Origin of the sequence: Rathayibacter sp. AY1C4, assembly GCF_002932195.1 — a bacterium.
Lineage (GTDB): Bacteria > Actinomycetota > Actinomycetes > Actinomycetales > Microbacteriaceae > Rathayibacter.
In genome coordinates, this window is record NZ_PSWE01000024.1 from 1 (window position 1) to 53,598 (window position 53,598).

Sequence of the window (53,598 nt, forward strand, 5' to 3'; positions counted from 1 at the left end):
GCGAACGTGGGGAAGTCGGACCTGGTCGTGGTGCCGTCGCTCTCGGACGAGGGGCTGCGAGGCGAGACCCGTCTCCTGGTCGGACCGGCCAGCCACCTCAGCCGGCTGAGCGGATCCCTCCGGTCGGACCCCAGGCGACTCCGGTGCCGCCCGCGTCGCCCTGGTAGTCGTCGGGCGAGAGGGTCATGCCGCTCGCGACGAAGTCGGCGGTCGCCGCGCAGTCCGTGACGACGACGTCGCCGTCGGAACGCGCGAGCCCGTAGAGGCAGACGGACTCGTCGGCGAGCTCCGCGGCCGAGAAGGAGTCGAGGCTGAGGGTGGCGAAGTAGTCGACTCCGGCGATGCTGCCCAGGTAGCGCGTCGGCCCCCAGTGGAAGACGCGGAGGCTCGCGAGGGTCGACAGCGGGCGCGTGGCGACGTCGTCGGGGACGGCCCAGGGCTCGGTGAAGACCTCCAGCGACGGGCGAGGGGCCAGCGCGACGGAGGCGGCCGTGCCGAGGGCGGCGAGCCCGAGCACGGCGACGAGGGCGGCGATCACCCCGAGGCGGCGGCGCGGGCGGGGCGTGGCGGAGGTGCGGGAGTCGGCGTCGTCCGCTCCGGTGGTCTCGCCGGTCTCGTCCCCACCGGTCCGGCCGCTCGCCGTCCCGCGGCCGATCCGGCCCTGGGCCGCTGCGGGCCCGACGGACGCGGCCAGTCCCGCGACCGCGGCGTCGAGCGCCTCCTCCCGCTCGCGGAGCTGCGCGCGCAGCAGTGCCAGCTCCGCGAGCGCCGCGGGGTCCGCCTCCGCACTGAACGCCCGGCGCTCGAGCGCGGCCCGCTGCCTCCGCTCCTCCGGCGACGCCCCGTCGCGGCGCCGCTGCAGGGCGGCCCGGCCGCGACCGCGACCTCCGAGAGCCGCGTCGAGCGCCGCCTCCGTCGCGGGATCGAGCTCGTCGAGCAGCCGCGCCGCGCGTGCCGGCGTGACCGCGGTGCCGACGGACGCCGGCACGTCAGCCCCGGTCGCGCACGGCGCGCGCCAGCGACTCGAGGCGCTCCCGGTACTCCGGCCACCACTCCTCCGGCACCGGCGGGAGGTTGTCGCCGGGCGTCCGGAGTCCGACCCGCCCGTCGATCAGCTCGCGGACGATGTCGGCGTGGCCGGCGTGCCGGTGCGTCTCCGCGGTGATGTGGACGAGGATCCGGTGCAGCGTCACGTCGCGGTTCGTCCACCAGGGGACCTGCCCGGGAGCGTCGAGCGGGAGGGCCGCGACCGTCGCGTCGGAGTGGGCCCACACGCGGCGGTACAGCGCGACGACGTCGGCCAGGGACTCGTCGGCCGTCGCCCACATGTCCGAGTTCGGCTCCGACTCGTCCTCCATCCACGGCATCGACTCCGGGAACGGCCGCCCGAACACGGCGCCGAGGTAGCCCGCCTCGGTGCCCGCCACGTGCTTCACCAGGCCGAGCAGGTTCGTGCCCGTCGCGACCAGCGGCCGCCGCACGTCGTACTCGTCGAGCCCGTCGAGCTTCTGCAGCAGGGCGTCGCGCCCCTCCTGCAGGTAGCGGAGGAGGGTCTGCTTCGCGTCGTCGCTCATCCCCCCAGCCTGCCGCGCCCGCCCGAGCCGCGCCAGAGCGGTGCCGGAGCCGCGCCGTGCCCAGACCGCAGGAAGGATCGCCCCGCGGGCACCGGGATCCGCGGATCCACGGCCCGCCGGAGCGATCCTTCCAGCGTTGTCCACGGGGTCAGGCCGGGACGCCCGCTCCCGCCCGCTGGACCCGCGTGCCGACGAGGCGCTGCGAGGAGGCGTCGACAGCGGCGGCCGCGCCGACCAGCTCGAGCGCCGCCTCCGTCTCGCGGGTCGCGCAGTCCGGGCCCACCCACAGCTCGACGCGGCCGGGCTCGACGATCCGCACGCCCTCGCGTCCGGTGAAGGCCAGGCGCGCGGCCGGGACCTCGAACCGGACCTCCGCCTCCTCGCCGGGCTCGAGCGCGACCCGCGCGTAGCCGAGCAGCTGCGCCACCGGCCGGGTCACGCTCGCGAACACGTCGCGGGCGTACAGCTGCACCAGGTCGGTGCCCGCCCGCTCGCCCGTGTTGCGGACGCGCACGGTCGCCGTGAAGGAGCCGTCCGTCGGGGCGGACTCCTCGGCCGCCAGCTCCGTCCGGGCGAAGTGCGTGTACGAGAGCCCGTGGCCGAACGGCCGCACCGGCGTGCTGTCGGCGGAGGTCACGTCCGACGGCCCGCCGAGGATCGGGTGCAGGTACGAGAACGGCTGCGCCCCGGCCGAGCGCGGCAGCGAGACCGGCAGGTGGCCGGAGGGGTCGACCCGTCCCGAGACGACGCCCGCGATCGCGCCGGCGCCCTCCTCCCCCGGGAAGAACGCCTGCAGCACGGCGGCGGGAGCCGACGGCCCGTCGAGCGCCCAGCCCACGGCGTAGGGGCGGCCGGTCAGCAGCACGAGCACGACCGGGGTCCCGGTCGCCACGACGGCCTCGACCAGCTCGCGCTGGCGGCCCGGGAGCTCGAGGCTCTCGACGTCGTTGCCCTCGCCGACCGTGCCGCGGCCGAACAGGCCCGCCCGGTCGCCGACGACCACGATCGCCACGTCGGAGTCGGCGGCCGCCCGGACCGCCTCCGCGATCCCGGAGGCGTCGTCGCCCTCGACTGAGCAGCCCTCGGCGAGCAGCAGCTCGGCCGAGCCGAACTCGCCGGCCAGCGCGTCCGCAACCGTCGGGATCTCGAAGCCAAGCGGCACGCCCGGGTGGTGCGCCAGCACGTGGTTGGCGAAGGAGTAGCAGCCCATGAGCGCGGGCGCGCTGTCGGCGTTGGGACCGATCAGCGCGAGGCGGCGCGGCGCAGCGAGCGGCAGGACGCCGTCGTTCGCGAGCAGCACCACCGACTCCTCGGCCAGGCGGCGGGCGATGTCGCGGTGGGCCGGCGAGTCGAGGTCGATCGACTCGGGGGCGTCGTCGAAGCGCGCGTCGAGCAGGCCGAGCCGCTCCTTCTGCGCGAGCACCCGCAGCACGGCCCGGTCGACGAGCGCCTCGTCGGCCTCCCCGGCCCGGATGCGCGCGGCCAGCGGCGCGAGGAACGCGTCGCCCGTGGGCAGCTCCACGTCGATCCCCGCGGCGAGCGCCAGCTCGGCCGCCTCGCCCAGATCGGCGGCGACCGCGTGCATGAGGTGGAGGAACGCGACCGAGAAGTAGTCGGCGACGACCACGCCGTCGAAGCCCCAGCGCTCGCGCAGCACGCCCGTGAGGTAGGCGGGCGTCGCTCCGACCGGGTCCCCGTCGATCTCGGCGTAGGAGTTCATCACCGAGCGGGCGCCCCCGTCGCGGATCGCCATCTCGAACGGCGGCAGCAGCACGTCCGCGATCTCGCGCGGTCCGGCGTGCACCGGCGCGTGGTTGCGGCCGCCGCGGGAGGCGGAGTAGCCGATGAAGTGCTTCAGCGTCGCGTCGACGCCGGTGGACTGCAGCCCCTGCACGTACGCGGTGCCGATCGTGCCGACGACGTACGGGTCCTCGGCGATGCACTCGTCGACCCGGCCCCAGCGGGGGTCGCGGATCACGTCGAGCACGGGCGCCAGGCCCTGGTGGATCCCGAGCTCGCGCATCGAGCCGCCGATCACGGCGCCGAGCTCGGCCACGAGCTCCGGGTCGAACGAGGCGCCCCAGGCGAGCGGAGTCGGGAACGTCGCGGCCTGCCAGGCGGCGAGCCCGGTCAGGCACTCCTCGTGGACGATCGCCGGGATGCCCAGCCGCGTCTCCTCAACGAGCCGGCGCTGCTCCGCCCACAGCCACCGGGCGCGCTCGAGCGGATCGACGGGGCGCGTGCCGTAGACGCGGGTCAGCTGGCCGATCCCCTCGCGGGTCGCCTCGGCGTACCCGGTCGAGGTGGCCATCTCGCCGGCGAGCGGGGCGACGACCTCGCCGCCCTGGTCGACCCAGTAGCCGACCAGCTGGGAGAGCTTCTCCTCCAGCGTCATCCGGCCCAGCAGCTCGGTGGTGCGGGCGGACGGGGCCTGTGGGTCCTCTGGTGCGTGCGGTGCGGTCACGGTGCGACCCTCTCTGCGGGTGGGGCGACGGGCGCGGACGGGACGGGGGACGCGGCGGACGGGCGGAGCGATCCGCTCATCCCTTCACCGCCCCCGTCAGCCCGCCGACGATGCGGCGCTCGAAGACGCTGAAGAAGATCAGCGCCGGGATCATCGACAGCGACACGAAGGCCAGCACCTTCGCCGTGTCGACCGAGTACTGCGACGAGAACGCCTGCACTCCGAGCGGGAGCGTGAAGGTGGACTCGTTGTTGAGGATGAACAGGGGCAGCAGGTAGCTGTTCCAGCTCGCGATGAACGCGAGGATCCCCGTGGTGATCACGCCGGGCATCGCCAGGCGCACGACCATCCGGAAGAAGAAGCCGATCCGGCTGCAGCCGTCGATGAAGGCCGCCTCCTGGATCTCGTCCGGGATCGCGCGGAGGAACGGCACCAGGATGATGATCGTGGTCGGCAGGCCGAACGCGATCTGCGGCAGCACCACTCCGGCGAGCGAGTTCATCAGGCCGAGGCTCTTGATCACCAGGTAGAGAGGAGTGATCGCCACGGTCATCGGGAACATCAGGCCGGCGGCGAAGAGCGCGTAGAACACGCCCCGGCCGGTGAAGTCGTAGCGGGCCAGGACGTAGCTCGCCATCAGGCCGAGCACGACCACGCCGAGCGTCGTCGCGAGGCCGGCGATGGTGGAGTTGCCGACCTCCTGCCAGAAGACGCCGCCGGTGATCACGTCGAGGTAGTTCTGCACGTTCCACGGCGAGGGCAGGCCCGCCGGGTCGGTGGTGATCTGCGCGTTCGTGCGGAAGCCGCCGAGGATGATGTACGCCACCGGGGCGAGCATCAGCGCGATCACGACGATCGCCACGACGTAGGCGATCGTGGTGCCGCGGCCCAGGGGCTGCCGGCGCCGCTTCACCGCGAGAGGCCGAGGGGTCTCCGGAGTGATCGGCGGGGCCGTCATCGTCGTGCCGGTCATCGCTTGTCTCCCGTCAGTGCGCCCGCCGTGTCGCGCCGGAGCACGAAGCGCTGGTAGAGCAGCGCCACCACGAGCGAGATCAGGAACAGGACCACCGCGACGGCGTTCCCGTACCCGTAGTTGCCGGCGTTGCGGCCGTTGGTGACCAAGTAGATCGCCATGGTCGAGGTGCCCGCGGTCGAGGACACGTACTGGCCCCAGATGATGTAGACGAGGTCGAACAGCTGCAGTGCGCCGATGATCGACAGGAACGCCCAGATCCGCAGGGTCGGCGCGAGCAGGGGCAGGGTGATCCGCCGCTGCACCTGCCAGTAGGAGGCGCCGTCGATGGCCGCGGCCTCGGACAGCTCCTCGGGGATGCCCTGCAGACCCGCGAGGAAGAGGATCACGGCGAAGCCGATGTACTTCCACGTGATGATCAGCATCAGCGTCCAGATCGCGATCGCCGGATCCGAGAGCCAGTCCTGCTTCAGCGCGCCGAGGCCGACCTTCTCGAGCAGGCCGTTGACCGCGCCGCTGGTCTGGAGCATCAGGCTCCAGCCGGTGCCGACGACGACCTCCGAGATCACGTACGGCACGAAGATCAGGACGCGGATGATCGACTGCCCGCGCAGCTTGCGGTTCAGCAGCAGCGCCAGGAGGATCGCGACCGGCCCCTGGAGCACGAGCGAGAGCACCACGATGATGCCGTTGTGCGCGAGGGCGTCGTGGAAGGTGGGGTCCTGCAGGATCGTCAGGTAGTTGCGGAAGCCGACGAAGTCCGTCGGCACTCCGTAGCCCTGCCAGCTGAAGAAGCCGTAGTAGGCCGCCATCACGACCGGGAAGATCACGAAGGCGAGGAAGACGATCAGCGCCGGGCCGACCAGGAGCGCGATCTCGAAGCGCCCCGCCCAGCCCACGCTGCGGCGGCGCCGGCGCACCGGAGGCGTCGAGGTGACGCCTCCGGTGCGCGCGGTCCCGCGGGGCTCATCCACTCCGAGGAGCGGGCTCTCGCGGAGTGCCATGGTGGCTAGGCCTTCGCCGCGGCGGCGTTGACGGCCTCGACCAGCTGCTCGGGGTCGCTCTTGCCGGCCAGCAGGTCGACGACTCCGACGTTCAGCGCGTTGCCGACGTTGAGGCCGTAGACGGTGTCGAGCCACTGCGAGACGTACGGGGCCGAGTTGTAGGCCTCGAGGATCTGCTGCAGGTACGGCTCGGTGACCGCCTCCTGCGCCACGGTGTTCACCGGGGGCGCGTTGAAGGCCGCGTAGTACTCCTTCTGCACGTCGGAGGTGGCCAGGTAGTTGAGGAAGTCGACGCACTCGTCGGGAGCGCCCGCGGAGCAGGAGTAGCCGTCGACACCGCCCATGATCGCGCCGGCCTCGCCGTCGCCGCCGTCGATCTCGGGGAACGGGAACCAGCCCAGGTCGGGCAGCGGCTTCTCGTCGGGGGTGAGGGAGGCGATCACGCCGGGGTTCCACGCGCCCATGAGCTCCATCGACGCCTGGTGGTTGGCGAGGAGTCCGGCCGAGCTGCCCGCGCCCTGCTGGGCGGCGGTGGTGAGGAAGCCCTCGTTGAACGGCTCGGTGGCCGAGAAGTCCTGCAGGTCCTCGCCCGCGCGGACCCAGCAGTCGTCCGAGAAGTCCTTGGTGTCGGCCGCCTCGGCCATGGTGTCGGCGCTGCACTCGCGGAGCGCGAAGAAGTAGTACCAGTGCGCGGCGGGCCAGGCGTCCTTCGCGCCGAGCGCGACGGCCTGGGCTCCGCTGCCCTTGATCTTCGTGATCGCCGAGTCGAGCTCGTCGATGGTCTTCGGCGTCTCGGTGACGCCCGCCGCCGTGAAGAGGTCCTGGCTGTAGAACAGGCCGCCCGGGAGGACGGCGACCGGCATCGCCCAGACCTTGTCGTCGAGGGTGTTCGCCGAGAACGAGCCCTCGGGGATCTCGCTGCGCGCCTGGTCCGAGATGCCGTCGGTGAGGTCCTTCAGCTGTCCGCCCGCGACCATGGCGGCGAGCTTGCCGCCTCCGCGCTGGAGGAAGACGTCGGGGGCGTCGCCCGAGTTGAGCGCCGTCTGGAGCTTGCCGTCGAGGTCCTCGTTCTGGATGGCCTGCGACTCGATGGTCACTCCGGGGTTCGCGGCCTCGAAGTCCGCGATCGTCTTGTCCCAGAACTCCTGGCCGGGGCCCGTGGTCGAGTTCTGCCAGAGGGTCATCGCGACGGTGCCGTCGCTCGATCCCGAGTCCTGGCCCGAGCAGCCGGTGAGGGCCGCGACCGTGCCGAGCAGGGCTGCTGTCGCCACTGCGATCTTCCTGAACTTCATCGTCCAACCGTTCTCTTCATCGAGGGCGCCGCCTGGTGCACCGGCGCCGTGGGGGTTCCCGCCTTCGCGGGTGGAGTCAGTGTCCGCAGTGCTTGCGAAAGTGGTCAAACGTTTTCGAAATGGTTTTCGAAGCACGGGTTACAGTCGGCCACATGACCACCCGACCGACCATCCACGACGTCGCCGCTGCCGCCGGCGTCTCGGTGGCGACGGTGTCCAAAGCCGTGAACGGCCGCTACGGCATCGCCCCCTCCACCGCCACCCGCGTGCTCGAGGTCGTGCGCGAGCTCGGCTACGAGTCGAGCCTCGTCGCGAGCAGCATGCGCTCCCGGCGCACGGGCGTGATCGGCGTGCTCGTCGCGGGGTTCGAGCCGTTCAGCGCCGAGATCCTGAAGGGCGTGGGGTCGGTGCTGGCGGAGTCGCGGTTCGACCTGCTCGCCTACTCCGGCTCCCACGAGGGCGAGCAGGAGGGCTGGGAGCGGCGCTCGCTCAGCCGGCTCAGCGGCACCCTCATCGACGGGGCGATCATGGTGACACCGAGCGTGGTGAGCGCCCCCTCCGACATCCCGCTCGTCGCCGTGGACCCGCACACCGGCCGCGCCGACCTGCCGACCGTCGAGTCCGACAACTTCGGCGGCGCCCTGCTCGCCACCCGCCACCTCGTCGCCCTCGGGCACCGCCGCATCGGCTTCGTCGCGGGCCGCGGCGACCTGCGCTCGGCGCGGCTGCGGGAGGCCGGCTACCGGGCGGCGCTGGCGGAGGCCGGCATCGCCTTCGACGAGCGCCTGCTGCGGGTGGGCAACTACCACCGCGACACCGCCCGGCGGCCCGCCTCCTCGCTCCTGTCGCTGGCCGACCGCCCGACCGCGGTCTTCGCCGCCAACGACGTCTCGGCGCTCGCGATCATCGAGACCGCCGCGCACCTGGGCCTCGCCGTGCCCCACGACCTGTCGGTGATCGGCTTCGACGACGTGCCCGAGGCCGCTCGCTTCGATCCGCCGCTGACCACCGTCCGCCAGCCGATGCAGACGCTCGGAGCGACCGCCGCCGAGATGCTGATCGCGCTGATGGCCGGGCGCGAGCCGCGCTCGCTGCACGTGCAGCTGCCGACGCAGCTCGTCCGCCGCGCGACGACGGGACCGCCGGCATGAGCGGCGACGGGACCGCCGGCACGGGCGACGAGCTGGAGGACGACGGCCCGACCGCGGTGCACGCCGCCCTCTTCGACGCGCTGGAGCTGGTGGACCTGCCCGCGCTCGAGGCGCTGCTCGACGAGCGCTTCGTGATCGAGCACCCGACCGGCCTGGTGCAGTCGCGGGAGGAGTGGCTCGCCGACATCGACGAGGCGCGCAAGGAGTACCACGAGATCGACCACGTCGAGAGCGCCCTCTCGGGCGGCGCCGCGCACCAGGTGCTCACCTCCCGCACCATCACCGAGGCGACCATCGGCCGCCTGCACGCGACCTGGCGGCTCCAGCTGACGAGCCGCCTCGTCCGCCGCGACGAGGGGTGGGTGATCACGCGGACCGTGGTGACGAGCTGGTGAGGCGGGCGGACCGGCGCGTCCGCGGCCGGCTGCGGGCGCGGCGGGCAGGATCGACACCGTGCTCCTCCAGGTCGTGACCCGCTCCGCCCGCCCGGCCGCCGAGATGTTCGACCGGGCGCGCGACATCGATCTGCACATGCGCTCGCAGGCCGGCGCTCGCGAGCGCGCGGTGTCCGGGACGACCACCGGGCTGATCGGCCTGGGCGAGCAGGTGACCTGGAGCGCCCGGCACTTCGGCGTCCCGCTCCGACTGACCAGCACCGTCACCGCGCTCGACGCCCCGCACTCCTTCGTCGACGAGCAGACCCGCGGACCCTTCGCGACGTTCCGGCACGAGCACCGCTTCGAGCCCGACGGCTCCGGCTCCGTGATGATCGACCGGCTCGAGTACTCCGCCCCGCTCGGCGTCCTCGGGCGGATCGCGGAGCGGCTGGTGCTCGACCGGCACCTGCGGCGGCTGCTGGAGGAGCGCGGCGCGTTCCTCGCCGGAGGCGACCGGTGAGCGTCGCGGTCCGGACCCTGCTGACGCTCGTCGCCGTCGCCGGGGTCCTCTCGCTCGCGACGACCTCGGTCCTGTTCGCCCTGTCCTCCCTCGACACCGGCCGGGACCCCGGCGAGCTGCTCCTCCCGCTCGCTCGAGCACTCCTGGCGACCGCCGTGACGGCGGCCGTCGGCGGGCTCCCCTACTCCGCGGGACGGGGTCGCGCGCCCTGGCCGGTCCTCTGGTCGGCCTCCGCGGTCTGCATCCTCGCGATCGCCTGGATCGTGGTCTCGATCGCGGCGTGGACCGACGCGGGTGACGGGACGGACGCCGTCGTCGCGCTGCTGACCGTGGTGCCCGCCGCCTGCTGCTCGATCGCCGCGGTGCCGGTGACCGAGCTCGTCCTCCGGGTGGGAACGCGCAGGATCGACGCCCGCTAGCGGATCCGTTCCCGCCGCTTGACGTTGACGCTGCGTCAACCCGTACCGTCGCTTCCATCGCCGCCGGAGTCCCCGGCGACGCGGAGACGGAGGGCGCTGTGGAGCAGGAGTGGACCGTGCACGAGGTGGCGCGGCTGGCCGGTACGACCAGCCGGACGCTGCGGCACTACGGGGCCGAGGGTCTGCTGCCGCCCAGCCGACTGGGCGCGAACGGCTACCGCTACTACGACGGCGCCGCGCTCGTGACGCTGCAGCGGATCCTGCTGCTGCGCGACCTCGGTCTCGGACTGCCCGAGATCGGGCGGATCCTGCGACGCGACGCGGAGCCGGTGGCCGCTCTCGAGCGGCACCTCGACGTGCTCCAGGAGGAGCGCCGACGGCTCGACCGCCGCATCCGGGCGGTCACCGGGACGATCACCACGATGAGAGAAGGGAACGGGCCGATGGCCGAGGAGATGTTCGACGGGTTCGACCACGCGGAGCACCGCGAGGAGGTGGAGCGCCGCTGGGGTGCCCCGGCGTACGCCGACGGCGACCGCTGGTGGCGCTCGATGAGCGCGGAGGACCGCGAGCAGTGGCAGCGGCGGCAGGCGGACCTCGCCTACGCGTGGACCGCCGCGGCGGCGAGCGGGGCGGATCCGACCGGCGAGGAGGCGCTCGCGCTGGCCGAGCGGCACCGCGCCTGGCTCGCCGAGGTGCCGGGCACGCCCCGCGACGCGACCGGCGGCCCGAGCGACGAGTACCTGCTCGGGCTCGGCGAGATGTACGTCGACGACGAGCGGTTCTCGGCGCACTACGGCGGAGTCGCCGGCGCCCGGTTCGTCCGCGACGCGCTGCGGGCGCTCGTCGAGCGGCGGGAGTGACGGGACGCCGGGGCGGGGCTGCGGACCTCGCGGCGCCGTCGGCGCTGGAGAACCGCGCGCGCACAGGGCGCCCGGGTGCCAGGATCGGTCCATGAGGATGAGCAGAGCACGGATCACGGTCGCGGTCACGGCGCTGGCGGGCGCGCTGCTGCTGTCCGGCTGCACCGGCGGTGAGCCGGCCACCGGGCCGTCGGCACCGGCGGACGCCGCGCCGGCCACGTCGTCGGCGGCGCCCTCCTCCGAGGAGTCGTCGCTCAGCGCTTTCGAGCAGCAGCTCCCCCTCTCGGGAGACTTCGTCAGCCAGCAGACCGGGACGACCGGCTCGGTGCGGATCGAGCGCCGGACGGACGGATCGACGTGGGCGGTCCTCACCGGCTTCTCGACCGGCGACGCGTCCGACCTCCGGCTGTCCCTGAAGGAGGGTGCGCTCGAGCAGGACGCCTCCGGCAACTGGGTCGACACCGCCGGATACTCCTTCGAGATCGCCGCGCTGGATCCGGGCCGTCCCGATCAGGAGATCCCGATCCCGGGCGCTGCGACGATGCCGGAGATCCGCACGCTCACCGTGATGGACTACCAGGGTCCCGACTACCCGTCGCTCGGCTCCGTCGCCCTCGCGCCGTAGGCCGCAGCGGAACGGCAGGATCGCTTCATGGGACGCATCCGATTCAGCAGTCCGGGCTGGGACGAGGACACCGACCGGGGACCTGCTCCCGGCCCCGACCGTGCCCGGTACTCCCGGGACGACGGGGCGAGGTTCACCGCGATCACGCTCACCTGCCTGTCGGTCCTCCCCGCGATCGTCCTCACGGCCGCGTTCCTCCTCGTGCGGCTCCCTCCGCTCGACCGCGACGACCAGCCCGACTGGACGGCGCCGCGCGCGGAGGTCCTGGCTCCGTGGCTGCTGCTGTTCCTGCTCCCGCCGCTGGTCACGGGGCTGCTCGCCCGTCTGGTCGGCGGGCGGGACTCCTCCCACGGGTTCGGTCGCTCCGCCGCGGTCTGCCTCGTGGTGATGGCGCCGTTCCTCGGCCTCTCGGCCCTGTCGCTCCTCGGCTAGGCGCCGCCGCTCACGCCTGCAGGACCACCGCGCCGTAGTGGGTGCCGGCGCCCGTGCCCACCAGCAGCACCGACTCCCCCGGCCGCACGCGCGAGCGGTGCAGGGCCAGCGGGATCGCGCTGCCGATCGTGTTGCCGACCTCGCCGAGCGTGATCGTCATCCGGTCGCGACCCCAGAGGCGGGCCATGCCCTCGAGCCCGGCCGCGCTGGTCTGGTGCGGGACCACCCGGTCGATGCCGGGGAGCCCGCTCGAGAGGCCCGGCCGCACCTCCTCGAGGAACGCCGGGAAGTGCCGCAGCGCGTCGACGAGCAGCGCCTTGCCCTGCATGTCGAAGCGGAAGTCGGCGAGCCGGTCGGGCGCCTCCTCGATGCGGATGCGCGAGCCGAAGCCGCGCAGCTCCGCGTGGCGCACACCGCTCGGGCGGGTGCGGAAGTGAGTGGTGACCAGGCCCTGGCCTGGAGTCTCGGCGCGGCCGATCACGACGGCGGCGGCCGCGTCGCCGAAGAGCAGGGCGCTCTCGGGCTGGCCCGGGTCGATGCCGCGGCTGCCGCAGTCGGTCGAGACGATGAGCACGGTGTCGGCGCGACCCGTGGCGAGGAGGAACCCCGCCTCCTGCAGAGCGAAGAGGAACGACAGGCAGGTGGCGCCGACGCTGTACGCCGAGACGTCGTCGAGGCCGAGTCCCGCCGCGAGCAGCGCGCCTCCGTCCGGGATCGCCTGCAGCTGGGTCCCCGAGGCGTTGAGCACCACGTCGACCGTGTCGAGTCCGGCCGCCGCGAGCGCCCGGCGGGCGGCGAGCAGGCCGAGCTCCAGCGGGTCCTCGTCGTCGGTGACCCAGTGGCGGGTGCGCACGCCGGAGCGGCGCTCGGCCTCGTCGGCGGGCAGGCCGCAGAGCGCGGCGACCTCGGCGGTCGTGACGATCCGCTCGGGCAGCGCTTCGCCCGTGCCGAGGACGCGGAGCGGGAGGAGGTCGGGCACGCGGGCCCCTTCCTGCCCCGGGACGTGCGGAGCGAATCCCTGTATAGCGCGCCTCTGCACCTCCGCGCGCACTGTTCGGCGCGGTTTGACGGCACGGGCGCCCGCCGACACCATGGTCCCGGAGCGGGGGACGGATGGACGCGCACGGATTCTGGGTGGTCGTGCCCTTCCTCGACGAGGAGAAGCTGCTCGGCGGCGCCCTCGACGCGCTCGCCCGCCAGACCGATCCGGACTTCACCCTCCTGCTCGTCGACAACGGCAGCACCGACGGCTCGCGCGCCGTGATCGAGGAGTTCCGCCGCCGACGCCCGGAGCGGCAGGTCGCCGTGATCGACGAGGCGCAGAAGGGCACGGGAGCCGCCTCCGACACCGGCTTCCGCCACGCGATCGCCGAGGGCGCGACGGCCGTCGCCCGCACGGACGCCGACTGCCTGCCGAGCGCCGACTGGGTGGCGCGCCTCAAGGCCGACCTCCGCGGCGGCGCCCGCTTCGTCGGCGGCCGCCTGTCCCCGCGGCGGGACGAAGCCGTCTACCGCTGGTACGACGGCGTGCTCGGCACCGCGCTGATCCGCCTGATGGAGCACGCGCCGGGCGTCTTCTACCGCCGCCCCGGCCAGCGGTACCGGATGTTCATGGCCGCCGGCTGCAACCTCGCGATCGACGCCGCGCTGTACCTCCAGGTCGACGGCTTCCCGCGCTCGAGCATCGACGACACCGACGAGGACCTGGAGCTGCACCTGAAGGTCTGCCAGGTGATCGGGCGGAGCGAGGCGCTGCTCGACAAGGACGCGGTCGTGCTGATGTCGATCCGGAAGGGCAAGGCGCTCGGGTACCTGGGGATCCTGCTCTGGTACTGGGGCCGCAAGCGCGGGCTGGAGGTCGTCGATGTCCGCTGAGCGCCGGCGCCGCGTGCTGATCACCGGGGCGACGGGGTTCCTCGGCGGCTACGCGGTGCGCGAGTTCCTGGCCGCGGGCGACGACGTGCTCGCCACCGGTCGCGCCCCCGAGGCGCTGGCGCGGCTGGAGGAGGAGGGCGCCACGGTCCTCCGCGCCGACCTCGCCGAGCTGGGCGCGACGGACGTCGACGCCGACGTGCTCGTGCACGCCGCGGCGCTCTCGAGCCCGTGGGGCACGTGGAGCGAGTTCGAGCGCGCGAACGTCGCGGGGACGGAGTCGATGATCGCGCTGGCCGAGCGCTGCGGGATCCGCCGCTTCGTCTTCGTCTCGTCGCCGAGCATCTACTCCGCCCGGCGCCACCAGTACCTGGTGCGGGAGGAGGAGGTCGACACCGGCAGCCGGATGAGCCTCTACATCCGCAGCAAGATCGAGGCCGAGCGGCTGCTGCAGGAGGCGCACCGCTCCGGCCGGATCCCCGAGCTCGTGATCCTGCGCCCCCGCGGCCTGATCGGCGTCGGCGACCCCAGCCTCCTCCCCCGCTTCGTCGCCGCGAGCCGCCGCCGAGGCATCCCCCTCTTCGACGGCGGCCGGAACCCCGTCGACATCACCTGCGTCGAGAACGCCGCGCACGCGCTGGTGCTCGCCGCCGACGCTCCCGTCGCCGACGGCGGCGTCTACAACATCACCAACGGCGAGCCCGCTCCGCTCGGCGACCTCCTCGAGCGCTTCTTCGCCGCGATGGGCGAGGAGCCGCGCTTCATCCGGGTGGACCTGCGCGTGCTGACCGCGCTCGCCGAGATCCTGGAGCGGGTCTACCGGCTGCTGCCCGGCCGCGAGCCGCCGTTCACCCGCTACACCGTGGCGACCCTCGCCTACGCGCAGACCCTCGACATCTCGCGGGCGCGGACCGAGCTCGGCTACGAGCCGACCGTGCCGCTGGCCGAGGGCATCCGCCGGGTCGGCGAGCACCTGAGGAGGACGCGTGGCTGAGTCGTCGCTGCAGGTGATGGCGTGCGGGAGCACCGTCTTCCCGCTGTCCCGGGTGTTCCGCGGGAAGGGGCTCCCCCGCCGCGTCTTCCCCTCGAACGTCTTCCTCTACACGCACGCGAGCGGCCGACGGGTGCTCGTGGACACGGGCTACCCGCCGACGTTCCGCGGGACGGGCCTCGTCGGACGGCTGTACGAGCGGATCCTGCCCGCGACGGTACCGGACGATGAGACCGTCGACCAGCGGCTGCTCGCCCTCGGCCTGACCCCGGCCGACGTGGAGTTCGTGGTGCTCACGCACCTGCACCCGGACCACGTGGGCGGCGTGCGCTGGTTCCCGGACGCGACGTTCGTGCTGTCGTCTGGCCAGGTCGCCTCCGTGCGGCGGAACCGGGTGCGCGAGGGGATCTTCCGCGCGCTGCTGCCGCCGTGGTTCGCGGCCGGGATCGTGTCGGACGAGCAGCCCGCCACGACGATCGCGGGGCTGACCGGATTCGACCTCTTCGGCGACGGATCACTGCTCGTGGTGCCGCTCCCGGGGCATGCGCGCGGGCACCTGGGGGCGCTCGTCGAGGAGCGCGTGCTGGTCGCCGGGGACGCGGCGTGGGGGCGGGAGTTCCTCGGCTGGTCCGGGCGCCTGCGCCGGCTGCCGCGGTTCATCAGCGACGACGCGCGGGCGCACGAGCGGACGTCCGAGCTGCTCGAGCGGGTGGAGGCGGCGGGGGTGCGGCTGTGCTTCTCGCACGACGCGTATCCGGAGGGGGACGTGCGGCTGGGTGGGGCGGCGGCCAGTGGCGGACAGGACCTCATCGACCTCGACGGTGAGAGCTCCCGTCTCCGCTAGACGGGAGGCGACTCAGGTTCACGCGATCCTCGGCGGATCAGCCGTTCGGACGTCCCGCGAGAGGCCCTGTCACCGAGGCTTGTCATCGGGCATGTCTTTCGGGACGCTGCGGACCGCGAGATCTCGAGTTCCGATGCTCGACCAGCCGGCGGTCGTCAGCGGGGCAGGTGCTCGTAGGGGACGCGGCGGCTCAGCCAGGCGAGCAGACCGGCGGCGAGCGCCGCGATCGCCGCCGGGATGAGAAGCAGCCAGAGGGCCGAGGTCACGGCGACGAGGACGAGCGCCGCCGCGGCGACGCCGGCGCCGATCGCGAAGTTCCAGCGCACGTCCGTCGCCACTCCGCCCTCGGGACGCGTCCACAGCACCACGAGGGCCGTCGCGATCGGCCCGAGCAGCAGCCCCAGCACGAACCAGCGCCAGCGCGAGCGGCCCTTCTGCTCGGCGAGACCGGCGGTGACGATCGCGAGTCCGAACCAGATCCAACCGGAGTCCTGGGTGAGTGTCATGCGTGGAGCCTAGGGCGCGGGCAGGATCGCCCCGGCGGGGTCGCCGGTCGGGGGCGTGGGCCTGTCGCCCGCGTCTCCCGCTCAGCGGTCCCCGGCACGGCGCCGAATTCCTCCGCTACCCGGGCACCACCACGAAGGCGACGCCGACGACGACGCCCAGCACGAGAGCCACCGAGCCGAACCCGATCAGGAGGGCGAACGTCAGCGGACGGGTCTCGCGGAAGCTCATCGTCCCGGGGATCAGCTCGTTGATGTCGGCGGGGCTCAGCGTCTTCTCCAGGGCGGGCGGCGCCTCGATCTCCCGCCGGGGAGCGGCTCCGGTCAGGCGCGCCCACACGCTCCGGCCACCGGTGTGCACGCCACGCGCCGCCGGCAGGAGCGGCGTCGTCACGGCGGCGACGACGGCTCGCAGATCCTCGATCTCCCAGTCCGACCCGCGGAGCCGCAGCGACCGGCTCCCGTCCGACAGGAACAGGATGAGAGACGGGGGCAGATCGATCCCCTCGCTGTTGGGGCCGGCGGGCACCCACGCGAGCAGCGCCTTCACCGACGGGTCGGCGCGGTCGAAGGTCACGACCCTGCCTCGAGCGTCCGTGCACTCGATCGCCCGGTCCGAGATCCGGAGGGACGCGGTGGCGAGGAAGCGCCGGTTGCGGAGCGCCAGCACTCCGACGATCACCAGAGCCACCACGATGGCGAAGCCGAACAGCCCGAGGTAGACGGCCAGCGCTGCCCCGCGGTCGTCGGCGATCACGACACCCCAGACGCTCCCCGCCAGCAGGACCAGCGCGGGAAGGACGGCGACGGGCCTCAGCCGTCGCGACTCGTTCTTCTGCCGGGCCCTCGAGGGCCGGACCTCGCGAACCGGCTCCGAGCGGTCCGCCCGTCGCCGTTCCATCAGACGGACGCGACGGCCGGGGAGCCGGCGCGGGCGCGATTCCGAGGAGGGTCGTCGAGGCTGCGGCGCATGGCGTCAGGGTAGCGGTGGCGTTTGGTCGGGCCGCGCAGGACGTCACCTGACGACAGGTCGCCCCCTCCCGGGGTACCGCCGCCGAGCACGATCATCCGAGCGAGGGCGCGTCCGGGTCGACAGACTGGGCTGGTGTCCTCACCGATGACGATCCGCGCCGTGCCGACCTCGGCCCGGCGTGAGGAGATGCACCTCAGGCGCCATCTCGCAGAGAGCAGGCGAGTGCTGCCTCTCGCGGCCGTCCCCGACGACCGGCCTCCTCACGACCTGCCGTACCGGGCGGCGCGCTCGACGCACCCTCGACGCCGGGCGCGGCGGCAGCACGCCGGGCGCACAGCGCCCTGACGCGACTCCCGCGCCGCCGACAACACGACGCCCCCACTCGACGCCCCACGTACCCACTCCAGACAGGACCCGCCATGACCTCCTCCCTCTCCCACCCGGCGAGCCGCTGGGCGCTCGACCACATGCCTCTCACCGCGCAGGCGGTCCGGGAGCTCGCTCCGGTGCTCTCCGGGAAGAAGCTGGCGATCTGCCTCCACGTCGAGCCCAAGACCGCCGCCCTCGTCTCGCTCCTCGTCGAGGCCGGAATGGACATCGCTCTGACGGGCTCGCCCGGAACCACGAAGGACGACGTCGCCGACGACCTCCGCGCCCTCGGCGTGCACGTGCACACGAAGCAGAGCGACGGCGAGGCGGAGCACCTCCGCAACATCGAGGAGGTGCTCGAGCACGATCCCGATCTCACCCTCGACAACGGCGCCGACCTCACCCTCCGCCTCATCAACTCGGGCGTCCCGGACCACTACCTCGGCGGCACCGAGGAGACCACCACCGGCGGCATCCGCCTGCGGGAGAACAGCGCGACCCTCCCGCGACCGGTCGTCGTCATCAACGACTCCCCCCTCAAGCTGATCGTCGAGAACGAGTACGGGGTCGGCCAGAGCGTCGTCCAGGGCTTCATGAACGCCACGAACCTCATGATCCCGGGCACCCGCGCCGCGGTCATCGGCTACGGCCCGTGCGGGCGCGGGGTCGCCGACACCCTCGCGCAGCTCGGAGCGCGGGTCTCCGTCGCCGACGTCGACCCGATCCGCTCGCTGCAGGCGATCCTCCGCGGCCACCGCGTCGGACCCGTCGCCGACGTCCTCTCGGACGCGCAGTTCGTCTTCACCGCCACCGGCGCACCCGGCGTCATCGGCGCCGCGGAGATCGACGCGTTCGCCGACGGCGCCGTGATCGCGGGCGTCGGCCACTTCCCGTGGGAGATCGACGAGGACGCCCTCGCGGCCGCCACGGAGTCGACCACCGAGTTCGCCGACGGACAGCGCCGGCAGGGCATCCGCCTGAAGAACGGCAAGCGGATCGTCCGCCTCGAGAACGGCCGGATGATCAACCTCACCGCGGCCGGCGGCAACCCGATCCAGGCGATGGACCTCGGTCTGACCCTCCAGGCCCGGAGCCTCGCCGCTGTCGTCACCGCGGACCTCGACGCCGCCGTGCAGCCCGTCCCGGCCGACGTCGAGCACCGCATCGCGACCGACCTCGTCGCCCTCCTCAGCCGCTGAGCGGCGAGCGGCGGGTCCTCGGCGGCGATCCGCGGAGCGGCGGCGGCGCACGTCAGAAGACGGCGATCGGAGTGACCGGAACGCCGGTGAGCCCGAGCAGGTGCGGTGGGGCCACGCTGAGCAGGAACGACTAGCGGGACAGCTCGGCGCAGACCACGGCGAGCTGCTCCACGTCCGCGCTGTCGATGAGGGGCATGCCCAGCCGTGCGAGCGCGACCCTGTGCATCGGCATCGGCATCTCGGGATCGTGAGGGGGGAAGCTGTCGCCGACGTCCCCCGCGTGGAGCGCCACGCCCCGCTCGTGCATCCAGGTCACGGCGTCGACGGTCCTGCCGGGGGCCTGCTCCTCCGAGTCCCAGGAGAAGCCCCACCCGCTGCGGACGACGAGCGCGTCGCCGGACTGCCGGGGGACGCCTCCCCGGCGCTCAGCCGCGTCGAGGTCGGCGGCGACGATCGCGTGCGCCGCCGGCAGCCTCCCCTGCGGCGCGAGGTCGAAGCCGGGCTTCGGAGCATCGCCGACGCAGGACCTCGTCCAGACGGTGTTCACAACGAAGGATGGATCTGCTCCAGGACCCCGCGATCCGCGCGGAACGGGCGCCGGAGCCTCATCCTTCCTCCGTTGTGAACAGGACCAGGCGAGCGGGGCCGACGTAGGACGTCCACCCGGGCGCCCTCTTCCGGACGTGGCCGGAAGAGGGCGTTGCCCACGGCGCTCGCAGCTGTCACGGTCGCAGGGCGGCCGACGACGGCCGACCCGACCGGAAGACCCCCATGCGCCTCCGAAGCACTGTCCGCCCGCTCGCGCTCCTCACCGGCGCCCTCCTCCTCGGGACCGGCCTCGCCGCCCTCGACGGGCCGCTCGCCGGCACCGCGGCCGCGGCTCATGCGGCCGACAATCCTGTCGCGGGCGGGCGCGTCGTGGGCTGGGGATACGACGAGGACGGTCGGGCGAGCGCCCCCGAGGATCTGACCGACGCCGTCTCCATCGCGGCCGGCCAGTACTACGGCGTCGCGGCGAGGAGCGACGGCACAGTGGCCGTCTGGGGTGACAATCTCGAGGGCGGCCCCATCCCGGCGGACGACCTCCGCGGCGTCGCGGCCGTCTCCCCCGATCTGGCGCTTCTCGAGGACGGCACCGTCGCGCCGCTCTTCCCCCCGGAGGACCGGTACACCGAGCCGCCGGCGGGGCTGAGCGGCGTCACCGCGATCGACTCGAGCGGCACCCACAGCGTCGCGCTCCGCGACGACGGGACAGTGGCGATCTGGGGATACGACCAAGGGCGAGTGCTGGAGGCGCCTCCCGGTCTGGACGACGTCGTGGCGATCTCCGCCGCGTCCTTCCACACCCTCGCCGTCACGAGAGACGGCAGCGTCGTGAGCTGGGGCTACGACGGCCCCGACGACATCTTCGCGGGCTACTCCGACATCGTCGCGGTCGCGGCGGGACGGACCCACGACCTCGCCGTCCGCGCCGACGGCAGCGTCGTCGCCGAGGGGAGCGACAGGGACGGAGAGAGCGACGTCCCCGCCGGGCTGACCGATGTCGTCGCGGTCGCCGCCGGGTACGGGCACAGCGTGGCGCTCCGCGAGGACGGCACCGTCGCCGCCTGGGGCGACGACGGTGCCGGCCAGTCCACGGTTCCCGCAGGACTGAAGGGGGTCACCTCGATCGACGCCGGCTACGGCTTCACCCTCGCCACCGGGACCCGTCCCGTCCTCACGGCTGCCGCGCCTCCCACGGCGACGGTCGGCACTCCGTTCTCCTTCGCCTTCGGAGGGGATGCGCGCCTCGCGGACCACACCCTCGCCAGCGGGACGCTCCCGCCCGGACTGACCCTGACTCCCGAGGGGTTCGTGACGGGCACGCCCGCAGAACCCGGAACCTCCGACTTCACCGTCACCGCGACCAACTCCTTCGGAACGACCACCATCGCCTCCCGGCGGATCACCGTCGAGGCCGCCCCGCCTGCACCCGTCGCGCCGACGATCAGCGGAACCGTCGCAGCCGGCGTCGTCGGCTCGGCCTACGACTTCACCTACGCGGTCGCGGGAACTCCGGCGCCCGTCGTGACCGTGTCGTCGGGCGCCCTGCCCCCGGGTCTCACCCTCGATCCGACGGGGCGCCTCACCGGCACTCCGACCAGGACCGGCGCCTACGTCTTCACCGTGCAGGCCGCCAGCACCGCCGGAACCGCGACCGCGCAGAGCACTCTCACCGTGTCCCCTGCGTCCGCGACCGCGAAGGCCGACCTTCGCGTCGACGTCTCCGCTCCGACCACCGCGGTGAAGGGGAGGACGTTCACGTACACGCTCATCACGAAGAACGCCGGACCCTCCACGTCGACGTCCGTCTACTCGAAGGTGATCCTCCCGCCGGGGGGTGCGGTTCGTCTCCGCGACGGGGAAGTACACCCGTATCGGCAGCGTCGTGGTCTTCCAGCGCTCCAGCCTCGGCAACGGGCAAACATCCACCGAGAAGATCGCCGTCACGGCCGTGAGCGCAGGCACGGGCACAGCGCTCGCAACCACCTTCTCCGTGAGGACTCCGGATCCGTCGATCCGCAGCAACGCCGACACCGCTGCCACCACCGTCCGCTGAGGAGGGTCGGGCGGGCGACGAGACCCTCCCGCCCGTCCTCGGGCATCACGCCGGGCGCAGCCAGTCCGTGATCGCGCCGACGACCTGGTCGAGGTGGGACTCGAGCAGGAAGTGCCCGCCGTCGACGAGCTCGATGCGCGCGTGAGGGGCGTCGCGGAGGAACGCCTGGGCACCGGCGGGGGCGAAGATCTCGTCGTTCCGGCCCCAGACGGCGAGGACGGGGACTCCGGACTCGCGGATCCACGCATGCACGGCGGGATACAGGGCGCGGTTGGTGGCGTAGTCGCGGAAGAGCGCCAGCTGCACGTCGACCTGGCCGGGGCGGGCGAGGAGCGCGAGGTCGTGCTCCCAGGCGTCCGGATCGACGGTGGTGGAGTCGGGGACACCGTGGGTGTACTGCCACTCGACGGCCTCCCGGCCGAGAGCCGGCCGGAGTGCGTCGCGCGTCTCGTCGGTCCGCTCGGCGGCGTCGGCCCAGATCGGGTCCCAGAAGCCGGGCACGAAGCCCTCCTCGTAGGCGTTGCCGTTCTGCGAGATCACGGCGACGACCGCGGACGGATCGGCGAGGGCGAGGCGCCAGCCGACGGGGGCGCCGTAGTCCTGCACGTAGATCGTGTACCGGGTCACCCCGATGGTCTCGAGGAAGCGGCCGGTCACCGCGGTCAGGGCGGCGAACGTGTAGTCGAAGTCCTCGATGGAGGGCGCGGACGAGCGTCCGAAGCCGATGTGGTCGGGGGCGATGACGCGGTAGTGGCCGGCGAGGGCGGGGAGGAGGTGGCGGAACATGTGCGAGCTGCTCGGGTACCCGTGCAGCAGCAGGAGGACGGGCGCGTCGACGGGACCGGCCTCCCGCCAGAAGACGTCGAGTCCGTCGACGGACACGGTGCGGTGATGGACGACGACCATGGCTAACCCCTACAAGTCGATTTACTGGTTAGCCGGACGCTAGCATGGATCGAACGGGCCGCACGGCGCGGGAGGACGGGGAACGATGGATCGGGACGAGGAGCTGCTCCTGGCGGTGCTGAACAGCGCGCCGGTGGTGGACGGACGGCCGACGGACGACCTCGGCGACGCGGCCGGTCGCGGGCTCGCCCGGCGGTGGTGCGGAGCCGGCACCGAGGACGAGCTCGAGCGGCTGCGCCGCGCCCGCGACGCGCTCCAGGCCGTCGTGCGCTCGGGCGCGCCCGCGGCCGTCGCGGAGCTCGCGGACCTGGTCGCGCACGCCGTGCGCACCCCGCGCGTCACCGGTGAGGGCGTCGTGTGGGAGCTGAGCGCTCCCGAGCCGGATCGACTCGCGGTGGAATCGATCCTCGCCTGGTCCGCTGTGAACGCCCGGTTCCCCGGGCGGCTCCGCGCCTGCGCGAACGACGAGTGCAACCTCTTCCTCGTCGACCGCAGCCGCCCCGGCACCGCCAAGTGGTGCTCGATGGCGACGTGCGGCAACCGGATGAAGGCCCGCGCGCACGCGAGCCGGTCGCGGGACTGAGCGCGGCCGGGAGGCGCAGCGGCGAAGGCTACGCGCCGCGCAGCCGGGCCGTCGATGCGGACGCCTGCGCTCGAGCCCGTTGCAGGGCGTCCTCGCGTCCGGCCGCGTCGAGGCGGGCGGGACCGTAGGTGACCACCGGGGGCAGGACGTCGTAGCCGACGAACTCGAGCATCCCGCGATGGATGTGGAAGAGGAACGACTGCAGGTCGCCGTAGCCGTCGGCGGCGCCGGGCGCGAAGGCCGCCTCGCCGCCGCCCGTCGTCAGCAGGAGCATCGCGCTCCTGCCGCGCAGGCCGCCCTCGGCGAAGACGCCGTGCTCGCCTCCGAACGTCGCGCCGATCACGAAGACCCGGTCGATCCAGCCCTTCATGATCGCCGGCATCGAGAACCACCACAGGGGGAACGAGAGCACCAGGAGATCCGCCTGCAGCAGCTCGTCGAGATCGCTCGCGACGGGCTCCCCGAGCGTCTTCTCGAGGACCGCGGTCATCTGCTGCGCCTGCGGCTTGAAGTAGCCGGAGCCGGACGCGAACTGGTCGCGGTGCAGCACCGGGTCCCGGCCCTCGGCGTACAGGTCGAGCCGGCGCACCTCCATGCCGTCGGCCCTCAGCTGCTCGAGGACCGCGTCCGCCTGCGCCGAGGAGAAGGACCGCTCCTCAGGATGGGCGTGGACGAGCAGAGCGCGGCGAGCGGGAGCGGCCTCGGAAGCATCGGTCATGCCGCCGATCATATCGACGATTCGCGATACGTCGCTAGATCGAGGCTCCGAGGCGCTTCAGGAGCCCGTCGACGTCGGCGTCGCTCCTCCGGTAGTGGGTGTACTTCCCCACGCGCGTCGAGCGGACGAGGCCCGCGCGCTCCAGGGATCCCATGTACGACGAGATGGTCGACTGCGCGAGACCGCTCTTCGCGGCGAGATGCGTGACGCAGACCCCGAACTCGGCGCGGTCGGCGATCGGCTCGAACTCGCTGAACGACGCCTCAGGAGAGCGGAGCCACTCCATGATCTGCAGTCGCGTGGGATTGCCCAGTGCCTTCAGCACCTCGACCAGTCCCGTGTCCACCGCGCCATTCTCCCCTGCTCGCCGCCCGGGCGCCTCCGCGCCGGAATCACCCTCCGCCCGGACGCACCCCGCTCACGGCAGCAGGATCACCTTGCCGTCGAGCGTCCGGGACTCGGCGAGCTCCATCGCCTCGACGATCCCCGTGAGCGGGAAGCGGGCGGCGATGTTGGCCGTCAGGGAGCCGTCGGCGAGGAGTCCGAGCACGCGGCCGAGGTCCTCCTCGAGCCGCGCACGGAAGCGCGCGGGGCGCATCGAGTGGCCCGCCCAGAGGTCGTAGAAGACCGCGCGCCGGCCGTTGGGGGCGAGCTGGTAGGCCTGGATCCGCGCGAGCTGGCGGAGGAACGGGGGCCAGATGCTCCCGGTGCTCGCGCTGACGATCGCGTACGCGACGAGGGTGCCGCCGGGCGCGAGCAGCGACCACGCCAGCCGGGTCGTCGCTCCGCCGACGTTGTCGAAGACGGCCTGCACTCCGCCGGGAGCGAGCTCGCGCACGCGAGCGGCGAGGTCGGGATCGGCGTAGTCGACGGGCTCCACTCCGGCCGCTCGGAGGGCCTCGTGGTGGCGGGGCGAGGCGGCGCCGATCACGCGGATCCCCTCGAGGCGGGCGAGGCGGTGCACGAGGCCGCCGACTCCGCCGTTCGCGCCGAACAGGAGGATCGTGTCGCCGCGGGAGACCCGGGCCGAGCGGTGCAGCATCTGCCACGCCGTCACTCCGTTGACCACGACGGCCTCGGCGTCCTCGGACGCGGCTCCGTCGGGGACGAGAACGCAGTCGCGGGCGGCGACGCGGGCGTGACCCGTCCAACCGCCGGTCTTGGTGAGGGCGGCGACCCGGCGGCCCTCGAGCGACGCGTCGCCGCCGGGGCCGACCGCGAGGACCCGGCCGACGAGGTCGTAGCCGGGCGTGAAGGGGAACGGCGGCTGGGCGAAGTAGCGGCCGCGGCGCATCGACTGCTCGGCGAACGAGATGCCGGTGGCCTCGACGGCGACGAGCAGCTCGCCGGCCGCGGGAGGCTCGACCGGTGCCTGCTCGAGGAGCAGCCCGGACGGCTCGACGATCCCGGGGAGGACGACGCGGGTGGTGGTGCGGGGAAGCGTGGTGGACATGAGGGGCTCCTGAGGTCGTAGGTGAGTGACTGAACAGTCACAAAAGCGGATATGAAAAAGGATGGTGGCGAAGAGGAGGAGAGGAAGAAGAGGAGGAGAGGAAGAAGAGGAGGAGAGGCGAGCGCCGCGGACTCAGTCGCGGTGCCGGATGCCGTCGGAGACGATGCGGGCCCACTCGGAGTCGACGCCGCCGAGGTCGGTCTGCACGATCAGGTGACAGAGCTGCCCGTAGGCGACGAAGCGCTGCACGGCCGGGCCGTCGGCTCCGGAGACGACGGTGACCGTCCGGACGACCGCGGAGATCCCGCGGCGCACCGCCTCGCGGATCTCGGGGACGTCGCACGCGCTCTGCGCCTGCGACTGCAGCATGATCAGGTCGCGGTCGGCGATCAGGTCGATGTAGGCGACGGTCATCGCCTCGAGCCGGTCGGCCGGGTCCGAGGAGGGCGAGGCCTCCCCCGCCGCCGCGAGCGTGGTCGCCACCTGCTCGTAGCAGCGGTCGACCGCGGCGACGAAGACGCCGAGCTTGCCCGGGAACAGGCGGAAGACGTAGGCGGGCGAGACGCCGGCCTCGGCGGCGACCTCGGTGATCGGAGTCGCGGCGTAGCCGGTGCGCGCGAAGACGTGGAGCGCCGCCGCGGTGATCCGCTCGCGCTGCGCCTCGGCGGTGGAGCGGGAGGAGGGGGAAGGCATGTGACTGATCGAACACTTACTTCGCTCGCCTGTCAAGAGCGCTGCCGGACGAGTCGACACGCGGGCCGGATCAGGAGCCCCGACGACTCCGTCAGCAGTACCGACGCAGGCCTGCCGGCCAGGAGGGGCACGCGCCGCTCCGGAGCTCGAGCGCGCCTCCTCCGCCCTGCCGAAAATGGTTCGGCTACCGTCCGTGGCGGGCCGAGTTCCTCGGTCCGCCACCCGAGGAGGGATTGCCCATGCACGATTCGACCGAGGCTGCCGTCGTCAAGAGGGTCCTGGAGGACGAGATCCTCGAGAACTACGCCTCCGTGGTGGACGTGGTCCGGACCTGGATCGAGAGCCCGAACAGCGTCCGCATCGTCTACCGGCGCCGTCTCGACGGCGACCATCTGATCGGTCAGCGCTTCCGCTTCCCACCGCACGCCGCGAACGACGATCCCGTCTCGACGGGAGTCGATGCGGCGCTGAACACGGCCGAGCCCCTCGGCGCGCCCTTGGAACGCGCGCGGCTCGCGGACGGGGTCTTCTGGTTCGCGATACCGCCGACCGACGCACTGCCCGCCATCCCCGACGGGCCGTCAGCACCGAGCCGGGACTGAGCGACGGCGGCGAGCTCGACCGGGCACCCCCTACCCCGCACCCCCACCCCGCCCCTAGGTTGGGGGGACCCGCATCGCCGACCGCGCACCACAGAGTTCCGATGGAGGAACGCCATGGCCACGACACCCGTGCTCCGCAGGATCGCGATCGCGCTGGTCGCGGTCGTCGCAGTGGGAGTGGCGGGTGCCGCACCGGCGTCCGCTCTCGACAGGCCCGTCTCCGGATACCTGAAGGACAGCGGGCTCACGCCCGAGAAGATCCGCGACTTCCTCGGCGGACCCCTCATCTCGCCCTCGACGCAGGTGGGCTACGGCGGAGCGGTCTCGAGCGTCGACGCGAACGCGAGCCGCGTGGGCATGGAGGTGCTGAAGCGCGGCGGCAACGCAGCTGACGCCGCGGTCGCCACGGCCGCGGCCCTCGGCGTGAGCGAGCCGTACAGCGCCGGCATCGGCGGAGGCGGGTACTTCGTCTACTTCGACAAGGCCTCCGGCGAGGTCAGCACCATCGACGGACGCGAGACAGCGCCGGCCGGCATCACCTCGGACGCGTTCCTCGACCCCGCGACCGGAGCCCCGTACCCGTTCACCCCGGACCTCGTCTCCTCCGGCGTCGCGGTCGGCGTGCCCGGCACGGTGGCGACCTGGGACACCGCGGTCGACCGCTTCGGCACCCTGCCGCTCCCCGTCGTGCTGGCGCCCTCGATCGCGCTCGCGGCGAAGGGCTTCCGGGTCGACGAGACCTTCCGCAACCAGACGCTCGACAACCTCGAGCGGTTCCAGGCGTTCCCCGACACGGCCGAGCTCTTCCTCCCCGGTGGGGACGCGCCGAAGGTGGGCAGCACCTTCCGCAACCTCGACCTCGCGAAGACGCTGACCTCCATCGCCGTCCACGGGCCGGACGCGTTCTACGAGGGCGCGCTGGCCGCCGAGATCGCCGACACGGTCCAGAACCCGCGGATCGCCGAGGGGTCGGACCTCCCCGCCCCGGCCGGCACGATGACCGCCGCCGACCTCGCGGCGTACTCGGTCGCCGAGCAGGCGCCGACCCGCGTCTCCTACCGCGGACTCGACGTCTACGGGATGGCACCCTCCTCCTCCGGCGGGATCGCGGTCGGCGAGGCCCTCAACATCCTCGAGAACCACGACCTCGCGTCCGAGGACACGGGCAGCGCCCTGCACCTCTACCTCGAGGCGTCCGCCCGCGCCTTCGCCGACCGCGGCGCCTACGTCGGCGACCCCGCCTTCGTCGACGTGCCCACCGAGACGCTCCTCAGCCAGGAGTTCGCGGACTCGCGGGACTGCACGATCGACCCGGCGACCGCCTCCGTCCGCCCGGTCGCGCCCGGCGCTCTCGACGGCTCCGGATGCGCGACCGCCCCCGCCGCGGAGGAGTCGGACACCGAGAACATCTCCACGACCCACCTCTCGGTCGTCGACAAGTGGGGCAACGCCGCCTCCTACACGCTCACGATCGAGCAGACCGGCGGCTCGGCGATGACCGTCCCCGGCCGCGGCTTCCTCCTCAACAACGAGATGACCGACTTCTCCCCCACCTTCGTCGACGGGGACCCGAACCGGATCGAGCCGGGCAAGCGCCCGCGCTCGTCGATGTCGCCGACGATCGTGCTCGACGGCGGGGACGTGCGGTTCGTCGTCGGCTCGCCGGGCGGATCGACGATCATCACGACGGTCCTGCAGACCCTGGTCAACCGCATCGACCTCGGCATGACGCTCCCCGAGGCGGTGGCAGCGCCCCGCGCCTCCCAGCGCAACGGCGCGACGACCTCGGCCGAGCCCGAGTTCATCGAGGCGTACGCCGACGACCTCGCTCCCTTCGGCCAGCAGCTGGTCCCCTCGGGCGACACCTTCACCTCGGCCGCGCAGATCGGGGCGGTGGCCGCCATCGAGGTCGACCCCTCCGGCCGGATGACCGCGGTCGCCGAACCGGTGCGGCGCGGCGGCGGCGTCGGGCTGGTGGTCCGGCCCGAGAAGTGACGCCCCGGAGCCTCCGCGGTCCGCTGAGAGGAACCGTCGGCCGGCCGCCCCTCTCGCCCGGGAGCGGTCCTCCGCGGGAAGGAGGCGTCTGCGACACTGGGGAGATGTCGTCGTCGCGCCCGCTGCGCACCCTCCGGGGTGTCGTCGCGGCGACGGTGGCGACGCTCGTCGCGCTGTTCTCGCACGTGGCCGGCGGCGGCCAGATCCCGGGTCCGCTCGGTGTCGCGATGCCGCTCGTCCTGTCGGTCCTGGTGTGCGTGGCGCTCGCCGGGCGCAGGCTCTCCCTGGTCCGCCTGGCGGTCTCGGTGGGAGTCAGCCAGTTCCTGTTCCACACGCTCTTCACGATCGGGACCTTCGCGGGGCCGGTCGATGCGCCGACCCTGCACGCGCACCACGGTGCCGTGATCGACGTCAGCGCGGCGATGACGCACAGCGGGATGACCGGCTCCTCGATGTGGGCGGCGCACCTCGTCGCCGCCGTCGCGACGACCGCGGCGCTCCACCGCGGCGAGTCCCTCCTCGTCAGTGTCGCCGCGACGACGAGCCACCTCGTCACCCGCCTGGTGCGGGTCCTGCCGACTCCGGTGGCCGCTCCTCGACCCGCGCGACGCTCCTCCTTCGAGCTGCGCGACGTGCTCCCCCTCGCCTCGGGCGTCTTCCCCCAGGCGGCGCTGCGGCGCGGCCCCCCTCTGCAGCCCGCCTCCTGATCATCGACGCGAGCCGCGGCGAGGACCTCCCCGGAGGTCCCCGCAGCGTCTGACCGACCCGTCTCCTCCCTGGACCCTCGCGAACGGCGCGCCCCTCACCGGGACGGCGGAGGCCGACGAGCCCGACTTCGAGGCGACGACGACCATCGGCTTCCCGGTGATCCCGGAGTTCTCGCACATGAGGCGCGCCCGCTCGGAGAACACCGCCGAGCGCTTCCACCGCCGGGCCTACAACTACGACGACACCCCGACGGGCGAGGACATCTCGAACTCCGGGCTGATCTTCGCGGCGTTCCAGGCCGACGTCACCGCGCAGTTCGTGCCGATCCAGAAGCGCCTGGACGAGCTGGACCTGCTCAACGAGTGGACGACGCCGATCGGCTCCGCCGTCTTCGCGATCCCGCCGGGCTGCGTCGAGGGCGGCTACATCGGCGACACCCTCCTCTGACCCTCACCGGCACCCGCCACAGCACCGAAGGACCAGAAGCATGACCACCACCGCCACGAGACCCCGCGACTCCGCCGACACCCCGCCCCCGCCGCACAGAAGCAGCGCAGGCTGGCTCGGACAGCTGCTGCTCCGCCTGCACTTCTCCGCCGCCCTGTTCGTCGGGCCGTTCATCCTCGTCGCCGCGACCAGCGGAGCGCTCTACGCACTCACCCCGCAGCTCGAGCAGGTCGTCTACGCGCAGGAGCTGCACGCCCCCGAAGCGGACACCTACGTGCCCCTGGCCGACCAGATCGACGCCGCCGACGCGTACACCGGAGGCGGGCAGAGCATCGTCGCCGTCCGCCCCGCACCGAACCCCGGCGACACCACCCGGGTGATGTACGCGGACCCGTCGCTCGGCGCCAGCGAGACCCGCGCGGTCTTCATCGACCCGGCCACCGCCGACGTCCGCGGCGACCTCACCGCCTACGGCACCAGCGGCGCCCTGCCGTTGCGGACCTGGATCAGCGACCTGCACCGGACGATGCACCTCGGGGACGTGGGCCGCTCCTACAGCGAGCTCGCCGCCTCCTGGCTGGGGGTCGTCGCCCTCGCCGGCCTGGGCCTCTGGATCATCCGCCTCCGCCGCGCCCGCGTGAAGAGGGACCTGCTGCGCCCCGCGCCGAGGACCACCGGCTACAAGCGCCTGTTCTCCTGGCACGCCTCCACCGGCGTCTGGCTGCTCGTCGGCGCCCTGTTCCTCTCGACCACAGGCATCACCTGGTCGCTCTACGGAGGCGGGAACTTCGAGACCCTCCGCTCCGCAGTCGGCTGGACCACGCCCTCGCTGGGGACGACGCTCGGCGACCGGACCGGCGAGGTGGCCGACGAGCACGCCGGACACGCCGGACACGGCGCGGCCACCGGCGACGCCGTCGAGTCGACGGCGGGCTACTCGCCGGCCGCCTACGACTCGGTGCTCTCGGTCGCCCGCGAGGTCAACGTGAACACGGGACTGGTCGAGATCCGGCCGCCCGCGGCGGAGGGCTCGGCCTGGGTCGTGCAGGAGATCCAGCGCAGCTTCCCGACCGAGGTCGACGGCGTCGCGATCGACGGGAGCACGATGCAGGTCGTCGACCGGGTCGACTTCGCCGACTTCGGCCTCGTCGCCAAGCTCTCCCGCTGGGGCATCGACACGCACATGGGCTCGATGTTCGGGCTGCCCAACCAGCTGCTGCTGTTCGTCACCGCGGCCGGCATCGCCACGATGGTCGTGCTCGGGTACCTGATGTGGTGGAAGCGCCGCCCCACCCGCGCTCCCCGGCTCGGCGGCACCCCGCCGGCCCGGGGAGCGCTCCGGCGCGCGCCGTGGTGGGGAGTCGCGTCCGTCCTGGTCGTCGCCGCCGCGGTCGGGCTGTTCCTCCCGCTCCTGGGTGCGAGCCTCGCGGCCTTCGTGATCGTCGACACGCTGCTGGGGCTCCGACCCGCGCACCGCTGAGCGCGCGGGCGCCGACCCGGTGAGGTCCACCGGGCCGGCGTCACAGCCCCTTCGGGAAGCCGAGGGAGCGCAGCACGGGGTCGAGGCCCTCCCACTGCTGACGCCGCTCCGCGTCCCGGTCGGCGTCGCTCCCCCGGAGTCCGACCGCCTTCCTCACCGTTGTCTCCGTGGATTCGGGGCAGTTGTCGGCTCCGGAACGCGCCAGGGGTCCCGGGTACGGCTGACCGCCTTCAGCCGCCTGATGGCATGCCGTGATGAGCCGCCCGGGACCCCGCAACGGCAGGACCGCTCATGGAGAGACGCGACCAGATCGCCCCGTGATGACATGCCGGCGAGGTCGTTCACGGCGCACCGCACCCGCTGAACGGAAGGACCCTGCGTGCCCCGACTCCGGGCCGGAATCGACGCCGGCAAGGCCGACCACCACTGCCGGTGAGGGTGCATCGATGATGCTCATCGCGCGCCTCCGAGCCAGAGTCCTGTTGCTGCGGCGATGACGCTGAGGAGGAGCGTGCCGAGGGCGTTGATGGCGGAGGCGAGTTGGCGTCCTTCGGCGAGGAGACGGACGGTTTCGAGGCTGGCGGTGGAGAAGGTGGTGTAGCCGCCGAGGAAGCCGGTGCCGAGGACGAGTCGCCACGGCTCGGGGGCGATGCCTGCGAGGGCGAGGCCGGTGATCAGGCCGAGGAGGAGTGATCCGGTGACGTTGATGACGGTGGTGCCCCAGGGGTAGGCGCCGCCGGTGCGGGCCTTGATGAGCCCGTCGAGGAGGAGCCGTGTTGCGGCTCCGATTCCACCGGCGAGGGAGAGCGCGAGGAACAGTGCGGGTGTCATGCCGGCACCTTCCTCTGCGTGCGTCGCCGGTGGAGTGCTGCGGCGAGGGCGACTCCGGTCCAGGACGCGAGGGCACCGAGCAGGACGGTGCCGAGCGCGTAGAGGGCGGCGGGTGCGGGGTGTCCTGTGGTGAGCAGGTGGGCGGTGTCGGTGGCGAGGGTGCTGTAGGTGGTGAAGCCTCCGAGCGCTCCGGTACCGAGCAGCAGCCGTGCGGTGCGGCGTCGGCCCTCGTCGCTGCCGGCTCTGGCGAGGCTCTCCAGGAGTACGCCGAGCAGGAGCGCGCCGACGATGTTGATGGCGAAGACGACGGTGTCGAAGGCGGGATCGGCGGGGAACGCGAGGGTCAGGCCCTCCCGCGCCCCGGTCCCGACCGTGCCGCCGGCGGCGACGAGGAGGAGGTATCGCGGACGCAGGTGCACGGGTCGTGGCGTCCCGTCGGGGGCGTCGTCGACGTCGAGGTCGCTGTCGACCGGCAGCTCGGGGTCGGGGTCCGGGGGGCGGTGACGGTGGCGGTCATCAGTCACGGGGAGTGGGACCTTTCGGGAGGGGGCGGGTCAGTGGGTGAGACCGTAGTGCAGCGTGGGGTCGAGGTGTTCGATGTCGACGAGGCGGTTGTACTTCGCGACCCTCTCGCCGCGCGCGGGGGCGCCGGATTTGATCTGCCCGACTCCGGTTCCCACCGAGAGGTCGGCGATGAAGGTGTCGAGGGTCTCGCCGGAGCGGTGGGAGACCATGCAGCGCATGCCTGCGTCGTGCGCGGCCGCGATCGCGTCGAGGGTGCCGGTGATGGTGCCGATCTGATTGGGCTTGATGAGTGCGGCGTTGGAGTAGCCGTTGCGGGCTCCGTCGCGGATGCGGTCGGCGTCGGTGACGTAGAGGTCGTCTCCCACGAGCTGCACCCGGTCGCTGATGGCGTGGGCGAGGAGGGCCCAGCCCTCGTGGTCGTCCTCGGCGAAGCCGTCCTCGATGCTGCGGATCGGGTAGTCGGCGATCAGCTTCTCGTAGTAGCGGGCGAGTGCGTCGCGGTCGAGATCGGTGCCGGCGACGGTGTAGTGGCCGTCGCCGTGGAAGAAGCCGTTCGCGGCGGGATCCATCGCGATCGCGATGTCACCGGTGCCGGGCTGGTATCCGGCGTCGGTGATCGCTGCGACGAGGAGGTCCAGGGCGTCTTCGGGCCGGTCGATGGGGGGCGCGAAGCCGCCCTCGTCGCCGAGCCCGGAGGTGCCGTAGGCGGTGCGGACGCGGGCGGCGAGGGCGTGATAGATCTCGGCGCCGACCTGCACGGCCTCCTCCTCGGTGCCTGCGGAGACGGGGGCGATCATGAACTCTTGGAAGTCGAGGCCGTTCGCGGCGTGCGCGCCGCCGTTGATGACGTTGAAGTGCGGGACGGGCAGGGAGGCGGTCGCCCCGGTGTGATCGGCGATCCACCGGTGCAGGGGCAGGCCGGTGCGCGCGGCGAAGGCGCGGGCGGCCGCGATGGAGACGGCGACGACGGAGTTCGCTCCGAGGCGGGCGAGGTTCGCGGTTCCATCCAGTGCTCGCAGCGCTTCGTCGATCTCGCGAAGCGAAGTCCAGGAGTGATCGAGCAGGAGGGCGCGGATCTCGCCGTCGACGGCCGCGACAGCGGAGCGGACTCCGCGTCCGCCGAACGCGGGGCCGCCGTCGCGCAGCTCGACCGCTTCGAACGCGCCCGTCGAGGCGCCCGCGGGGGCGGAGGCGTCCAGGACGGTGTCGTCGTCCAGACGCAGGGTGACAGCGACGGTCGGGAAGCCGCGGGAGTCGAGGATCTGCCGTGCGGCGACGTCGGTGATGACCAGCGGCTGTCCGGCGGGGTGGGTGACGTACTCGCCCGTCCCGTGGATGCTGGTGCGGGTGTGGCTGATGTAGGCGTTCATCAGGTTCCTCCTTCGTGGGCGAGCGTGATCGCCGCCCGGTCGGCTCTTGCGGGGTCGAGGTAGCGTCCGCTCCTCGAGATCGGTGTCCCGGACGGCCCGGTGTCGTACAGGTACGGCTGACCCGTCGGGATGTTCAGATCGCGGACCGCGGCATCGCCGAGGTCCTCGAGAAGGGCGCGCAGCGCGCGCAGGGAGTTGCCGTGCCCGACGATGAGCACCGTCTCGCCCTCCTGGAGGGCGGGCAGGATGCGCTCCTCGAGGAGCGGCTGCAGTCGGTGGACGACGTCGCGCAACGACTCCGTCTCCGTCATCGCCTCGGCCGGCTGCCCACGGAACGCCGCGGACCTGTGCAGCTGCACGAAGGCGGCGGCGGACAGAGCAGGCGGGCGGACGTCCATCGACCGGCGCCACTCCAGGAAGGCGTCGGCCCCGTACCGGGCTTCGACGGCGCTTGTGGACAGGCCGGTGAGCGCTCCGTAGTTGCGCTCGTTCAGCCGCCACTGGGCCGCGACGATCCGCGGCCGCCCTGGAAGGGCGCCGGCGATGATCCGGGCCGATTCGGTGGAGCGCTGCAGGGTCGACGTGAGGATCAGATCGGGGTCGATCGATGCGTCCCTCAGTAGCGTCGCGGCCTGTCGCGCTTCGTCACGTCCGAGGTCGGTGAGGGGGACGTCGAGGACGCCGCAGAAGAGACCGTCGGCGTTGCCGGTGCTCTCACCGTGGCGCACGAGGACGAGCGGGGGATGCGCGGGCATGGGTCACCTACCTGGTCTCTGATCGAGAAGGTAGGAACCATCAGCCTCGGCGGCAGTTCGAGCTCACGCTCGGGCGGGATCCATCACCACTGCCGTCAGCCTACGCCCGCACCTCGGTCAGGACCAGGGCAGCGGCTCCGAATCATCGACCGGGGCGAGGGGGATCATGAGGGCCGGCCGGTGCTGACGGTGAGCGAGACGGGCGCCGACGGCACCGGAGAAGACCTCCTGCACGGTGCGACGCAGAGACGGCTCCTTCGTGCCGACAATGATCATGACCGCATCGACACGGTCCGCGAGCGTCGCCAGAGCGTGTGCAACGTCACCGGCCATCTGATGCGTCTGCCACGGGACACGGTCACCGACGATCCGGTCAAGCCGCTCGAGGATCGCAGGATCTGGAGCCAGCGGAGTGTCGCGGATGCACTGCGGGCGACACCGGTGCCTTCCTCCCGGGTCTGGTCCCCGCCAGCTGCCCGCGCGTACGCGCGCGGACGCTGCGGCGTACCCGGATCGGCTGCTACTGACGAAGCGCGCCTCGGGAACGAACGGTGGGATCACGCTCGACCCGACGATCGGGGTGTCGTCGAGGATGGCACGCGGTCGAACCGATCACCACGGATACCACCGCGCGCGAGGCGGTGAGAAGCAGCTCAGGCGCAAGGGGGTCGCGAATCGTCGTCGGCGCGGTTCACTCACTGCATGGATGGTCTGCCCTTCGTTGTTCTCGTCGTCATCTTTCTCGCCGCCGCCGCAGTGGTGTGGGTCGCCGGCATCCAGTTGTCGAAGGCCACGGACGTTCTGGATGCGCGTCTGCACCTGGGGAGTGCGCTGGGCGGTCTGATCGTTCTCGCCGTCGCGACGAACCTGCCGGAGATCGCGATCACCGTGTCCGCCGCGCTCTCCGGGAACCTGGACGTCGCGGTCGGCAACATCCTCGGCGGCATCGCGCTGCAGACCGTGGTCCTCGTCGTCCTCGACCTGTTCGGCAAGCCCGGAAAGGGTGCGAAGCCGCTCACCTACCGTGCCGCGTCCCTCACACTCGTGCTCGAGGGGCTCGTGGTCGTCGCGGTGCTCGCCGTCGTCATCGCCGGCAGCCAGCTGCCCTCCGGACTTGAAGTGCTGCGCCTGACCCCGGACGTCGTCCTCATCGCCGGCCTCTGGGTCGTCGGGCTGCTGCTCGTGCAACGCTCCGGCAAGCACCTCCCCTGGCACGAGGACGGGCGGGCCCCCGACGCGACAGCATCCCCCTCGAAGAAGAAGACGCACCCGATGAGCACACGCAAGGCGACCATCGTGTTCACGATCTCCGCCGCGGCGACCCTCCTCGCCGGTGTCGTGCTCGAGCGCGCCGGTGATGCAGCATCCTCGCAGCTCGGTCTCTCCGGGGTGCTGTTCGGAGCCACCGTGCTCGCTCTCGCCACCTCCCTCCCCGAGATCTCGACCGGGCTGCAAGCCATCAAGCAGGGCGACGACAACCTCGCCATCAGCGACATCTTCGGCGGCAACGCCTTCCTCCCCGTCCTGTTCCTCGTCGCCACCGTCCTCTCCGGCACCGCAGTCCTCCCGCAGGCGAACTCGTCCGACATCTACCTCACCGCTCTCGCCGCCCTGCTCACCCTCGTCTACATCGTCGGACTGATCTTCCGACCCACCCGCCGCATCGCCGGCATGGGAATCGACTCGTTGATCGTGCTCGCGCTCTACACCGTCGGCATCGCGGGACTCTTCGCCATCACCGCGACATGACGTCCGCGCCGCCGTGGGCAGATCGACCAGATCGCTGTAGCTCGAGCAGACACGGCCGCTGGCGTGATCGGCGTAGCGACGAGCCGTGCACCGGTCAGCGCAACTCGTGCGCGATCTCCAGGAACGCCGCCGCGGACGACCCGATGCGATCGGACCAGATGGCGCGGAGGGGTCGCACGAGTGCTGGTCCGCGGAGGGGCACTCGTATCAGTGAGCGCGCGGCGAGATCTGTTTCGACGGTGAGGATGCTCATGACTGCGGGCGCGATGCCGGCGCGGGCGTTCGCTCGGATGATCGCCGTCGTCTCCAGGATCGCGGCGGGAGTCGTGAGTGCGAGCCCGGCGTCGTGGAGCCATGCTTCGAGGGTCGTCCGGGTGCCGGAGCCTTCCTCTCGTGTCAGCAGTGCGGTCCCGGCCAAGTCCTCGGCGCTGATACTCGCCGCGCGTGCCCAGGGGTGGTCCGGTGCCACGACGACAGCGAGTTCGTCCTCCGTGACCACGTCAGAGGAGAGCGTGGCCGTGGACGCCGGTGTCTCGACGAATCCGAGCTGCGCCGCACCGGATCGCACGAGCTCTGTGACCGTGGCTGAATTGCCGGCGATCAGCTGCACACTCACCTCGGGTGTGCGCTGTCGGAATTCGAGGAGCCAGCGTGGGAGCAGCAGTTCGGCGATGGTCTGCGACGCCGCGAGAACCAGTGAGCCGGTCGGCTGTCGCAGTGCCGCCGCGCCCGCCTCGAGGCGGCGGGATGCCTCGAGGACCGGGCCGGCCAACTCGAGCACGAGCCGGCCCGCGTCGGTCATCAGGGACCCGATCGGAGAGCGGCGCACGAGCGGCTGCCCGATGGCGCGCTCCGCTACCCGCAGACGCGCCGAGACGGCCTGCTGGGTGACACCGAGGGCTTCGGCAGCGCGGGAGAGCGAGCCCGCCTCGGCGATGCGTTCGAGCACCTCCAGCGTGTCGAGATCCAGGATCCGGTCCGTCAATCGCCGCGTCGCCACAAGCACTCATTGTGCCCCGCCAACACGATCGCTGTATCGGCTGGTGACGGCGATGCTCAGGCTGGAGTCATGACAACTTTCTCCCCCGCCCGCGCATCTTCCTCGATCGGGCATCCTCCGCGGTCGAGGCGCTTGTTCCGGGAGTTGGAGCATCCGGGACTGATCGTGTCGAACCTGACGCCGAACTGGTTCGCGTCGATCATGGGCACCGGCATCGTCGCGGTCGCCGCCGCGTCCCTGCCACTCCAGTTCCCCGGACTCCGTACCGGGGCCACCGTCATCTGGGCGATCGCCGCGCTGCTGCTCGTCGCGCTGACCGTCGCGACCGGGCTGCACTGGGTCCGCTACCGCGGTACAGCGGCGAGGCACCACCTGAATCCGGTCCTCTCGCACTTCTACGGCGCGCCGCCGATGGCGTTTCTCACCGTCGGCGCGGGAACCCTCCTCCTCGGCAAGGACTGGATCGGCCTGCCGGCCGCTGTCGCCATCGACTGGGTGCTCTGGGGTGCGGGGACTCTCGGCGGGCTGGCGACGGCGGTCCTGGTGCCCTACCTCGCGTTCACCCGGCATGAGAACAAGCCCGATTCGGCGTTCGGCGGCTGGCTGATGCCGATCGTTCCGCCGATGGTGTCCGCTTCCACCGGCGCAGTGCTGCTGCCGTACGCGCCCGCCGGGCAAGCGCGGGAGACGCTCCTGTGGTCCTGCTACGGCTTCTTCGGCCTCAGCCTGGTCGCGTCGCTGGTGGTGATCACCCTGATCTGGAACCGGCTCGCGCAGCACAAGGTCGGAGCGGCGGGGATGGTGCCGACACTGTGGATCGTCCTCGGTCCGGTCGGACAGTCGATCACCGCTGTGAATCTGCTCGCCTCGAACGCGCCCACCGTCGTCGACGCCGGCACGGCGCGTGCGCTGCTGGTCGTGGCTCTGGTGTACGGCTTCGCGATGCTCGGCTTCGCGCTGCTCTGGACCGTCATCGCCCTCGCGATCACCCTCCGCACCGCGAAGGAGCACCTGCCGTTCAGTCTGACGTGGTGGTCGTTCACGTTCCCCGTCGGCACCTGCGTCACCGGACTGAACGGCCTCGCCCTGCACTCCGGTCTCACGGTCGTCGCCGGCCTCGCCGTGCTCTACTACGTCGGCCTGGTCGCCACGTGGATCATCGTCGCCGCCCGCACCTTCCACGGTTCCGTGATCCGCGGCACCCTGCTCGCACCACCGCGGCCGGCCTGACCGGGATCGAGGACCATCGTGGATGTCCGAACCTTGAACGCCCTCGCCGAGACCTGGCGGAGTACCGCGGACGCGACCGGACGCTTCGTTCCGGGCTTCGATCCCCGCTCCGGCGGCACCGCCAGTCGCGTCCTGGTGCTGATGCAGTCACCCGGCCCTCGGACGATCGCCGCGGGATCCGCTGCCGTCTGCAGCGAAGACAACCTCGGGCCCACCGCCGCCGCGTTCCGGACGGCCCGCATCGAGTCCGGACTCTCCCGCGACCACTACCTCCGATGGAACCTCATCCCGTGGGAGATCCCTGGCCGCGTCCGCCCCGCGGACATCGAGCAGGGCCGGCTCGCGCTCGGTGAGCTGCTGGAGCTGCTGCCCGCGCTCGACGCCGTCGTCACCTACGGGACCGTGGCGCTCGACGGGGTCATGCGCTACCTGACCCTGCACGATGATCCCCGCGTCGTCCCCGTCCTCGCGGCACCGCACCCCTCACCGGCCAACGGACGTCACCGCGCCGACCAGCACCTCCGCTCCGTGAACGCGCTCCGCCTCGCGAATCGTCTCGGATCCGGTCGGCGAGTCGCAGACTGACGGCACTGAAGGGAGACGTCCGCGGCTCGGCCGGCACCGGTCGTCGTGACCGATGAGGCGCTGATCTCAGACGGATCCCGTCCTCGGACCGCTGACGGGACCGGCCTGGTCGTCCACGACGTCGACGGTGTACGCCGCGCCGTGCTCGAGCGTGTGGCCGACGGTGCACTGGCGGTCGACCGCCCGGTGGGTGCGCTCGGACAGTGAGGCGATCCGCTCGGGATCGAGCGCCGACAGGTCGGCGCGGATCACGGCGGCGATCGAGTCGTAGCGGTCCTCACCCTCGGGCTTGGTCGCGGTGATGTCGGTGGTCGCTTCGAAATCGGCTCCGAGCCGGCTGGCGAGGATGTGGTCCGAGGAGAGCATGCCGCAGGCGGCGAGGGCGAGGTGCAGCAGCTCGCCGGGCGAGAACACGCCGTCGGCGTCCGACCCGCCGATGCGGACCTCGGCTCCTCGCGCGTTGCGGCCGATGAAGCTTCTCGGTCCCTCGCGGGTGATGTGCAGCGGCGTGGTCTCGGTGCTCATGGTCTGCTCCTGTCCGGTGTCCGCGGCACCGCGGGCAGTGTCGGTGTCTCCTGCTGGCGGGCGGTGTCTCAGGTGTCGGTGCGGACGAGGGGGGAGTTCGTGCCGCGGACCCTGATGTCGACGCCGGTGATCTCCGACCGGGCGACGCCCGTGGACGCCGCCAGGTCGACGGCGCGCCGCCCGGCCGCCGTCCAGGTGGCGACGGTGATCGTGCTGCCGTCTGTGCGGGTGATCACGAGTTCGTACTCCGCGTCGGCGGGCGCATCACCACTGTAGGTGCAGCTCCACTCCAGCCGGGTACCCCACGGCTTCCCCTCGACCTGGATGTCCGCAGCGAGAGCGGGATCGGCCGCGATCGGGTCCATCGGTTCGAGGGTCGCCTCGCTCGCCACGGGAGCGCCCGCGATGCCCGTGCCGAGAGCGACACCTCCGAAGACGGAGGCGGTGACGGCGGCCGCGACGGCGAGGGACGTCACCAGCCGGCGCCGACGTCGGCGCGTCCGGACACGGTGGGCGATGGCGGGCAGCGTCACCATCGACGGCGGCGCCTCCTCGCCGTCGTCCGATGCGCTGATGGCGAGAGCGTCCTCGATGGAGAGGCGGCCGACGATGCCGGGCAGTCCTGCCAGCTCTGCCACGGCCGCGCGGCAGGCCGCGCAGCCGCTGAGGTGCTGCTCGTACTCGAGTCGCTGATCTGCGGGGAGAGCGCCGAGGACGTAGGACGCGTCCCAGTCGCGGTACTCGTCCTCCGTCGCAGAGCTTCCGTGGTGGTCGTTCATCGGGTGACGCCCCTTTCCTGCAGAGCCAGTCGCAGTCCGCGCAGTCCGTAGTGCAATCGAGATTTCGCTGTTCCCTCGGGGATGGAGTGCCGGCGGGCGATCTCGGGGACGGTGTGTCCGAGGAAGTACGCGTCCACCACGATCTGACGATGCTCCACCGACAGCGATGCGAGAGCGTCGGCGACCAGGATGCTGTCCAGGACCGCGTCGGTGCGATCGGGGACGGCGCCGCCGCCGTCCTCGTCCTTCGCCGGCACCTCGCGTCGGCTCCGAGCGGATCGGGCGTCGTCGATGACGAGATTGCGGGCGACGGTGAACAGCCACGCGCGAGCGGCGTCGGCGTCGCGTTCGAGGACCTGCGGGCGCTGCCAGGCCCGGACCATCGTCTCCTGCACGACGTCCTCCGTCAGCGCCGCGTTCCGAGTGAGGTTCTGCACGAAGCGCCGCAAGGCCGGGCCGTGACTCTCGTACAGCGCCGCCAGGAGCTCATCGACGGGGCGGGGCACAACGCTCACCGCCTCGAAGCGCCACGGTGCGCTCCCTCATCACGGTTGCTGCGATCACTGCCGGTCATCCCTTCCGTCCATGCCTGTCGAGAACCGGCGACCCGGCCCGACGATGCGCTTCGCTGCGCGGGGACGGGTCGCCGTCGCATCAGGACGCCGGGGTGGCGGTGCTCATGGCCGCGGCTTCCTTGTTCATCGTGCCGTCGGGGAGGAGGACGTACCAGGCGTCCTTCACACCCTGCCCGTTGACCTGGCCCGGCGCGGTGTCCTTCGCGAACCGGTAGACCGGCCATCCGTCGACGGTCAGCTGGGTCGTCCCGTCGGTGCGCGTGATCGAGCCGACCTCTCCGGTGATCCCGTCCGCGGCGGTCGTGCTGGACGCCGACACGGCCGGCCAGGTCGTGGCGCACTCGTCGTAGCAGCTGCTGCTGCCCGAGTTCTGCGTGTCCTTGGCGAATGTGTAGACGGTGTAGCCGGCCTCGTCCGTGATGATCTCGCCCAGCGGCGAGGACGCCGTCGTGAGAGCCGCCGTCCCAGCGGAGGCGGTCGCGGTGGCGGAGGCCATCGCGGTGGCGGAGGGGCTGTCGGCCGGCGCTTCCGACGAGGCGGCCGAGCCGGCGGCCGTCGAGCATCCGGCGAGAAGGACGGCGGCGAACGCCGCAGTCGTCACAGTGGTCGCGATTCGCTTGAGCATGATGCCTCCTGTAGTGCGGGGGCCGAGGTGGTCCCACCGAGGACACGACACAGCAGTCGCGGACGTTCAACGACGCGAGAAGATCGCTGGGAGAGCATCCGCGCAGCGGGCGGATTCAGTGAGAGCGACGATCCGTTGCGCGCTCCTTCGCGTGAAGGCCCGAGGCTGCGCGCTGCTCTCCACGGCGGCGTGCGAGCAGTGATCGACCATGTGCGCGACGGCTGCGGCCTGCCCGGCCGCCCGCGCGGCAGCGGTGGCGGCAGGCTCGCCCGCCTGCGTCGCGGCGCGGGCTGCGGCGTGCGCCGTGAAGGCCGCCGTGCGGCACTCGGTCATCGGAGCCTCGCCCCGCCCCCAGGCGAGGAGGACGTCGAGCGCGCGCCGGGGCCGGGCATTGTCCGGGTCCCGCTCCTCGAACGCGGGGAGGGCGCGCTCCGCGCACTCCGCCGCCCACCGCGCGAGCGCCCGGTGGACCTCCGGCTCCGGATCCGCCCAGGCCGGCTCCTCCGCTCCGCTCACGGGTCTTCCTCCGATTCCGGAGCTCAGCTGGCTCTTCCCAGATGAGGGTGTAGGTCGGCCGGGAGCGTCGGTCCGCAGATAGACGTCGAGGTCTCCCGACGACGGAGGTTCCTACGCCATCCGTCCGAAAGACCTCGACGTGACCGACGCTACCCCGCCGGCCGGCTTCGGCCGCCCTGACCTGACCGCCTTCGCGTCTCATCCCAGTCGACCCTGATCGAGTCTGCTGACCCCCTCGACGAGAACGCAGCGACATCACAGCCACCCAACCCCCGACCGTCCGGGAAGCCGGGACACGTCACATGACCTGTGTTGCGGGCGTGTCGAGTGGGCCGTCCAGGGGCGACGCAGGAGCGTCGACGCGACGTGCTGAGAGGTGGTTCCAGTCGAGCGCTAGGACACCGGCTACAGGCATGGCGATAGGTCAGGAACGGCGTCGCTCCCTGCGCAGGAGGGAGCGCAGAGTCTCGGCATTCGCGTAGCCGACCCGTAGCGCGATCTCGGCGGAGGTGAAGTCCGTGGTTGCTGAGAGGTGCCGAGCTCGTTCGATGCGAAGCCGTTGGACGAAGCCGAGCGGAGTGAGGTTGAGCGCCGCACGGACTCGTCGTTCGAGGGTGCGCCGGCTGGTGCCGAGCGACTGCGCGACGAAGGCGACGTTGAACGGTTCGTCCAGGCGGGCGCGCACGAAGCGTTCGAACTCGACGACGATCGGGTCCTCGTGCCGGAGATGTTCGTAGGCGACGAAGGCCGCCTGAGACGGACGCTCGTCGATGATGAGGAGCTTGGCGACATGTTGGGCCAGGTCGGGGCTGATCGATCGCACGAGTGAGAGCGCGAGGTCGATGTGGGCGAACGCGGCGCCGGCGGTGACGAGGTTCCCGTCGACCACGACCATGGTGTCGAGATCGAGGGCGACGGTCGGATAGCGCTTCAGGAACTCCGGCCCCAGGAACCAGCTGGTCGTCGCCCTCCGATGATGCATCCGTCCGGTCTCGGCGACAGCGAACACGCCGGTGCACGCCGCGGCGATCCGGGTGGTCGCCTCGTCGAGGCGCCCGAGCGAGGCGATGACCGAACGAGCATCTCGGCTCTGGAGGACGTCGTTGGTAGCGGCGGCCGTAAGGGTTCCAAGCGCAGGGACGACGACCACGTCGAACTCTCCGGACTCCGACAGCGGATGGTCCACCGACAGGGTCATCGATGCCGTCGTGGTCACTCGCCGTTTCGGTCCGAGGATGGCGAGTTCGATCGGGTCGATCCGCGGGTCGACATCGCCGCGGGCTCCATCGGCCACCCGCACGATGTCGATGATCGACGCGATAGCCGAACCGAAGCAGCCGTCGATCGCGATCAGTCCGATACGCATGACGTAAACAATAGCAATACTGCCGTATACGCCACTCCCCACCGGCCCTCGCTCGTCATACGCTGAACTCGTCCCACGAAGAACCCCGACGTCAAGGAGAGTCCCTCATGTCCACACCCGCATCACTTCCGTATGCCTTCGTCGCCAAGATCGTCGCGGCCGATGGACAGCACGACGCGGTCGCCGATCTGCTCGGCGGCGCTGTCGCACTCGCCAACGAAGAAGTAGGAACGATTGTCTGGTTCGCGGTCAGGACCCACGCCGACACCTTCTGGATCTTCGATGCATTCCCCGACGAAGCCGCTCGCGACGCCCACGCCAACGGCGCCATCGTCGCAGCCCTGATGGCCAACCAGCACCTCCTCGGCGCAGCACCCGAGATCCTGGCGGCCGACGTCCTCGCGTCCAAGCTCCCGTAGTCCGCCAACGCACGAGACGATCGCGCCCCGCCGAGCAGTCGCCAGGTCGCGACGCAACGCCACGCTGCGTTGCCGAGCGGTGCGAGGCCTTTCGGCACACGGACAGGATGCCGGCCGCGAGCGCTCAGCCGGCGAGGGGTCCGTCGCAGAGGAGAGCGACGTCGGTGTCGGGCAGAGCCGTGAGGCCAGCGCATCGCGCGACCACCAGAACGGTTCGCCGGAGCCGCCTGTCGGAATCGAACGGACGACCTCATCACGTCGGCTTTGCGTCTATCGCTTGATGCGCCCACTGGGCGAACGAGCCGCTGACCTGCGCAAACGCCGAGCGTGGAGGACGCCGCCATCCGGTGGTGACCGACGACGACCGACCAGTACCGACCGTTTCACCGGAGCTTGCGGCGGCGTCGAAGCCGAGCAAGCTCCATTCTTCTAACTCACCGCGCCCTCCTCCTCGCCGGCCCCGTCGTCGGCGAAGACGTTTCAGGGGTCTTCTCAGATGACGGTGTAGGTCGGCCGGGCGCGTCGGTCCGCAGATAGACGTCGAGGTCTCCCGACGACGGAGGTTCGTACGTCATCCATCCGAAAGACCTCGACGTGTCCGACGCTACCCCGCCGGCCGGCTTCGGCCGCCCTGACCTGACCGCCTTCGCTCGACTCGACGGCCTCGGTCTGCACACCGGCGCGGACCTGCTCACCGACAAGCAGAGCGACAGGCTACGCGCGCTGTTCGTTGATGACGCTCACGTCGAGGTCGAGGCGACCTGGGGTGTCTACCAGCGCATGATCGCCGCCTATCGCCACGAGGACCGGCAACGTGGCCGCGAGCTCATGGAGAAGCTGATCACCGACCTCAGCGCCGGCGTCCCCAAGGTGCTCACCGAGCTCACCACCCTGGGCCGGACCCTGAAGAAGCGAGCCGCTGACGTGCTCGCCTACTTCGAACGACCCGGCACCAGCAACGGGCCGACCGAGGCGCTCAACGGACGGCTCGAACACCTGCGCGGCTCCGCACTCGGGTTCCGCAACCTGACCAACTGCATCGCCCGAAGCCTGCTCGAGACCGGCGGCTTCAGACCCCAACTCCTACACCCCCGATTGGGATGAGCCGCTCAGCTCCGGCGCGGCCGCCCCGTGAAGTGCTTCACCCCGTAGACCAGGAGGAGCAGGATGCCGCTCAGCTGCAGGGCGAGCGAGAAGCCGGAGGCGAATTGACCGGCCGGCCACACCAGCCTCAGCACCAGCGCGACGAACATCGCTGTGACCCCGACGACGAACAGGACTCGATTCCGCATCCGTCGAGTCGACCATCCGCACGCGGGCCCTGGCCAACCGCCAGTGCTCAGCTCAGGCGCTCGGTCAGGTGGACGGTGACGACGTCGCCGAGGTCCTTGCCGATCGTCTTCCGCAGTTTCGCGCTGATCGACAGCATGTGACCGCCGGTGCCGTTCGGCAGCAGGCCCGCGGTCACCGGCTCGCCGTCGACGGTGGCGACCACCTTCACCGACCTCCCTGTGCCGAGCAGCTCGACGGAGCCGGGCACCTCGACGCACGACCAGAGGTCGCCCTTCACGGCGACACCGATCGGGGCGGTGAAGGCGAGGTCCAGGGGGCCGGCGCTCATGCGCTCTCCTCCGCGGACGCCGCGCTCTCGCCGGAGGAGTCCTGCCCGCTGTACCGGTCGAGGATCTCGTCGTACATCGCGGCGTCGAGCAGACCATCGGACAGGGCCCGGCGGACCTCCTCGAACTCCCCGGGGTCGAGGGTCGTCCAGTCGAAGCCGTCGCTCGGCGATCCGGGCCGGTAGCGCCGGCGGCCGAGCTCGTCGACGGCCTGCTCCCGCGTCAGCTCCCCCGCGGCGAAGCGCTGCGCGATCCCGTACGGTGTCGCGCCGGAGAAGCCGGAGCGCACGTGCGGCAGCGCGGCGGCGGCCTCGATCCCGTCGGACACCTCGTCGATCGACATGCGGACCCCTCCCGTCCGAGGGTCCACCGACCCTCCCGTCGACCCTACGACGAGACGTCGCATCCCGGTCGGGCCGGGCGACGCGCACTGCCCTCGACAGGCGGCTACCGTTCCTCCATGACCGGACGCGCCGCTACGTCCCGGCACGAGTTCCGCGTCGACTCGCGCACGCTCGTCGCCCACGACTTCCTCGGCACTCGAGCCCCCAGGGCTGCAGTCGTCTGGTGCGGAGGGACACCGCACACCGGCGCACTCCTCGCTCCCACGTCGACGCCGCTGCGGCGCGCGGCATCCGGCTCGTCTCCGTCGCCCGTCCCGGCTTCGGCGGCTCGATGCGGGCTCCCGGACGGAGCATCGCGGATGCGGCCGCCGATGTGCTCCGCGTCGCCGACCTGCTCGGGATCGAGCGCTTCGTGGTGACGGGCTACTCCGGCGGCGGCCCGCACGCGCTGGCCGTCGGGGCTCTCGGAGGTGATCGCGTCCTGGGCGTCGCGACGTTCGGCAGCCCGGCGCCCTTCAGCGACGACGGAGCGTGGTTCGAGGGCATGCAGGATCCGGGCGCTCTCCGCAGCGCGCGCGACGGCCGGGCTGCGCGCGAGGAGTGGGAGGAGACGGCCCGCTTCGATCCGGAGCAGTTCACCGGTGACGACTACTCGGCCCTCGACGGCCCGCTGACGGCGCTCGGCGCAGAGGCCGGCCGCGCCTCGGAGCTCGAACAGGGCGGGAGCGTCGACGACGACCTCGCTCTCGTCATGCCCTGGGGAGTCGACCTCTCGCGCCTCACGGCGCCGGTCCTCCTCCACCACGGCGCGGCGGACAGGGTGGTCCCGGTCGCCCACGCGGAGCGGATCCGCCGCCTCCACCCGGCCGCGGAGCTCACGATCCGGCCCGGTCGAGGCCACATCGGCGTCCTGCTCGACTGGCCGGACGTCCTCGACCGCCTCCTCGCGGACGGGTTCCCCGGGGACCGCCCCGGCAGCGGAGGCTGAGCGTCTCATCGCGGCCGGCAGCGGATCGGACGCGGAAGGTGGGCCTGGAAGGGCCACGCTTCGGGAGGGCTCCCTCCGCGAGGATCACGGCATGGCCCCTCACACGGATCCCCGCCGATGACTCTGCAGGACCTCGCCGACGAGCTCGCCCAGGCTCTCGACCGCCCGGTGACGATCGAGGACGCCTCGAGCCGGGTGCTGGCCGCGACGCGCGCGCGCGAGGAGGCGCCTCACGACGGCGTGTTCCCCGTCCAGGATCCGCGGGGCCGGCTCGCGACCCTCCTCCTCCCCCGGGAGCGGCCCGCGCCGCTCACTCCGGCCGAGTACTCGCTCATCGACGCGGCCGTCGGAGCGATCCGCCGCCTCCTCGGCCCCTCGACGCGGGCGGGCGGCAGCTCCCGGCGCGCGGACGTCCTCGCGGCGCTCCTGTCGGGCGACGGCGGCACCCGGCGCGCCTCCTTCGCCGAGGCGGTCGAGCGCCGCTGGCTGCGCCGGGACGCCCAGACCGTGGTCCGCGCGGTGCGGCTGACCGGCCCGACCGGCTCCCTGCAGCGGACGGCGCTGGCGCGGCGGATCGACGCGAGCGCCGCCTCCGGCCTGACGTTCCTCGGCGACCAGGAGGGTGTGCTGTTCTTCGTGAGCGTGGAGGCGCCCGAGGCCGCCGCGGAGGCGGACGACGTCCTGCGGGCGGAGGCGCGCGGCCGCGGCACGGCCGTCGACGCGATCGGCTCGGCGCGCTTCGACGTCCGCGACGACGACCTCCTGCCGACTGCCGAGCGGGCCGCCCTCGCGGCGACCATCGTCGGCTCCCTGCCCGACGGCCGTAGCCGGGCCGACATCGCCGAGCTCGGGGCCTGGGTGCTCCTCGCCTCGATCGGGGCGGACAGCTCGCAGCTCGCCATGCTCTCGCCGGCCGCGGCGACGCTGCTCGAGCGGGGCGACGAGGTGCAGCGGCGGACCGTGGAGGCCTACCTCGACGTGCGCGGCAGCGTGCGGGAGGCGTGCGGGCTCCTCCACATCCACCGCACCACGCTCTACTACCGTCTCGACAACCTGCCCGAGGCGGTCCGGGACGCGCTCGACGACGGCCTCGCCCGCAGCACGCTGCACCTCTGCCTCAAGCTGATGAAGTTCCGCGACGGGCTCGAGCGGCGGCGTGCCTCGTGACCGTGCCCGGGGACCTCCCGCAGGTCCGCCTCTACGGGCGGCGCGAGAGCCGCGACGCGTGGGAGATCCGCGACCTCCTCGCGCGCAGCGTCGTCTCGTTCTCGTGGACGCCGATCGACACGGACGAGCAGTGCCTCGCCGTCGCGGGGCATCCGCTCGCCACCGCGTCGCTCCCCCTCGTGGTGTTCCCGGACGGCAGCCGCGCCTCCGATCCGACGCTCGCCGAGGTCGCGGCCCGGCTCGGCTGGGTGGGCTCGCCGCGGCTCGCGGAGTACGACCTCTCCATCTACGGAGCCGGCCCGGCCGGGCTCTCGGCCGCCGTGTACGCCGCCTCGGAGGGGCTGAAGGTCGTGGTCCTCGAGCGCTCGGCGATCGGCGGGCAGGCCGGCTCCAGCAGCCTGATCGAGAACTACCTCGGCTTCCCGCACGGGATCGCGGGAGCCGATCTGGCCGAGCGCGCGCGGCAGCAGGCCGTCTCCTTCGGCGCCGAGCTGCTGCGGATGCGCGAGGGGATCCGCGGGCGCTTCGCCGACGACCGGATCCACGCGCTGCTCGCCGACGGGACGACCGTCGTCGCCCGCACCAACATCTGCGCCACGGGCATCCAGTGGCGCCGGCTCGGCCTCGAGCGCGAGGACGAGCTGCTCGGCGTCGGCCTCTACTACGGTGCCGGCACGAGCGAGGCGCCGCTCTGCGAGGGCGAGGACGTCGTGGTCGTCGGAGGCGGCAACTCGGCCGGGCAGGCCGTGATGAACCTCTCGGCGCACGCGCGGCACGTGACCATGCTGGTCCGCGGCCCGGATCTGGCCGACAGCCTCTCCTCCTACCTCGCGGAGCGCGTCGTCCGGCAGCCGAACGTGACGATCCTGCTCGACTCGCGCGTCACCCGCCTGCACGGCGCCGACGCCCTCGAGTCGATCGAGGTCGAGAACTCGGCGACCGGCGCGCACGGGGCGCTGGCCACCTCCCACCTCTTCGTCTGCATAGGGGGCGAGCCGGACACGACGTGGGCGGCGGAGACCGCGATCGTCCGCGACTCCGGCGGCTACCTCGTGACGGGACCGGACCTCGCCGGCGAGCACGCGGCTCGCGACTGGCCGCTCGAGCGGGCGCCGTTCTACCTCGAGACGAGCGTCCCCGGCTCCTTCGCCGCGGGGGACGTGCGCCGCAGCTCGGTCAAGCGCGTCGCCTCCGCCGTCGGCGAGGGCGCGATGGCCGTCACCTTCGCCCACCGCCACCTGCAGGAGACCTCGTGAGCCGCCGACTGCCGACGGTGCGCCACGGCGTCGGCTTCTGGATCGTCGCCGCGACCTTCCTGCTCGTGATGGCGTACTCGACGGTGCCGACACCCCTCTACCCGCTCTACCAGCAGCTCGACGGCTTCCCGCCGTTCGTGATCACCGTCGTCTTCGCCGCCTACGCGGTCGGAGTGATCGTGAGCCTGTACCTCGCCGGTCACGTCAGCGACTGGCTCGGCCGCCGCCGAGTGCTGCTGATCGCGGTGCTCGTCTCGGCGGTCTCGGCCGTGCTCTTCTCGCTGACGACGGAGGTGCCTGGGCTGATCGTCGCCCGCTTCGTCAACGGCTTCAGCATCGGGATGCTCACCGCCACCGCGACCGCCCACCTCGGCGAGCTGCGCGCCCGCGCCCGGCCGGACGAGAACACGATCGTCGCCGCGTCGATCTCGGGCGCAGTGAACCTCGGCGGGCTCTCGCTGGGCCCGCTGCTCGGCGGGGTCTTCGCCGAATTCCTGCCCGATCCGCTCCTCCTGCCGCACCAGGTGTTCCTGGTCGCGCTGCTCGTGGCGGGCCTCGCGCTGCTCCTCGTGCCCGAGACGGTCGACGTGCCGGAGACGGCGCCCGCCTACCGGCCGCAGCGGCTCTCGGTGCCGGCGGATACGCGCCGGGCGTTCCTGCTCGCGGCGTTCGGAGCGTTCTCGGCCTTCTCCGTCCTCGGCCTCTTCACCTCGCTCGCACCGACGTTCCTGGTGCAGACCTTCCAGGTGCGCGACCACCTGCTGGCCGGCGCGACGTCCTTCGCCGTGTTCGCCTCCGCGGCCCTCGGCCAGCTGCTGCTCGTGAAGGTGGGGACGCGCCTGCAGCTCTCGATCGCGGTGGCGGGCTGCGCGGTCGGGCTCGCGGCGGTCGCGGCCGGAGCGATCGCTCCGCAGCTGGGAGTGTTCCTCGCCGGCGCCGTCGTCTCGGGCTTCGGGGTGGGGCTGCTCTTCAAGGGGTCGATCGGCACAGCGGTCGCCCTCGCGGATCCCGCCCGCCGGGGCGAGACCCTGGCGGTGGTGTTCCTGGTCGCGTACACGGGACTCGCGGTGCCCGCACTGGCGGCGGGAGCGGCGCTCGACCTCGTCGCCGCGACGATCGTGCTGACGGTGTTCGCGGCGCTCGTGCTGGCGGCGACCGCGACGGCCGGCGTGCTGCTGCGCGCCCGCAGCGCGGCGGCCGGGCGATGAGCGGCGGAGCGGGGCGGCGCTGCGGGGTGCGGGCCGGCGGCCGTCCGGGTGCCGGCCGCGTGCACCCCGGACGGCCGCCCGCCGCGTCAGAAGTCCTCGCGCCGCTCCTGCTCGGCCTCGGCGGCCGGCTCGAGCGCGGCGAGATCCCCGAGCGCGAGTCGCAGCTGGCGCAGCAGCCACTCCTCGGTCAGCGCACCCGCGTCGAGCGCGTCCAGCCGGCGGAGGCGCTCGGCTGCCGACCCGGTGAGGTCGGCGGGCGTCCCCGCGCTCATGCGCCGTACCCCGCTCCGCGGAGCAGGCGGCGCAGGTCGACGAGCTGCTGCTCGTCCACGTCCTTGTGGTGCGGCCGGTGGAGGGTCTCGGTCGTCGAGCCGACCGTCACCGAGAAGGCGCCGTCGTGCTTCTCGTGGACGGTGCCGACGGCCTCGAGCAGCGTCAGCACGTCCGCCCAGAGGACGTTGTGGCTCGGCGAGTCCTCGAGCAGCCGCTCGAGGGTGTCTCGCTGGTTCGAGTGGAGGTGGCGGGTGTCGGTCATGAACGGCCCTTCGGTGTCTGCGCACGCGCCCCGGTGGCGGTGCTCGGCGTCGCGTCCGACGGTAGGCGCGCGGGTGGAGCCGGTGCGCGAGTCGGATGACTCGAAGAGCGGACGCCGCGGGGCGTCCCCGCGAGAGGCGCGGCCGTGAATCCGGAGCCGGGCGACCGCGTCGACGAGGAGGAGCATCCCCGCACGCCCGCGCTGCCCGAGGCCGCCGTCTCCGCCGCGTCGCTCCCGGACCGGCCGGCCGCGTTCCTCAACGCCCTGCTGACCGAGCACTTCGTGCTGGAGTCGGCGCGCGGCATCACCGTGACGGAGTCGAGCAGCCGCGCCTCGCTCTACCTGACGATGCTCTCCAGCTCGCTCGTGGCCTTCGGCTTCCTCGCCCCGACCCGGTACGCGATGGGGTTCCTCGCGGTGATCATCCCGGTCGTCGTGCTGCTGGGGGTGTTCACCTACGAGCGGCTGGTGCAGACCTCGATGGAGGACATCGCCGCGCTGACGGCCATCCAGCGCATCCGCCGCTACTACGGGACCCTGCTGCCGGGCGCGGGCGCCTACTTCGCGGTGCCGCGCGGCCGCCACGCGCCGAACGAGCTGCTCGAGATCGGCCGCCGGCAGAGCTGGCGGGGCATCTTCTTCACGATGTCCTCGGCGATCGCGGTGGTCAACTCGATCGTGGCGGGCGCCGGAGTCGCGCTCGCGCTGACGCAGAGCGGCGCGGACGAGGTCCCCGCGATCGCGTGCGGGATGGCGGCCGCCGTCGTCCTCGCGGTGCTGCACGGGGTGTACCAGTTCCACCGCTACCGGCAGATGCGGCTGCGGATCGCGGAGGCGGAAGCGCTGGACGGGGTCGAGAGGGGGTGACGGGGCGGGGCCCGGCCGGAGGGGTCCGGAGGTGACGAACGCCGATCAGGCGTGGCGTCGGCCGCCGGCTGGTCAGCTGGCTCCGACCTGCTCCCGCGACTGCTCCCGCGACTGCTAAGAGTTGTCGCAGTCGACGCCCAGTGCGACAACTCCTGGACTCTCGTGGCGATCGCTCCTCGGCGGGCCGCCGCGAACATCCAGAAGTCGCCGTGGTCGGTCGCGAGCACGGCGACTCCTGGCTGCTCGCCGCCTGTGGACAAGCGTTGGGTGTCGGCGGCTCCGACGGCCGCGACTGCTCAAGAGTTGTCGCACTCGACGCCCAGTGCGACAACTTCTGGACTCTCGTGGCGCTCTCTCCCCGGCGGGCCGCCGCGACCATCCATAAGTCGCCGTCGTCGGTCGCGAGCACGGCGACTTCTGTCTGCACGCCGCCTGCGGACGTGCGCAGGGAGCCGGCGGCCGGCGACTGTCCAGGAGTTGTCGCAGTCGATGCCGAGTGCGACAACTCCTGGACTCTCGCGAAAGTCCTGCGCTGTCGCGAGGCGCGCGGCTCAGCCCCGCTCGGCCCGCTCGGCGAGGAGGTACTGCCAGTCGCGCGGCACGCGGTCCTTCGGCCCCGGGGTGGTCTGGCTCGCCGGGTGGCTCTGCGGGTCGGCCAGGGCGGGGCCGTCGGCGTAGTCGTCGGTCCGGTAGTCCCAGAACCAGTCCTCGCCGGGCTCGAAGCTGCGGATGACCGCGTGGCCGGTCGAGCGGTAGTGGGCCGTCGCGTGGCGGTTCAGCGAGTCGTCGCAGCAGCCGATGTGCCCGCAGAGCGCGCAGCGGCGCAGGTGCAGCCACCACGAGCCGGACTGCTCGCACTCGACGCAGCCGGGGCCGCTCGGCGGGACGGAGGGGTCGATCATCTGCTGCGACGTCATGCGCTCAGCATGCGCCTCCCGCGGCGGCAGGCACCAGGTAGGATGACTCGATCCTGCGGCTCCGTCACGCGCTCCGGGCGTCCTCGAGGCTGAGGAGCGCGTCGCGGAGCCCGGCCCGCGAGGTCACCCCGAGCTTGGGGAAGATCCGGTACAGGTGCCCGCTGACGGTGCGGGGCGAGACGAAGAGTTGCTGGGCGATCTGCTTGTTCGAGAGCCCCGCGGCGGCCAGCGAGACCACGCGCCGCTCCTGCTCGCTGAGGTCGGCGGCGACCGGCGCCTCCCCCGCTCCGCCCGCCGCCCGCAGCTCGTGCTGGGCGCGGGCGAGCCAGAGCTCGGCTCCCACCGCGGCGAACCCCGCGGCGGCCTGGCGGAACCGGGTGCGGGCCTCCAGCGGGCGCATCCGGCGGCGCAGCCACTCGCCGTGGCAGAGCTGGACGCGTGCCCGCTCGAACGGCCACTCCTCGGAGGCCGGGTCGAGGGAGCGCTCGAAGAGGGCGCCCGCGCCGCCGGTCGGATCGAGGACCGCGGTCGCCGCGAGGGCGAGCATCCGCCCGCGGGGAGCGAGGGGCCGCGCGGCGAGGTCCGCCGCGGCCGCCGCCAGCTCGGCGCAGTGCTCGGGCAGGCGGAGGCGCGAGGCGGCCTCGGCTGCGTCGAGGAGCTCCAGCGGATCGCCGCCGGCGCGGGAGGAGGAGCGGGCGTGCGCCTCCTCGAAACGGCCGCCGCCGAGGTCGAGCGAGCACAGGGCGTGATCGGCGGCGCGCGCGACCGACGCCGCTCCGTGCCGCAGCGCCCAGGCCGTCGCGCGCTCGGCGCACTCGAGGGTGCGTGCGCGGTCGCCCTGCACGGCGTGGATCCGGGCGCGAGTCGCGTCGATCAGCGCGCGCACGGCGGGCAGGTCGTCGGCGCGGGCGGCGGCGCGGTGGAGGTCGGCCGAGGCGTCGTCGAGGCGACCGCCGTCGAGTGCGGTGGTGCCGCGGCGGAGGAGGGCGAGGGCGCCGCGCAGGCCGTCCGCCTCCTCCCCGCCGTCGAGGAGCCCGGCGAGGCGGTCGCGGCGCTCGTCCGAGACCTCGAGCAGCGACCAGGCGAGGTGCAGCGCGACCGTCTTCCACGGGTCGCCCGTGACCGCGGAGTCCTCGGCGAGCCGCAGGCGACGCTCCCACTCCTCGTCCGGGACCGGCTGCACGCAGGCCTCCACGAGGCGCAGGACGGGATCGAGGA

60 protein-coding genes, 2 pseudogenes and 1 riboswitch (1 of these 63 only partly in view) are annotated in these 53,598 nt (G+C 72.5%); of the genes and pseudogenes, 28 read left to right on the plus strand and 34 right to left on the minus strand.

All coding sequences use genetic code 11. The features are described 5' to 3' along the window. Positions 1-97: 97 nt before the first annotated feature. From C5C99_RS12305 to C5C99_RS12330, 6 genes are all read right to left on the minus strand, one after another. The gene (locus tag C5C99_RS12305; protein WP_104340156.1) at positions 98-988 is read right to left on the minus strand and encodes a hypothetical protein; all 891 of its coding nucleotides are present in this window, start codon (positions 986-988) and stop codon (positions 98-100) included. Between the two features lies 1 nt (position 989). Further along, a complete protein-coding gene (locus tag C5C99_RS12310; protein ID WP_104261380.1) occupies positions 990-1,574 on the minus strand; it encodes a DinB family protein in 585 nt (194 codons plus the stop codon). Between the two features lie 148 nt (positions 1,575-1,722). Then, the gene (locus C5C99_RS12315; RefSeq protein ID WP_104340157.1) at positions 1,723-3,969 is read right to left on the minus strand and encodes a glycoside hydrolase family 3 N-terminal domain-containing protein; all 2,247 of its coding nucleotides are present in this window, start codon (positions 3,967-3,969) and stop codon (positions 1,723-1,725) included. A gap of 145 nt (positions 3,970-4,114) precedes the next feature. Continuing rightward, on the minus strand, positions 4,115-5,011 hold the full coding sequence (locus C5C99_RS12320) for a carbohydrate ABC transporter permease (protein ID WP_104224899.1): 897 nt from the start codon (positions 5,009-5,011) through the stop codon (positions 4,115-4,117). Next, positions 5,008-6,015, minus strand: coding sequence for a carbohydrate ABC transporter permease (locus tag C5C99_RS12325; RefSeq protein WP_104226347.1), 1,008 nt, complete (start codon positions 6,013-6,015; stop codon positions 5,008-5,010). Before C5C99_RS12325 ends, C5C99_RS12320 begins: the two co-directional genes overlap by 4 nt. Before the next feature lie 5 nt (positions 6,016-6,020). Further along, positions 6,021-7,307, minus strand: coding sequence for an ABC transporter substrate-binding protein (locus tag C5C99_RS12330; RefSeq protein ID WP_104226346.1), 1,287 nt, complete (start codon positions 7,305-7,307; stop codon positions 6,021-6,023). A 152-nt stretch (positions 7,308-7,459) separates the two neighbouring features. Here C5C99_RS12330 and C5C99_RS12335 point away from each other — a divergent pair, with 152 nt between their 5' ends. The 7 genes from C5C99_RS12335 to C5C99_RS12365 all read left to right on the plus strand — a co-directional run bounded on the left by C5C99_RS12335 (position 7,460) and on the right by C5C99_RS12365 (position 11,694). Further along, complete coding sequence (locus C5C99_RS12335) at positions 7,460-8,458, plus strand: LacI family DNA-binding transcriptional regulator (protein WP_104263367.1); 999 nt, start codon at positions 7,460-7,462, stop codon at positions 8,456-8,458. Then, on the plus strand, positions 8,455-8,853 hold the full coding sequence (locus C5C99_RS12340) for a nuclear transport factor 2 family protein (protein ID WP_104340158.1): 399 nt from the start codon (positions 8,455-8,457) through the stop codon (positions 8,851-8,853). Before C5C99_RS12335 ends, C5C99_RS12340 begins: the two co-directional genes overlap by 4 nt. Positions 8,854-8,911: 58 nt before the next feature. Next, entirely contained in the window at positions 8,912-9,355 is a 444-nt protein-coding gene (locus C5C99_RS12345) for an SRPBCC family protein (protein ID WP_258063692.1), read from the plus strand. Then, positions 9,352-9,774: a hypothetical protein gene (locus tag C5C99_RS12350; protein ID WP_104340159.1), complete on the plus strand. Its 423-nt coding sequence runs from the start codon at positions 9,352-9,354 to the stop codon at positions 9,772-9,774. Before C5C99_RS12345 ends, C5C99_RS12350 begins: the two co-directional genes overlap by 4 nt. A 98-nt stretch (positions 9,775-9,872) precedes the next feature. Further along, entirely contained in the window at positions 9,873-10,637 is a 765-nt protein-coding gene (locus tag C5C99_RS12355; protein ID WP_104340160.1) for a TipAS antibiotic-recognition domain-containing protein, read from the plus strand. 91 nt (positions 10,638-10,728) lie between these two features. Continuing rightward, on the plus strand, positions 10,729-11,262 hold the full coding sequence (locus C5C99_RS12360; protein WP_146085507.1) for a hypothetical protein: 534 nt from the start codon (positions 10,729-10,731) through the stop codon (positions 11,260-11,262). A 27-nt stretch (positions 11,263-11,289) separates the two neighbouring features. Then, a complete protein-coding gene (locus C5C99_RS12365) occupies positions 11,290-11,694 on the plus strand; it encodes a hypothetical protein (protein ID WP_104340162.1) in 405 nt (134 codons plus the stop codon). 10 nt (positions 11,695-11,704) lie between these two features. On the opposite strand, the gene C5C99_RS12370 is transcribed toward C5C99_RS12365, so the two are convergent. Further along, a complete protein-coding gene (locus tag C5C99_RS12370) occupies positions 11,705-12,673 on the minus strand; it encodes a 3-oxoacyl-ACP synthase III family protein (RefSeq protein ID WP_219813632.1) in 969 nt (322 codons plus the stop codon). A 134-nt stretch (positions 12,674-12,807) separates the two neighbouring features. Here C5C99_RS12370 and C5C99_RS12375 point away from each other — a divergent pair, with 134 nt between their 5' ends. Genes C5C99_RS12375 through C5C99_RS12385 form a run of 3 tightly spaced genes read left to right on the plus strand, consistent with a single transcriptional unit; the run spans position 12,808 to position 15,401 of the window. Beyond that, on the plus strand, positions 12,808-13,569 hold the full coding sequence (locus C5C99_RS12375) for a glycosyltransferase family A protein (protein ID WP_104340164.1): 762 nt from the start codon (positions 12,808-12,810) through the stop codon (positions 13,567-13,569). Next, on the plus strand, positions 13,559-14,560 hold the full coding sequence (locus tag C5C99_RS12380; RefSeq protein ID WP_104340165.1) for an NAD(P)-dependent oxidoreductase: 1,002 nt from the start codon (positions 13,559-13,561) through the stop codon (positions 14,558-14,560). The genes C5C99_RS12375 and C5C99_RS12380 overlap by 11 nt, the downstream gene beginning before the upstream one ends. Next, entirely contained in the window at positions 14,553-15,401 is an 849-nt protein-coding gene (locus tag C5C99_RS12385; protein ID WP_104340166.1) for an MBL fold metallo-hydrolase, read from the plus strand. Before C5C99_RS12380 ends, C5C99_RS12385 begins: the two co-directional genes overlap by 8 nt. 155 nt (positions 15,402-15,556) lie before the next feature. Here C5C99_RS12385 and C5C99_RS12390 read toward each other — a convergent pair whose 3' ends face one another. Together C5C99_RS12390 and C5C99_RS12395 are read right to left on the minus strand one after the other, a co-directional pair. After that, entirely contained in the window at positions 15,557-15,907 is a 351-nt protein-coding gene (locus C5C99_RS12390) for a hypothetical protein (protein WP_104234111.1), read from the minus strand. 115 nt (positions 15,908-16,022) lie between these two features. Next, the gene (locus C5C99_RS12395) at positions 16,023-16,805 is read right to left on the minus strand and encodes a hypothetical protein (RefSeq protein ID WP_146085508.1); all 783 of its coding nucleotides are present in this window, start codon (positions 16,803-16,805) and stop codon (positions 16,023-16,025) included. 491 nt (positions 16,806-17,296) lie between these two features. Here C5C99_RS12395 and C5C99_RS12400 point away from each other — a divergent pair, with 491 nt between their 5' ends. Further along, a complete protein-coding gene (locus C5C99_RS12400) occupies positions 17,297-18,445 on the plus strand; it encodes an adenosylhomocysteinase (protein ID WP_104340168.1) in 1,149 nt (382 codons plus the stop codon). A 130-nt stretch (positions 18,446-18,575) separates the two neighbouring features. Here C5C99_RS12400 and C5C99_RS12405 read toward each other — a convergent pair whose 3' ends face one another. Then, positions 18,576-18,992: a cyclase family protein gene (locus tag C5C99_RS12405; protein WP_219813633.1), complete on the minus strand. Its 417-nt coding sequence runs from the start codon at positions 18,990-18,992 to the stop codon at positions 18,576-18,578. Positions 18,993-19,216: 224 nt separating this feature from the next. Between C5C99_RS12405 and C5C99_RS12410 the strand changes: the two genes are divergently transcribed. Beyond that, positions 19,217-21,115, plus strand: a complete 1,899-nt coding sequence (locus C5C99_RS12410; protein WP_104340169.1) for a putative Ig domain-containing protein — start codon at positions 19,217-19,219, stop codon at positions 21,113-21,115. Here C5C99_RS12410 and C5C99_RS12415 read toward each other — a convergent pair. After that, positions 21,090-21,950, minus strand: a complete 861-nt coding sequence (locus C5C99_RS12415) for an alpha/beta fold hydrolase (RefSeq protein ID WP_104340170.1) — start codon at positions 21,948-21,950, stop codon at positions 21,090-21,092. The genes C5C99_RS12410 and C5C99_RS12415 overlap by 26 nt on opposite strands. Before the next feature lie 85 nt (positions 21,951-22,035). Between C5C99_RS12415 and C5C99_RS12420 the strand changes: the two genes are divergently transcribed. Then, a complete protein-coding gene (locus tag C5C99_RS12420; RefSeq protein ID WP_104340171.1) occupies positions 22,036-22,533 on the plus strand; it encodes a CGNR zinc finger domain-containing protein in 498 nt (165 codons plus the stop codon). Positions 22,534-22,561: 28 nt separating this feature from the next. On the opposite strand, the gene C5C99_RS12425 is transcribed toward C5C99_RS12420, so the two are convergent. From C5C99_RS12425 to C5C99_RS12440, 4 genes are all read right to left on the minus strand, one after another. Beyond that, positions 22,562-23,251 carry an NAD(P)H-dependent oxidoreductase gene (locus tag C5C99_RS12425; RefSeq protein WP_104340182.1) on the minus strand — a complete coding sequence of 230 codons (690 nt, stop codon included), beginning with the start codon at positions 23,249-23,251 and terminating at the stop codon, positions 22,562-22,564. A gap of 34 nt (positions 23,252-23,285) precedes the next feature. Beyond that, positions 23,286-23,597 carry a helix-turn-helix transcriptional regulator gene (locus C5C99_RS12430; protein ID WP_244230566.1) on the minus strand — a complete coding sequence of 104 codons (312 nt, stop codon included), beginning with the start codon at positions 23,595-23,597 and terminating at the stop codon, positions 23,286-23,288. Between the two features lie 72 nt (positions 23,598-23,669). After that, complete coding sequence (locus C5C99_RS12435; protein WP_104339098.1) at positions 23,670-24,704, minus strand: medium chain dehydrogenase/reductase family protein; 1,035 nt, start codon at positions 24,702-24,704, stop codon at positions 23,670-23,672. A gap of 132 nt (positions 24,705-24,836) precedes the next feature. Further along, positions 24,837-25,397: a TetR/AcrR family transcriptional regulator gene (locus tag C5C99_RS12440; protein WP_104261361.1), complete on the minus strand. Its 561-nt coding sequence runs from the start codon at positions 25,395-25,397 to the stop codon at positions 24,837-24,839. 239 nt (positions 25,398-25,636) lie between these two features. Here C5C99_RS12440 and C5C99_RS12445 point away from each other — a divergent pair, with 239 nt between their 5' ends. From C5C99_RS12445 to C5C99_RS12465, 5 genes and pseudogenes are all read left to right on the plus strand, one after another. Continuing rightward, positions 25,637-25,999, plus strand: coding sequence for a hypothetical protein (locus C5C99_RS12445; protein WP_104340172.1), 363 nt, complete (start codon positions 25,637-25,639; stop codon positions 25,997-25,999). A 114-nt stretch (positions 26,000-26,113) separates the two neighbouring features. Beyond that, on the plus strand, positions 26,114-27,994 hold the full coding sequence (ggt, locus tag C5C99_RS12450; RefSeq protein ID WP_104288695.1) for a gamma-glutamyltransferase: 1,881 nt from the start codon (positions 26,114-26,116) through the stop codon (positions 27,992-27,994). Between the two features lie 104 nt (positions 27,995-28,098). Continuing rightward, a complete protein-coding gene (locus tag C5C99_RS12455; RefSeq protein ID WP_104224800.1) occupies positions 28,099-28,701 on the plus strand; it encodes a hypothetical protein in 603 nt (200 codons plus the stop codon). Between the two features lie 76 nt (positions 28,702-28,777). After that, positions 28,778-29,149, plus strand: a pseudogene (locus C5C99_RS12460) (Dyp-type peroxidase); the annotation flags it as partial. 40 nt (positions 29,150-29,189) lie between these two features. Then, complete coding sequence (locus C5C99_RS12465; RefSeq protein WP_104340173.1) at positions 29,190-30,629, plus strand: PepSY domain-containing protein; 1,440 nt, start codon at positions 29,190-29,192, stop codon at positions 30,627-30,629. Positions 30,630-31,082: 453 nt separating this feature from the next. Here C5C99_RS12465 and crcB read toward each other — a convergent pair whose 3' ends face one another. From crcB to C5C99_RS12490, 5 genes are all read right to left on the minus strand, one after another. Beyond that, entirely contained in the window at positions 31,083-31,460 is a 378-nt protein-coding gene (gene crcB / locus C5C99_RS12470; protein ID WP_104224798.1) for a fluoride efflux transporter CrcB, read from the minus strand. Beyond that, on the minus strand, positions 31,457-31,984 hold the full coding sequence (locus tag C5C99_RS12475; protein WP_258062373.1) for a CrcB family protein: 528 nt from the start codon (positions 31,982-31,984) through the stop codon (positions 31,457-31,459). Before C5C99_RS12475 ends, crcB begins: the two co-directional genes overlap by 4 nt. A 30-nt stretch (positions 31,985-32,014) precedes the next feature. After that, positions 32,015-33,355: a phosphopyruvate hydratase gene (gene eno, locus C5C99_RS12480; RefSeq protein ID WP_104333996.1), complete on the minus strand. Its 1,341-nt coding sequence runs from the start codon at positions 33,353-33,355 to the stop codon at positions 32,015-32,017. After that, positions 33,355-34,110, minus strand: coding sequence for a 2,3-diphosphoglycerate-dependent phosphoglycerate mutase (locus C5C99_RS12485; RefSeq protein WP_104261249.1), 756 nt, complete (start codon positions 34,108-34,110; stop codon positions 33,355-33,357). Before C5C99_RS12485 ends, eno begins: the two co-directional genes overlap by 1 nt. 24 nt (positions 34,111-34,134) lie before the next feature. Next, a riboswitch (Fluoride riboswitch) is annotated at positions 34,135-34,207 on the minus strand. 20 nt (positions 34,208-34,227) lie between these two features. Beyond that, positions 34,228-34,386, minus strand: coding sequence for a hypothetical protein (locus C5C99_RS12490; protein WP_181027259.1), 159 nt, complete (start codon positions 34,384-34,386; stop codon positions 34,228-34,230). A gap of 426 nt (positions 34,387-34,812) precedes the next feature. Between C5C99_RS12490 and C5C99_RS12495 the strand changes: the two genes are divergently transcribed. Then, a complete protein-coding gene (locus C5C99_RS12495; protein WP_104261248.1) occupies positions 34,813-35,859 on the plus strand; it encodes a sodium:calcium antiporter in 1,047 nt (348 codons plus the stop codon). Between the two features lie 94 nt (positions 35,860-35,953). Here the strand turns inward: C5C99_RS12495 and C5C99_RS12500 are convergent, their stop codons facing one another. Further along, a complete protein-coding gene (locus tag C5C99_RS12500; protein WP_104340174.1) occupies positions 35,954-36,859 on the minus strand; it encodes a LysR family transcriptional regulator in 906 nt (301 codons plus the stop codon). A gap of 165 nt (positions 36,860-37,024) precedes the next feature. Between C5C99_RS12500 and C5C99_RS12505 the strand changes: the two genes are divergently transcribed. Then, positions 37,025-38,089: a TDT family transporter gene (locus C5C99_RS12505; protein ID WP_258063693.1), complete on the plus strand. Its 1,065-nt coding sequence runs from the start codon at positions 37,025-37,027 to the stop codon at positions 38,087-38,089. Positions 38,090-38,107: 18 nt separating this feature from the next. Continuing rightward, entirely contained in the window at positions 38,108-38,674 is a 567-nt protein-coding gene (locus tag C5C99_RS12510) for a uracil-DNA glycosylase family protein (RefSeq protein ID WP_258063694.1), read from the plus strand. Between the two features lie 66 nt (positions 38,675-38,740). On the opposite strand, the gene C5C99_RS12515 is transcribed toward C5C99_RS12510, so the two are convergent. From C5C99_RS12515 to C5C99_RS12540, 6 genes are all read right to left on the minus strand, one after another. Further along, positions 38,741-39,199, minus strand: coding sequence for an OsmC family protein (locus C5C99_RS12515; RefSeq protein WP_104340176.1), 459 nt, complete (start codon positions 39,197-39,199; stop codon positions 38,741-38,743). A gap of 68 nt (positions 39,200-39,267) precedes the next feature. Next, entirely contained in the window at positions 39,268-39,978 is a 711-nt protein-coding gene (locus C5C99_RS12520; RefSeq protein WP_104340177.1) for an anti-sigma factor, read from the minus strand. Then, complete coding sequence (locus C5C99_RS12525; RefSeq protein ID WP_056865923.1) at positions 39,975-40,484, minus strand: sigma-70 family RNA polymerase sigma factor; 510 nt, start codon at positions 40,482-40,484, stop codon at positions 39,975-39,977. The genes C5C99_RS12520 and C5C99_RS12525 overlap by 4 nt, the downstream gene beginning before the upstream one ends. 148 nt (positions 40,485-40,632) lie before the next feature. Beyond that, positions 40,633-41,178 (minus strand): hypothetical protein, encoded by a 546-nt coding sequence (locus C5C99_RS12530; protein ID WP_104224787.1) that lies wholly within the window; start codon positions 41,176-41,178, stop codon positions 40,633-40,635. Between the two features lie 66 nt (positions 41,179-41,244). After that, a complete protein-coding gene (locus C5C99_RS12535) occupies positions 41,245-41,694 on the minus strand; it encodes a putative immunity protein (RefSeq protein ID WP_146085509.1) in 450 nt (149 codons plus the stop codon). Positions 41,695-42,118: 424 nt separating this feature from the next. Further along, complete coding sequence (locus tag C5C99_RS12540; protein WP_053548963.1) at positions 42,119-43,060, minus strand: GlxA family transcriptional regulator; 942 nt, start codon at positions 43,058-43,060, stop codon at positions 42,119-42,121. 107 nt (positions 43,061-43,167) lie between these two features. Here C5C99_RS12540 and C5C99_RS12545 point away from each other — a divergent pair, with 107 nt between their 5' ends. After that, positions 43,168-43,479 carry a putative quinol monooxygenase gene (locus C5C99_RS12545; RefSeq protein WP_104340179.1) on the plus strand — a complete coding sequence of 104 codons (312 nt, stop codon included), beginning with the start codon at positions 43,168-43,170 and terminating at the stop codon, positions 43,477-43,479. A gap of 669 nt (positions 43,480-44,148) precedes the next feature. After that, a pseudogene (locus tag C5C99_RS12555) lies at positions 44,149-44,583 on the plus strand (transposase); the annotation flags it as partial. Between the two features lie 5 nt (positions 44,584-44,588). On the opposite strand, the gene C5C99_RS12560 reads toward C5C99_RS12555, so the two are convergent. The 3 genes from C5C99_RS12560 to C5C99_RS17175 are packed head-to-tail and all read right to left on the minus strand — an operon-like array spanning position 44,589 to position 45,441. Continuing rightward, positions 44,589-44,771 (minus strand): hypothetical protein, encoded by a 183-nt coding sequence (locus C5C99_RS12560; RefSeq protein WP_104248148.1) that lies wholly within the window; start codon positions 44,769-44,771, stop codon positions 44,589-44,591. A 47-nt stretch (positions 44,772-44,818) separates the two neighbouring features. Then, entirely contained in the window at positions 44,819-45,100 is a 282-nt protein-coding gene (locus tag C5C99_RS12565) for a DUF1905 domain-containing protein (protein ID WP_104224783.1), read from the minus strand. Further along, positions 45,097-45,441, minus strand: coding sequence for a hypothetical protein (locus C5C99_RS17175; protein WP_104224782.1), 345 nt, complete (start codon positions 45,439-45,441; stop codon positions 45,097-45,099). The genes C5C99_RS12565 and C5C99_RS17175 overlap by 4 nt, the downstream gene beginning before the upstream one ends. 224 nt (positions 45,442-45,665) lie before the next feature. Between C5C99_RS17175 and C5C99_RS17180 the strand changes: the two genes are divergently transcribed. From C5C99_RS17180 to C5C99_RS12585, 4 genes are all read left to right on the plus strand, one after another. Next, positions 45,666-46,430 (plus strand): alpha/beta fold hydrolase, encoded by a 765-nt coding sequence (locus C5C99_RS17180; protein WP_181074601.1) that lies wholly within the window; start codon positions 45,666-45,668, stop codon positions 46,428-46,430. A gap of 117 nt (positions 46,431-46,547) precedes the next feature. Then, positions 46,548-47,597, plus strand: coding sequence for a helix-turn-helix domain-containing protein (locus tag C5C99_RS12575; RefSeq protein WP_104319565.1), 1,050 nt, complete (start codon positions 46,548-46,550; stop codon positions 47,595-47,597). Next, the gene (locus tag C5C99_RS12580) at positions 47,594-48,853 is read left to right on the plus strand and encodes an NAD(P)/FAD-dependent oxidoreductase (RefSeq protein WP_181074602.1); all 1,260 of its coding nucleotides are present in this window, start codon (positions 47,594-47,596) and stop codon (positions 48,851-48,853) included. Before C5C99_RS12575 ends, C5C99_RS12580 begins: the two co-directional genes overlap by 4 nt. Continuing rightward, a complete protein-coding gene (locus C5C99_RS12585; RefSeq protein WP_258063695.1) occupies positions 48,850-50,061 on the plus strand; it encodes an MFS transporter in 1,212 nt (403 codons plus the stop codon). Before C5C99_RS12580 ends, C5C99_RS12585 begins: the two co-directional genes overlap by 4 nt. 86 nt (positions 50,062-50,147) lie before the next feature. On the opposite strand, the gene C5C99_RS12590 is transcribed toward C5C99_RS12585, so the two are convergent. Next, entirely contained in the window at positions 50,148-50,333 is a 186-nt protein-coding gene (locus C5C99_RS12590; protein WP_104224778.1) for a hypothetical protein, read from the minus strand. After that, positions 50,330-50,596, minus strand: a complete 267-nt coding sequence (locus tag C5C99_RS16820) for a hypothetical protein (protein WP_104257441.1) — start codon at positions 50,594-50,596, stop codon at positions 50,330-50,332. The genes C5C99_RS12590 and C5C99_RS16820 overlap by 4 nt, the downstream gene beginning before the upstream one ends. A gap of 144 nt (positions 50,597-50,740) precedes the next feature. On the opposite strand from C5C99_RS16820, the gene C5C99_RS12600 reads away from it, so the two are divergent. After that, positions 50,741-51,463, plus strand: coding sequence for a hypothetical protein (locus tag C5C99_RS12600; RefSeq protein ID WP_104288712.1), 723 nt, complete (start codon positions 50,741-50,743; stop codon positions 51,461-51,463). A gap of 551 nt (positions 51,464-52,014) precedes the next feature. Here C5C99_RS12600 and C5C99_RS12605 read toward each other — a convergent pair. Beyond that, positions 52,015-52,380 (minus strand): UBP-type zinc finger domain-containing protein, encoded by a 366-nt coding sequence (locus C5C99_RS12605; RefSeq protein ID WP_104284037.1) that lies wholly within the window; start codon positions 52,378-52,380, stop codon positions 52,015-52,017. 64 nt (positions 52,381-52,444) lie between these two features. Then, the coding region annotated (locus C5C99_RS12610; RefSeq protein ID WP_219813634.1) for a LuxR family transcriptional regulator crosses the window boundary (this coding region is incomplete at its 5' end): on the minus strand, positions 52,445-53,598 show 1,154 of its 1,493 nt. Its footprint extends 339 nt past the window's final position.

Bases quoted from the DNA above. Each gene is read 5' to 3' on its own strand.
- C5C99_RS12310 (WP_104261380.1), bottom strand. From the start codon at position 1,574: ATGAGCGACGACGCGAAGCAGACCCTCCTCCGCTACCTGCAGGAGGGG.
- C5C99_RS12315 (WP_104340157.1), bottom strand. From the start codon at position 3,969: ATGACGCTGGAGGAGAAGCTCTCCCAGCTGGTCGGCTACTGGGTCGAC.
- C5C99_RS12320 (WP_104224899.1), bottom strand. From the start codon at position 5,011: ATGACCGGCACGACGATGACGGCCCCGCCGATCACTCCGGAGACCCCT.
- C5C99_RS12325 (WP_104226347.1), bottom strand. From the start codon at position 6,015: ATGGCACTCCGCGAGAGCCCGCTCCTCGGAGTGGATGAGCCCCGCGGG.
- C5C99_RS12330 (WP_104226346.1), bottom strand. From the start codon at position 7,307: ATGAAGTTCAGGAAGATCGCAGTGGCGACAGCAGCCCTGCTCGGCACG.
- C5C99_RS12335 (WP_104263367.1), top strand. From the start codon at position 7,460: ATGACCACCCGACCGACCATCCACGACGTCGCCGCTGCCGCCGGCGTC.
- C5C99_RS12340 (WP_104340158.1), top strand. From the start codon at position 8,455: ATGAGCGGCGACGGGACCGCCGGCACGGGCGACGAGCTGGAGGACGAC.
- C5C99_RS12360 (WP_146085507.1), top strand. From the start codon at position 10,729: ATGAGGATGAGCAGAGCACGGATCACGGTCGCGGTCACGGCGCTGGCG.
- C5C99_RS12365 (WP_104340162.1), top strand. From the start codon at position 11,290: ATGGGACGCATCCGATTCAGCAGTCCGGGCTGGGACGAGGACACCGAC.
- C5C99_RS12375 (WP_104340164.1), top strand. From the start codon at position 12,808: ATGGACGCGCACGGATTCTGGGTGGTCGTGCCCTTCCTCGACGAGGAG.
- C5C99_RS12380 (WP_104340165.1), top strand. From the start codon at position 13,559: ATGTCCGCTGAGCGCCGGCGCCGCGTGCTGATCACCGGGGCGACGGGG.
- C5C99_RS12390 (WP_104234111.1), bottom strand. From the start codon at position 15,907: ATGACACTCACCCAGGACTCCGGTTGGATCTGGTTCGGACTCGCGATC.
- C5C99_RS12395 (WP_146085508.1), bottom strand. From the start codon at position 16,805: ATGGAACGGCGACGGGCGGACCGCTCGGAGCCGGTTCGCGAGGTCCGG.
- C5C99_RS12400 (WP_104340168.1), top strand. From the start codon at position 17,297: ATGACCTCCTCCCTCTCCCACCCGGCGAGCCGCTGGGCGCTCGACCAC.
- C5C99_RS12410 (WP_104340169.1), top strand. From the start codon at position 19,217: ATGCGCCTCCGAAGCACTGTCCGCCCGCTCGCGCTCCTCACCGGCGCC.
- C5C99_RS12415 (WP_104340170.1), bottom strand. From the start codon at position 21,950: ATGGTCGTCGTCCATCACCGCACCGTGTCCGTCGACGGACTCGACGTC.
- C5C99_RS12420 (WP_104340171.1), top strand. From the start codon at position 22,036: ATGGATCGGGACGAGGAGCTGCTCCTGGCGGTGCTGAACAGCGCGCCG.
- C5C99_RS12425 (WP_104340182.1), bottom strand. From the start codon at position 23,251: ATGACCGATGCTTCCGAGGCCGCTCCCGCTCGCCGCGCTCTGCTCGTC.
- C5C99_RS12435 (WP_104339098.1), bottom strand. From the start codon at position 24,704: ATGTCCACCACGCTTCCCCGCACCACCACCCGCGTCGTCCTCCCCGGG.
- C5C99_RS12440 (WP_104261361.1), bottom strand. From the start codon at position 25,397: ATGCCTTCCCCCTCCTCCCGCTCCACCGCCGAGGCGCAGCGCGAGCGG.
- C5C99_RS12445 (WP_104340172.1), top strand. From the start codon at position 25,637: ATGCACGATTCGACCGAGGCTGCCGTCGTCAAGAGGGTCCTGGAGGAC.
- ggt (WP_104288695.1), top strand. From the start codon at position 26,114: ATGGCCACGACACCCGTGCTCCGCAGGATCGCGATCGCGCTGGTCGCG.
- C5C99_RS12455 (WP_104224800.1), top strand. From the start codon at position 28,099: ATGTCGTCGTCGCGCCCGCTGCGCACCCTCCGGGGTGTCGTCGCGGCG.
- C5C99_RS12465 (WP_104340173.1), top strand. From the start codon at position 29,190: ATGACCACCACCGCCACGAGACCCCGCGACTCCGCCGACACCCCGCCC.
- crcB (WP_104224798.1), bottom strand. From the start codon at position 31,460: ATGACACCCGCACTGTTCCTCGCGCTCTCCCTCGCCGGTGGAATCGGA.
- eno (WP_104333996.1), bottom strand. From the start codon at position 33,355: ATGAACGCCTACATCAGCCACACCCGCACCAGCATCCACGGGACGGGC.
- C5C99_RS12485 (WP_104261249.1), bottom strand. From the start codon at position 34,110: ATGCCCGCGCATCCCCCGCTCGTCCTCGTGCGCCACGGTGAGAGCACC.
- C5C99_RS12490 (WP_181027259.1), bottom strand. From the start codon at position 34,386: ATGATCATTGTCGGCACGAAGGAGCCGTCTCTGCGTCGCACCGTGCAG.
- C5C99_RS12495 (WP_104261248.1), top strand. From the start codon at position 34,813: ATGGATGGTCTGCCCTTCGTTGTTCTCGTCGTCATCTTTCTCGCCGCC.
- C5C99_RS12515 (WP_104340176.1), bottom strand. From the start codon at position 39,199: ATGAGCACCGAGACCACGCCGCTGCACATCACCCGCGAGGGACCGAGA.
- C5C99_RS12520 (WP_104340177.1), bottom strand. From the start codon at position 39,978: ATGAACGACCACCACGGAAGCTCTGCGACGGAGGACGAGTACCGCGAC.
- C5C99_RS12530 (WP_104224787.1), bottom strand. From the start codon at position 41,178: ATGCTCAAGCGAATCGCGACCACTGTGACGACTGCGGCGTTCGCCGCC.
- C5C99_RS12540 (WP_053548963.1), bottom strand. From the start codon at position 43,060: ATGCGTATCGGACTGATCGCGATCGACGGCTGCTTCGGTTCGGCTATC.
- C5C99_RS12545 (WP_104340179.1), top strand. From the start codon at position 43,168: ATGTCCACACCCGCATCACTTCCGTATGCCTTCGTCGCCAAGATCGTC.
- C5C99_RS12560 (WP_104248148.1), bottom strand. From the start codon at position 44,771: ATGCGGAATCGAGTCCTGTTCGTCGTCGGGGTCACAGCGATGTTCGTC.
- C5C99_RS12565 (WP_104224783.1), bottom strand. From the start codon at position 45,100: ATGAGCGCCGGCCCCCTGGACCTCGCCTTCACCGCCCCGATCGGTGTC.
- C5C99_RS17175 (WP_104224782.1), bottom strand. From the start codon at position 45,441: ATGTCGATCGACGAGGTGTCCGACGGGATCGAGGCCGCCGCCGCGCTG.
- C5C99_RS12575 (WP_104319565.1), top strand. From the start codon at position 46,548: ATGACTCTGCAGGACCTCGCCGACGAGCTCGCCCAGGCTCTCGACCGC.
- C5C99_RS12590 (WP_104224778.1), bottom strand. From the start codon at position 50,333: ATGAGCGCGGGGACGCCCGCCGACCTCACCGGGTCGGCAGCCGAGCGC.
- C5C99_RS16820 (WP_104257441.1), bottom strand. From the start codon at position 50,596: ATGACCGACACCCGCCACCTCCACTCGAACCAGCGAGACACCCTCGAG.
- C5C99_RS12605 (WP_104284037.1), bottom strand. From the start codon at position 52,380: ATGACGTCGCAGCAGATGATCGACCCCTCCGTCCCGCCGAGCGGCCCC.